The sequence below is a fragment of the Labrys sp. WJW genome, assembly GCF_001676615.1.
Classification (GTDB): Bacteria; Pseudomonadota; Alphaproteobacteria; order Rhizobiales; family Labraceae; genus Labrys; species Labrys sedimenti.
Genome location: NZ_LYXZ01000004.1, coordinates 113,969 through 169,492 on the forward strand (window position 1 = coordinate 113,969; position 55,524 = coordinate 169,492).

Annotated in this window: 57 protein-coding genes (2 of these 57 only partly in view); 39 read left to right on the top strand and 18 right to left on the bottom strand. The window is 63.3% G+C overall.

Annotation, left to right across the window (positions count from 1 at the left end):
* Positions 1–964, top strand: partial view of a thiol reductant ABC exporter subunit CydC gene (gene cydC, locus BA190_RS03695; RefSeq protein WP_156771349.1) — the 3' portion only. Its footprint begins 707 nt before the window's first position; only the last 964 of its 1,671 coding nucleotides appear in the window; its start codon lies beyond the left edge, outside the window; its stop codon occupies positions 962–964.
* Here the strand turns inward: cydC and BA190_RS03700 are convergent.
* On the bottom strand, positions 950–1,717 hold the full coding sequence (locus BA190_RS03700) for a Crp/Fnr family transcriptional regulator (protein ID WP_082979442.1): 768 nt from the start codon (positions 1,715–1,717) through the stop codon (positions 950–952). The genes cydC and BA190_RS03700 overlap by 15 nt on opposite strands.
* 237 nt (positions 1,718–1,954) lie before the next feature.
* Between BA190_RS03700 and BA190_RS03705 the strand changes: the two genes are divergently transcribed.
* From BA190_RS03705 to BA190_RS03715, 3 genes are read left to right on the top strand one after another with little or no spacing between them, the layout of a single operon-like run.
* Positions 1,955–2,971, top strand: coding sequence for an alpha/beta fold hydrolase (locus BA190_RS03705; RefSeq protein WP_068282727.1), 1,017 nt, complete (start codon positions 1,955–1,957; stop codon positions 2,969–2,971).
* A gap of 15 nt (positions 2,972–2,986) precedes the next feature.
* The gene (locus tag BA190_RS03710) at positions 2,987–3,502 is read left to right on the top strand and encodes an AmiS/UreI family transporter (protein ID WP_068282730.1); all 516 of its coding nucleotides are present in this window, start codon (positions 2,987–2,989) and stop codon (positions 3,500–3,502) included.
* 28 nt (positions 3,503–3,530) lie between these two features.
* Positions 3,531–4,403, top strand: coding sequence for a LysR family transcriptional regulator (locus BA190_RS03715; protein ID WP_068282732.1), 873 nt, complete (start codon positions 3,531–3,533; stop codon positions 4,401–4,403).
* Positions 4,404–4,407: 4 nt separating this feature from the next.
* Here BA190_RS03715 and BA190_RS03720 read toward each other — a convergent pair whose 3' ends face one another.
* Complete coding sequence (locus BA190_RS03720; RefSeq protein WP_068282735.1) at positions 4,408–5,196, bottom strand: IclR family transcriptional regulator; 789 nt, start codon at positions 5,194–5,196, stop codon at positions 4,408–4,410.
* Between the two features lie 283 nt (positions 5,197–5,479).
* Here BA190_RS03720 and BA190_RS03725 point away from each other — a divergent pair, with 283 nt between their 5' ends.
* From BA190_RS03725 to BA190_RS03765, 9 genes are all read left to right on the top strand, one after another.
* Positions 5,480–6,550 (top strand): ABC transporter substrate-binding protein, encoded by a 1,071-nt coding sequence (locus BA190_RS03725; RefSeq protein ID WP_068282738.1) that lies wholly within the window; start codon positions 5,480–5,482, stop codon positions 6,548–6,550.
* A gap of 30 nt (positions 6,551–6,580) precedes the next feature.
* Positions 6,581–8,089, top strand: a complete 1,509-nt coding sequence (locus tag BA190_RS03730; protein WP_068282741.1) for a sugar ABC transporter ATP-binding protein — start codon at positions 6,581–6,583, stop codon at positions 8,087–8,089.
* On the top strand, positions 8,086–9,048 hold the full coding sequence (locus BA190_RS03735) for an ABC transporter permease (protein ID WP_068282744.1): 963 nt from the start codon (positions 8,086–8,088) through the stop codon (positions 9,046–9,048). Before BA190_RS03730 ends, BA190_RS03735 begins: the two co-directional genes overlap by 4 nt.
* Complete coding sequence (locus BA190_RS03740) at positions 9,045–9,998, top strand: ABC transporter permease (protein ID WP_068282747.1); 954 nt, start codon at positions 9,045–9,047, stop codon at positions 9,996–9,998. Before BA190_RS03735 ends, BA190_RS03740 begins: the two co-directional genes overlap by 4 nt.
* The gene (locus tag BA190_RS03745) at positions 9,995–10,939 is read left to right on the top strand and encodes an amidohydrolase (protein WP_068282750.1); all 945 of its coding nucleotides are present in this window, start codon (positions 9,995–9,997) and stop codon (positions 10,937–10,939) included. The genes BA190_RS03740 and BA190_RS03745 overlap by 4 nt, the downstream gene beginning before the upstream one ends.
* Before the next feature lie 3 nt (positions 10,940–10,942).
* Positions 10,943–12,244, top strand: coding sequence for an alanine racemase (locus BA190_RS03750; RefSeq protein ID WP_068282753.1), 1,302 nt, complete (start codon positions 10,943–10,945; stop codon positions 12,242–12,244).
* 50 nt (positions 12,245–12,294) lie between these two features.
* On the top strand, positions 12,295–12,639 hold the full coding sequence (locus BA190_RS03755) for a RidA family protein (RefSeq protein ID WP_068282757.1): 345 nt from the start codon (positions 12,295–12,297) through the stop codon (positions 12,637–12,639).
* A 13-nt stretch (positions 12,640–12,652) separates the two neighbouring features.
* A complete protein-coding gene (locus tag BA190_RS03760; protein ID WP_068282760.1) occupies positions 12,653–13,663 on the top strand; it encodes a succinylglutamate desuccinylase/aspartoacylase family protein in 1,011 nt (336 codons plus the stop codon).
* A gap of 113 nt (positions 13,664–13,776) precedes the next feature.
* A complete protein-coding gene (locus BA190_RS03765; RefSeq protein ID WP_068282763.1) occupies positions 13,777–15,366 on the top strand; it encodes an amidohydrolase family protein in 1,590 nt (529 codons plus the stop codon).
* Here BA190_RS03765 and BA190_RS03770 read toward each other — a convergent pair.
* Positions 15,363–16,565: a hypothetical protein gene (locus BA190_RS03770; RefSeq protein WP_068282766.1), complete on the bottom strand. Its 1,203-nt coding sequence runs from the start codon at positions 16,563–16,565 to the stop codon at positions 15,363–15,365. The two genes, BA190_RS03765 and BA190_RS03770, sit on opposite strands and share 4 nt — an antisense overlap.
* A gap of 248 nt (positions 16,566–16,813) precedes the next feature.
* The gene (gene tet / locus BA190_RS03775; RefSeq protein ID WP_068282769.1) at positions 16,814–17,995 is read right to left on the bottom strand and encodes a Tet(A)/Tet(B)/Tet(C) family tetracycline efflux MFS transporter; all 1,182 of its coding nucleotides are present in this window, start codon (positions 17,993–17,995) and stop codon (positions 16,814–16,816) included.
* Positions 17,996–18,187: 192 nt separating this feature from the next.
* On the opposite strand from tet, the gene tetR reads away from it, so the two are divergent.
* From tetR to BA190_RS03790, 3 genes are all read left to right on the top strand, one after another.
* Positions 18,188–18,802, top strand: coding sequence for a tetracycline resistance transcriptional repressor TetR (tetR, locus tag BA190_RS03780; RefSeq protein WP_068283039.1), 615 nt, complete (start codon positions 18,188–18,190; stop codon positions 18,800–18,802).
* Positions 18,799–19,341, top strand: a complete 543-nt coding sequence (locus tag BA190_RS03785; RefSeq protein WP_068282772.1) for a helix-turn-helix transcriptional regulator — start codon at positions 18,799–18,801, stop codon at positions 19,339–19,341. The genes tetR and BA190_RS03785 overlap by 4 nt, the downstream gene beginning before the upstream one ends.
* A gap of 88 nt (positions 19,342–19,429) precedes the next feature.
* A complete protein-coding gene (locus BA190_RS03790) occupies positions 19,430–20,416 on the top strand; it encodes an NAD(P)-dependent oxidoreductase (protein ID WP_068282775.1) in 987 nt (328 codons plus the stop codon).
* A 74-nt stretch (positions 20,417–20,490) separates the two neighbouring features.
* Here BA190_RS03790 and BA190_RS03795 read toward each other — a convergent pair whose 3' ends face one another.
* Positions 20,491–21,111 (bottom strand): alpha/beta hydrolase, encoded by a 621-nt coding sequence (locus BA190_RS03795; protein WP_068282778.1) that lies wholly within the window; start codon positions 21,109–21,111, stop codon positions 20,491–20,493.
* A gap of 83 nt (positions 21,112–21,194) precedes the next feature.
* Positions 21,195–22,139: a ring-cleaving dioxygenase gene (locus BA190_RS03800; protein ID WP_068282781.1), complete on the bottom strand. Its 945-nt coding sequence runs from the start codon at positions 22,137–22,139 to the stop codon at positions 21,195–21,197.
* Positions 22,140–22,316: 177 nt separating this feature from the next.
* Here BA190_RS03800 and BA190_RS03805 point away from each other — a divergent pair, with 177 nt between their 5' ends.
* A complete protein-coding gene (locus BA190_RS03805) occupies positions 22,317–23,225 on the top strand; it encodes a LysR family transcriptional regulator (RefSeq protein ID WP_068282784.1) in 909 nt (302 codons plus the stop codon).
* A gap of 138 nt (positions 23,226–23,363) precedes the next feature.
* Here the strand turns inward: BA190_RS03805 and BA190_RS03810 are convergent, their stop codons facing one another.
* On the bottom strand, positions 23,364–24,131 hold the full coding sequence (locus tag BA190_RS03810) for an SDR family oxidoreductase (RefSeq protein WP_068282787.1): 768 nt from the start codon (positions 24,129–24,131) through the stop codon (positions 23,364–23,366).
* Positions 24,132–24,516: 385 nt separating this feature from the next.
* Between BA190_RS03810 and BA190_RS03815 the strand changes: the two genes are divergently transcribed.
* A complete protein-coding gene (locus tag BA190_RS03815) occupies positions 24,517–24,804 on the top strand; it encodes a hypothetical protein (protein WP_068282790.1) in 288 nt (95 codons plus the stop codon).
* A gap of 52 nt (positions 24,805–24,856) precedes the next feature.
* Here the strand turns inward: BA190_RS03815 and BA190_RS03820 are convergent, their stop codons facing one another.
* Entirely contained in the window at positions 24,857–25,285 is a 429-nt protein-coding gene (locus tag BA190_RS03820; RefSeq protein WP_068282793.1) for a response regulator transcription factor, read from the bottom strand.
* Positions 25,286–25,492: 207 nt separating this feature from the next.
* Positions 25,493–25,777, bottom strand: coding sequence for a hypothetical protein (locus tag BA190_RS03825; protein ID WP_068282796.1), 285 nt, complete (start codon positions 25,775–25,777; stop codon positions 25,493–25,495).
* A 298-nt stretch (positions 25,778–26,075) separates the two neighbouring features.
* On the opposite strand from BA190_RS03825, the gene BA190_RS03830 reads away from it, so the two are divergent.
* The 4 genes from BA190_RS03830 (at position 26,076) to BA190_RS03845 (ending at position 32,705) form a co-directional block, all read left to right on the top strand.
* A complete protein-coding gene (locus BA190_RS03830) occupies positions 26,076–27,332 on the top strand; it encodes a site-specific integrase (protein ID WP_068282799.1) in 1,257 nt (418 codons plus the stop codon).
* A gap of 64 nt (positions 27,333–27,396) precedes the next feature.
* The gene (locus BA190_RS03835; RefSeq protein WP_068282802.1) at positions 27,397–29,826 is read left to right on the top strand and encodes a DUF5906 domain-containing protein; all 2,430 of its coding nucleotides are present in this window, start codon (positions 27,397–27,399) and stop codon (positions 29,824–29,826) included.
* A 487-nt stretch (positions 29,827–30,313) separates the two neighbouring features.
* Positions 30,314–30,943, top strand: coding sequence for a hypothetical protein (locus tag BA190_RS03840; RefSeq protein ID WP_156771350.1), 630 nt, complete (start codon positions 30,314–30,316; stop codon positions 30,941–30,943).
* Positions 30,933–32,705: a phage terminase large subunit family protein gene (locus BA190_RS03845; protein WP_068282807.1), complete on the top strand. Its 1,773-nt coding sequence runs from the start codon at positions 30,933–30,935 to the stop codon at positions 32,703–32,705. The genes BA190_RS03840 and BA190_RS03845 overlap by 11 nt, the downstream gene beginning before the upstream one ends.
* Before the next feature lie 197 nt (positions 32,706–32,902).
* Here the strand turns inward: BA190_RS03845 and BA190_RS03850 are convergent, their stop codons facing one another.
* On the bottom strand, positions 32,903–33,130 hold the full coding sequence (locus tag BA190_RS03850) for a hypothetical protein (protein WP_068282810.1): 228 nt from the start codon (positions 33,128–33,130) through the stop codon (positions 32,903–32,905).
* A 515-nt stretch (positions 33,131–33,645) separates the two neighbouring features.
* On the opposite strand from BA190_RS03850, the gene BA190_RS35670 reads away from it, so the two are divergent.
* The 6 genes from BA190_RS35670 to BA190_RS03880 all read left to right on the top strand — a co-directional run bounded on the left by BA190_RS35670 (position 33,646) and on the right by BA190_RS03880 (position 38,646).
* Positions 33,646–34,230 (top strand): hypothetical protein, encoded by a 585-nt coding sequence (locus tag BA190_RS35670; protein WP_068282813.1) that lies wholly within the window; start codon positions 33,646–33,648, stop codon positions 34,228–34,230.
* Complete coding sequence (locus tag BA190_RS03860; protein WP_162275043.1) at positions 34,227–35,612, top strand: phage portal protein; 1,386 nt, start codon at positions 34,227–34,229, stop codon at positions 35,610–35,612. The genes BA190_RS35670 and BA190_RS03860 overlap by 4 nt, the downstream gene beginning before the upstream one ends.
* A complete protein-coding gene (locus BA190_RS03865) occupies positions 35,596–37,380 on the top strand; it encodes a Mu-like prophage major head subunit gpT family protein (RefSeq protein WP_068282816.1) in 1,785 nt (594 codons plus the stop codon). The genes BA190_RS03860 and BA190_RS03865 overlap by 17 nt, the downstream gene beginning before the upstream one ends.
* Positions 37,380–37,604: a phage head-tail joining protein gene (locus BA190_RS03870; RefSeq protein WP_068282819.1), complete on the top strand. Its 225-nt coding sequence runs from the start codon at positions 37,380–37,382 to the stop codon at positions 37,602–37,604. The genes BA190_RS03865 and BA190_RS03870 overlap by 1 nt, the downstream gene beginning before the upstream one ends.
* Entirely contained in the window at positions 37,601–37,930 is a 330-nt protein-coding gene (locus BA190_RS03875) for a DUF2190 family protein (protein ID WP_068282822.1), read from the top strand. The genes BA190_RS03870 and BA190_RS03875 overlap by 4 nt, the downstream gene beginning before the upstream one ends.
* Positions 37,931–38,301: 371 nt before the next feature.
* Positions 38,302–38,646, top strand: a complete 345-nt coding sequence (locus BA190_RS03880) for a RidA family protein (protein WP_068282824.1) — start codon at positions 38,302–38,304, stop codon at positions 38,644–38,646.
* A 144-nt stretch (positions 38,647–38,790) separates the two neighbouring features.
* Here the strand turns inward: BA190_RS03880 and BA190_RS03885 are convergent, their stop codons facing one another.
* Both BA190_RS03885 and BA190_RS03890 read right to left on the bottom strand, forming a co-directional pair.
* A complete protein-coding gene (locus BA190_RS03885; RefSeq protein WP_068282826.1) occupies positions 38,791–39,396 on the bottom strand; it encodes a histidine phosphatase family protein in 606 nt (201 codons plus the stop codon).
* A 33-nt stretch (positions 39,397–39,429) separates the two neighbouring features.
* A complete protein-coding gene (locus BA190_RS03890; RefSeq protein ID WP_068282829.1) occupies positions 39,430–39,735 on the bottom strand; it encodes a hypothetical protein in 306 nt (101 codons plus the stop codon).
* A 184-nt stretch (positions 39,736–39,919) separates the two neighbouring features.
* Between BA190_RS03890 and BA190_RS03895 the strand changes: the two genes are divergently transcribed.
* Together BA190_RS03895 and BA190_RS03900 are read left to right on the top strand one after the other, a co-directional pair.
* Entirely contained in the window at positions 39,920–40,549 is a 630-nt protein-coding gene (locus tag BA190_RS03895; RefSeq protein WP_068282832.1) for a LysE family translocator, read from the top strand.
* 227 nt (positions 40,550–40,776) lie between these two features.
* Positions 40,777–41,754: a glutathione S-transferase family protein gene (locus BA190_RS03900; RefSeq protein WP_068282835.1), complete on the top strand. Its 978-nt coding sequence runs from the start codon at positions 40,777–40,779 to the stop codon at positions 41,752–41,754.
* Between the two features lie 6 nt (positions 41,755–41,760).
* On the opposite strand, the gene BA190_RS03905 is transcribed toward BA190_RS03900, so the two are convergent.
* Positions 41,761–42,651, bottom strand: a complete 891-nt coding sequence (locus BA190_RS03905) for a LysR family transcriptional regulator (protein WP_068283044.1) — start codon at positions 42,649–42,651, stop codon at positions 41,761–41,763.
* A 267-nt stretch (positions 42,652–42,918) separates the two neighbouring features.
* Between BA190_RS03905 and BA190_RS03910 the strand changes: the two genes are divergently transcribed.
* Entirely contained in the window at positions 42,919–43,350 is a 432-nt protein-coding gene (locus tag BA190_RS03910; protein WP_068282838.1) for a hypothetical protein, read from the top strand.
* A 287-nt stretch (positions 43,351–43,637) separates the two neighbouring features.
* Positions 43,638–44,564, top strand: coding sequence for a DMT family transporter (locus BA190_RS03915; protein WP_068282841.1), 927 nt, complete (start codon positions 43,638–43,640; stop codon positions 44,562–44,564).
* Here BA190_RS03915 and BA190_RS03920 read toward each other — a convergent pair.
* The 5 genes from BA190_RS03920 to BA190_RS03940 all read right to left on the bottom strand — a co-directional run bounded on the left by BA190_RS03920 (position 44,518) and on the right by BA190_RS03940 (position 48,063).
* The gene (locus tag BA190_RS03920) at positions 44,518–44,832 is read right to left on the bottom strand and encodes a hypothetical protein (protein WP_068282844.1); all 315 of its coding nucleotides are present in this window, start codon (positions 44,830–44,832) and stop codon (positions 44,518–44,520) included. The genes BA190_RS03915 and BA190_RS03920 overlap by 47 nt on opposite strands.
* A 142-nt stretch (positions 44,833–44,974) precedes the next feature.
* Positions 44,975–45,691 carry a class I SAM-dependent methyltransferase gene (locus BA190_RS03925; protein WP_068282847.1) on the bottom strand — a complete coding sequence of 239 codons (717 nt, stop codon included), beginning with the start codon at positions 45,689–45,691 and terminating at the stop codon, positions 44,975–44,977.
* A gap of 97 nt (positions 45,692–45,788) precedes the next feature.
* Complete coding sequence (locus BA190_RS03930) at positions 45,789–46,580, bottom strand: dienelactone hydrolase family protein (protein ID WP_068282855.1); 792 nt, start codon at positions 46,578–46,580, stop codon at positions 45,789–45,791.
* A 65-nt stretch (positions 46,581–46,645) separates the two neighbouring features.
* Positions 46,646–47,557 carry an agmatinase gene (locus BA190_RS03935; RefSeq protein ID WP_068282857.1) on the bottom strand — a complete coding sequence of 304 codons (912 nt, stop codon included), beginning with the start codon at positions 47,555–47,557 and terminating at the stop codon, positions 46,646–46,648.
* A 26-nt stretch (positions 47,558–47,583) separates the two neighbouring features.
* Positions 47,584–48,063: an Lrp/AsnC family transcriptional regulator gene (locus tag BA190_RS03940; RefSeq protein ID WP_068283050.1), complete on the bottom strand. Its 480-nt coding sequence runs from the start codon at positions 48,061–48,063 to the stop codon at positions 47,584–47,586.
* Positions 48,064–48,181: 118 nt separating this feature from the next.
* Between BA190_RS03940 and BA190_RS03945 the strand changes: the two genes are divergently transcribed.
* The 7 genes from BA190_RS03945 to ehuC all read left to right on the top strand — a co-directional run.
* Entirely contained in the window at positions 48,182–49,588 is a 1,407-nt protein-coding gene (locus BA190_RS03945; protein ID WP_068283053.1) for a PLP-dependent aminotransferase family protein, read from the top strand.
* An 85-nt stretch (positions 49,589–49,673) separates the two neighbouring features.
* Positions 49,674–50,654 carry a hydroxyectoine utilization dehydratase EutB gene (eutB, locus tag BA190_RS03950; protein ID WP_082979444.1) on the top strand — a complete coding sequence of 327 codons (981 nt, stop codon included), beginning with the start codon at positions 49,674–49,676 and terminating at the stop codon, positions 50,652–50,654.
* Positions 50,651–51,643 carry an ectoine utilization protein EutC gene (eutC, locus tag BA190_RS03955; protein WP_068282863.1) on the top strand — a complete coding sequence of 331 codons (993 nt, stop codon included), beginning with the start codon at positions 50,651–50,653 and terminating at the stop codon, positions 51,641–51,643. Before eutB ends, eutC begins: the two co-directional genes overlap by 4 nt.
* Before the next feature lie 4 nt (positions 51,644–51,647).
* Positions 51,648–52,829, top strand: a complete 1,182-nt coding sequence (gene doeA / locus BA190_RS03960) for an ectoine hydrolase DoeA (RefSeq protein WP_068282866.1) — start codon at positions 51,648–51,650, stop codon at positions 52,827–52,829.
* On the top strand, positions 52,826–53,842 hold the full coding sequence (gene doeB, locus BA190_RS03965; protein ID WP_068282868.1) for a N(2)-acetyl-L-2,4-diaminobutanoate deacetylase DoeB: 1,017 nt from the start codon (positions 52,826–52,828) through the stop codon (positions 53,840–53,842). Before doeA ends, doeB begins: the two co-directional genes overlap by 4 nt.
* A 65-nt stretch (positions 53,843–53,907) precedes the next feature.
* Positions 53,908–54,759 carry an ectoine/hydroxyectoine ABC transporter substrate-binding protein EhuB gene (gene ehuB / locus BA190_RS03970; RefSeq protein ID WP_068283059.1) on the top strand — a complete coding sequence of 284 codons (852 nt, stop codon included), beginning with the start codon at positions 53,908–53,910 and terminating at the stop codon, positions 54,757–54,759.
* 326 nt (positions 54,760–55,085) lie between these two features.
* On the top strand, positions 55,086–55,524 hold the 5' portion of the coding sequence (ehuC, locus tag BA190_RS03975) for an ectoine/hydroxyectoine ABC transporter permease subunit EhuC (protein ID WP_068282870.1). The gene runs 227 nt beyond the window's last position; the window shows 439 of its 666 coding nt (coding positions 1–439); the start codon lies at positions 55,086–55,088; its stop codon lies beyond the right edge, outside the window.

Consider the following 55,524-nt stretch of genomic DNA (forward strand, 5'->3'; position numbering starts at 1 on the left):
TCGTTCGGGGCGGGCTGGCCTGCTGGCCGCGGCGGCTGTTCAGGTTCTGGCCGGGATCGCGCTTGTCGGCGTGCTCTGGTGCGGCATCGAGGCCCTGCGCCGAGCCGAGATCGGCGGTCCTCTGCTCGTCGGGCTGCTGCTCGCGGTGCTCGCCAGTTTCGAGGCGACGGCGATGCTGGTGCGCAGCGTCGCCAAATTCGGCGCTGCCGTCACGGCGGCCGAGAGGGTAAGGGCGATCGCGCAAATAGTACCGGCGATCAGCGATCCCCGACGGCCGGTGGCACTGCCGGGTGGAACGCTCAACGTGAACCAAGTGACCTTCGGCTTCGACCCGGCCCGCCCGGTGCTGCGTGATCTCAGCCTCACGATCGCAGCCGGCGAACGTGTGGCGATCATCGGCGAAAGCGGCAGCGGCAAGTCGACCCTGCTCGCCTTGCTGCTCCGGCTGCATGATCCCCAGGCCGGCTCGATCGCCATGGACGGCACGGATATCCGCACCGTTCGCCAGGCCGATCTTCATGCGCGGATCGCCTTGCTGAGCCAGCACGCACCCGTCTTTCTCGGCTCGCTGCGTGACAATCTGCTGATCGGCCGGGCGGAGGCGAGCGACGCCGAACTCTGGTCGGCGCTCGAAGCCGCGCGGATCGCCGATTTCGTGCGAAGCCTCCCCGAAGGGCTCGATGCCTTCGTTGGAGAATCCGGGCGTACCCTCTCCGTCGGACAAGCGCGGCGGCTCTGCCTCGCCCGTGTCCTGCTGTCACCGGCCGAGATCCTGGTCTTCGATGAGCCGACCACCGGTCTTGATCGCACCATGGAGGCGGGTTTTCTCGCCGATCTCGCAGCCGCCGCCAAGGGCCGCAGCGTCATCCTCGCCACCCATGCGGAGATCCCGGCGGGAGCGGTCGACAGGGTGCTCGCGCTCGTCGACGGTCGCCTGATGCCGATGGAGCTAGCAGGCGGTTGACTGCAAATGCTCGGGTATGCCGATGCCGGCAATGTCGGCCAAGCGGTCCTCGCGCAAAATTTCCACAAGATGGGCGTCGGGCAGGCAGATCAGTCCCTGCATCTTCAGCCTGGTGAAACAGCGGCTGACGGTCTCGATGGTCAGGCCGAGATGGTCGGCGATGTCGGTTCGCGACATTGCCAGCTGCAGCAACCGCCCACGGCGGGGTTGATGGCTGGCCCGGGCATCGAGCATGAGCAGGAAGCTGGCCAGCTTTTCGAGCGGCGCCAGCCGGCCGAGCATGAGCTGACTGTCGTGGGCCTGGCGCAAGGCTGTCCTGGTCATGCGATGGAGCCGTTCCCGCAGGCTCGGGAATTCGTCCATCAGCAGTTCCATCTGGCGGATGGGAAAGGCGCATAGCTTGGAGGCGACGACGGCTTCGGTCGATTGGGAGTGGACGTCGTCGTCGACCAGGCCGAGATAGTCGCCCGGCAGCAGGAATCCGGTGATCTGGCGTCGCCCGTCAGGCAGGTCGATAAACAGCCGCAGCATGCCGGATGCCAGGCAATAGACCTTGCGGCAGGGATCGCCCTGGCGCAGCAGCGTCTGGTTGGGCTGGAGAACCACCGGGCTCATGATGTCGTCGAGACGATGGAGATCTTCCTCGGCCATGGCCGCGCAAAGAGCCTGATGCCGAACGTTGCACGCGCCGCAGGCTGCACAGGCCTTGCGGACCAGCGCGAGAGAAGAGCGGAAACCGGCTGCTGCACCCATGATGAGAACCAATCGCGTTGCGACCACGTCCATGGGGTTAGCAGGCGAGGGCGCCCTGAACGACTGGACATTTCGTCCAGTGGGATCAACAGGAAATTTTGAGATTTGGCCGAGAGTGCAGTCCTAATACAGGAAATAAATACTTCTAATTTGCTAACATAGATGGCGCGCCTCTAAATCGTCTTCGTTCAAAATTCGCGATTGTGCTTCGTGAAAAAGAAAAGTCGGAGAGGGAGCATGGTGGATTACAGCATCTACGATCTTGGCGATGTCGTATTGCAATCCGGGGCCACATTGCGCACGGCCCAATTGGCCTACAAGACCTATGGAACTCTCAATGCAAGGCGCGACAATGCCATCGTCTATCCGACCTGGTATTCCGGCCAGCATTATGAAAACGAATGGCTGATCGGAGAGGGCCTTGCCCTTGATCCCAACCGTTACTTCATCATCGTGCCCAACATGCTCGGCAACGGCCTGTCGAGTTCGCCGAGCAACACGCCCGTACCCTGGAACAAGGCGCGCTTTCCCAAGGTGACGCCCTATGACAACGTTCGCCTGCAGCACAGGCTGGTGACGGAGAAGTTCGGCATCGAGACGCTGCCACTGGTAACGGGCTGGTCGATGGGGGCTGGGCAGACCTATCACTGGGCTGCTCTCTATCCGGACATGGTGCAGCGCATCCTGCCCTTCCAGGGCGCGGCACGCTGCTCGCGTCACAATTTCGTCTTCCTGGAAGGTGTGAAGGCGGCGCTTACGGCCGACGCTGCCTTCAAGGAGGGCTGGTATGATGCACCCCCGACGCGGGGGCTGCGGGCCATGGCCCGCGTCTATGCCGGCTGGGGCTTCAGCCAGGCCTTCTATCGGGAAAGGCTCGACCTCGAGGCGATGGGCTATGCCAGCCTGGAGGACTTCCTGGTGGGGTTCTGGGAAGACATCTTCCTGCCACGCGATGCCAACAACCTCCTGACCATGCTGTGGTGCTGGCAGCATGGCGACATCTCCAAGAACGAACTCTTCCAGGGCGATTTCGAAAAGGCGCTCGGTGCTATCAAGGCCAAGGCTTTCGTCGTGCCGGCATCGACGGACCTCTATTTCCCACCAGAAGACAATATCCATGAGGTCAGGCATATGCCCAACGCTGAATTGCGCCAGATCGACAGCATCTGGGGGCACTTCGCTGGCGGGCCGGGCACTAGTCCGGCCGATGTGAAAACTCTCGACGGTCTCCTCAAAGAACTTCTGGCCAGTTGAGATCGGGAGGTTCTCATGCTGGTAGGCTTGGTTCTGCTCTATGTCGGCGTCGTCCTGTTCCAGAACGGCCTGTGGCTGCTCGGCCGGATCGGCGACAGGGAAGTCGCCTTGCCGAACTTCTTCTCTGGCGCCGTACTGGCCCTCGTCAGCCTCGATCTGGTGGTGGGAGGTTCGCTTACCCTCGGCGCGGTCAAATCCGCCGCGCTGATTCTCTTGTTCGGCATCACTTTCCTCTGGGTCGGCTTCAACCAGATCAACCGCCATGATGGTCGCGGGCTTGGCTGGTATTGCCTGTCCGTGGTCGCCATTCTCGTGCCGATTGCCATAGAAAATTACCGGGTGGCGGCAACCACCTGGGAGCATTGGTTCACGTTGTGCTGGCTGCTTTGGGCCGTTCTCTATGCCATGTTCTTCCTGTTGCTGGTGAGGGGCATGAAGATCGGTCGTCCGACCGGCTGGATGGCATTGTTCAACAGTGTGGTCACCGGTCTTCTCCCCGGTTATCTCTTGCTCGAAGGTCATATGGCATAGTCACCTTGCCTGACCGGCAGAGGAAGTCATGTCGTCGACCTATCTCGATATCCGTTCGTTACGCGCCTTCGTCCTGACGGTCGAAACGGGAAGTCTCACCGAGGCTTCCCGCCGCATGGGACGCACGCAATCGGCCGTGACCCAGCAAATCCAGAAACTCGAGCAAATCATTGGCCGCCCCCTGTTCGACGACACCAGGCGCGCGCTCGAATTGAGCGAGACCGGCACGGTATTCCTGTCCCATGCCCGCCAGATCCTGAGCAGCCACGACGAGTGCCTGGCGCGGTTTGCTCCGACGGTCGCCGAGGAGAAAGTCGTTTTCGGTGTTCCCGATCTCTACGCTACCTTTCTACTGCCGCCGATCCTCAGTGCCTTTCGCCGGGATTATCCGCATATCCGAATCGAACTGCGTTGCGCCCTGTCGAGGCCGCTGGTGGCTCGTGTGCGTGAGGGCAGCGTCGACATCGCCCTGGTGACGCGCATGGACGGCTTCACGGGCGGCCAGGTCGTCGGGCGCGAACAACTGGTCTGGCTGACGGGAGCGACCTCATCGGCCCATTTGGAAGACCCTGTGCCGATGGCTTTGTTGCCGCCCGGCAATATCTATCGCGATTATGCCATCGAGGCGCTCGACCGGGCCGGGCGGAACTGGCGGATCGCCTGCGTCAGCGACAGCATCAGCGGTTTGCAGACAGCCGTGCTGTCGGGAATCGCCGTTACCGTGCTGATCGAGAGCGCCCTGGTCCCGGGGGTGCGGCAACCGCCCGTGCAGGCAGGGTTTCCAACCCTGCCGAGTGTCGACCTCCTGCTTTACCGCTCGGCCACGGAGCAAAGTTCGCCGGCCGTGGAGACACTCCATCGCTATCTGCTCAATCATCTCAGCCTGACGGGCGGCAAATAAGAGGCTAGGCCGCTGCGCGCGGGCCGACGGCCTTGCCGTGCAGAGAAAGTGCCGCCGTCTTCAGGCAGTCGAGATAATGCTGGCGGTTGCGAATGCCGTCCTCGCGCGGAGTGACGAGGCAGAGCGTGGCGGTGCAGCGATCCTGGCCGTCGAAGACGGGCACCGCGAAGCAGTGGGTGAAGCTGTCGACGATGCTGTTGAAGGTGAACTCGCCCGCAGCGGCGGCCTGGCGGACCTCGGCGATGAAATGGCCGGGATCGAGCATGTTGCCATTGGGCAGGCGGAAATCGCCGGGCGGAATGAAATCCCGGATCTCCTCATCGCTCAGATGCGATAGCAGGAGGCGCCCGGATGCCGTCCAGGGAATCGGTACGGCGCGCCCGACATCGGAGGAAATCCGGAAAGGCCGGACTCCCTCCTTCATGCGCACGACGGTGTATTTGTTGCCGTCCAGCATGCAGAACTGGGCGGTCTCGCGCGTCTCTGCCGCAATCTGGGCAAGGACCTTGTCGCATTCGCGCATGAAATCGAAATGGTCTTCATAGGCCGCGCCGAGGAAATAGAGCTTGCGGCCGAGATAGACCCGACCTTCGCCATCCGCATATTCGAGAATGCCGTTGCGCAGGAGAAGGTTGACCAGTTCATAGACTGATGATCGCGGAGCTCCGATACGGGCGGCGATCTCGTTGGGCTTGGTCGGCTCGCGCTTCATCCGCAGGAAATCGAGAATTTCGAAGGCACGATCGAGGCCGCGCGTGCGCCTGGCAATACCTTCGTCGCTGATTGAATCCATTTCCTGCCCTATCTGACCCGCTCGAGCGGGGTGCCGTCCGCCGGATTTTCACTGATGAACCTTACGGCACGCATCAATGCAAGCCGCAAGCCGATTGCTTCCGCAACGATATTTCGAATTGCATGGCCTGCGCCTTCAAAAATTTCGCCACCCGCTTGTCAGCCCCAAAAAACCACCTATAGTTCGCGCTGTCCGATATTGTGACCATATGTACAGTATATTGTACATCATGCAAGAGCCAAGGCTGCAAACAAGGCCCGCTGGCTCACAAGAGGGGAACGACATGATCAAGACTTCACTGCTGCGGAAACTCACCGATCGGCGCGCCTTGATGGCGGGAGTCGGTCTCGCCGTGCTGGCCTTCGCTGCCACGGCCGGCATGGCTCAGGCCGCCTCGAACTGCGTCAAGGGCGATCGCAAGGCGCCGTATCGCATCGGCTGGGCGAATATCTATTCCGTGCCGACCTGGATGAAGCAGACGGAAGGCACCATCGTCAGCGAAGTCGACGCGCTCAAGAAGGAGGGGTTGGTCAAGGATCTGATGATCACCGACGCCCAGGGCAATGCCCAGACCCAGATCCAGCAGATCCAGTCGATGATCGACGCCAATCTCGATGCCATCATCGTCGAGGCCGGCTCGTCCACGGCGCTCGATCGCGTCGTCTCCGATGCCTGCGCCAAAGGCATCGCCGTGATGAATTTCGACAGCCTCGTCGACACCGACAATCTTACCGCCAAGATCAACACGGATTCGCTCGAATGGGGCAAGCAGGCCGCCGAATGGATGGTCAAGCAACTCGGCGGCAAGGGCAAGATCATCATCATGAACGGCCCGGCCGGAGTTTCGGTCAGCGACGACCGCCGCAAGGGCGCCCAGCCGGTGCTCGACGCCAACAAGGGCCTGGAAATCATCACCGAGACCAACACCGAATATAATGTCGCACCCGCCCAGGAAGCGATGACCAGCCTGCTCTTCGCCAATCCGCAGATCGATGGCGTGCTGTCGCTCGGCGGCGCCCTGTCGGCCGGTTCGGTGCTGGCCTTCGACCGCCAGGGCCGCGACCAGGTGCCGACCACCGGCGAGAACGCCCGCCAGTTCCTGGAACTGTGGAAGGAGAAGAAGTTGAAGGGCTGGGGTACCATGCAGCCCAATTGGCTCGGCGCCTTCTCGGTCTATGCGGCGGTCCAGGCATTACAGGGCAAGACCATCCCGGCCAAGGTCAAGGTGCCGCTGCCGGTGATCGACGACAGCAATATCGACTCCTATCTCGCCCGCGCCGACAAGTTCCCGGCGGATGGCTACATCTACTCCGACTATGACCGGGCGCTCTTCGACAAGCTGCTGGCGCAATAGGCGTCGAGGTTCGCACGGAGAGTCTGTTTCATGATCGATCGTCCGCCTTTGCTGGAAGCCCGCCAGGTCCTGAAGGGCTTCTACGGCAATCCGGTGCTGAAGGGTGTCAGCATCGCGCTGCGCCCGGGCCGGGTTCATGCCCTGCTGGGCGAGAACGGTGCCGGCAAGTCGACCCTGATCAATCTTCTGTCCGGTGCCCTGGCACCGGACGGTGGTGAGATCGTGCTCGACGGCAAGTCCGTCTCGCGCTTCAACCCGGATCTCGCCCGCAAGGCCGGCATCGCCGTCGTGCAGCAGGAACTCAGCCTCACGCCCGAGCTCTCCATCGCCGAGAATATCGGCCTCGGCTCCTATCCTCGCCGTTTCGGCCTGGTGGACTACCGTGAGTTGCAGCGGCGCGTGAAGGAGGTCTGCGGCCTTGTCGGCCTGACCGAAGCACCGGATACGCTGGTCGGCGACCTCGCGCTCGGCCGCCGGCAGATGGTGGAGATTGCCAAGGCGCTGTTCCGCCGTCCGCGCGTGCTGATCCTGGATGAGCCGACCTCCTCGCTGTCGGGCCATGAAGCCGGCATCCTGGCGGGTTTGATCGGCAGGCTGCGCGAGGAGGGCCTGGCGCTCCTCTACATCTCGCATCGTCTCAACGAGGTGCGGGCCCTGTGCTCGCATGTCACCGTGCTGAAGGACGGCGTGGTCACCGCCGACCAGCCGCTGGCCGGCGTCGATTCCGAGGGACTGGTCAAGCTGATGGTCGGGCGCGAGGCCGGCGACCTCTTCCCGGCCTGGACGCCGCGGACCATCGGCGAGGAACGCATCCATGTCAGGGGCTTTTCAGCCGGCATGGTGCGCGACGTCGATTTTGCCGCCCGTTCCGGCGAAATCGTCGGCATTGGCGGCCTGGTGGGGCAGGGGCAGGAGGATTTCCTGCTCGGCCTCTATGGCGCCATTCCCGCCTCGGCGCGGAGTGCCAGTCTGGGCGGCAGATCGGGGCTGTTCGCCACGGTGGGCGCCGCCAATGCCGCCGGCCTTGCCTATGTGCCTGCCGACCGCAAGAAGGAGGGGCTGATCCTGCCCCATTCCATCGCCTCCAATCTGCTGCTGCCCTCCCTCGACCTGCAGACACGGCGCGGCCTGCGCGATGGCGGTCGGGAGCGCTCGATGGTGGCCGAGCTTGCCAGGCGCCTCACCATCAAGGGCGATACCGCCCGGCCGGTCCAGGCCCTGTCCGGCGGCAACCAGCAGAAGGTGGCGCTGGCCAAATGGCTGCCGCTCGATCCTTCGGTGCTGCTGCTCAACGACCCGACGCGCGGCGTCGACATCGAAACCAAGAGAGAGATCTATCTGATGCTCCAGGGTTTTGCCGCCGAGGGCAAGCTGGTGATCCTGCTGAGTTCGGATACCCCCGAACTCGTGCATCTGTGCGACAGGGTCGTGGTGTTCAGCGAGGGGCGGGCGGTGTCCATGCTCGATCGGGATGCAATTTCCGAGGAAGCCATCGTCGGCTCCGCCATGGGCGTCTCCAAACGGGAGGCCGCGGCATGAGCGCTACCGTCTCTTCGTCCAGCCTTTACATGGCGGTCCAGCGCCGCCGCAATCGCGACCTTGGTGGCCTCTATGTCGTCGTTGCCCTCTTCCTGCTGCTCTATGCCTGGCTCTTTCCCGGCATATTGAGCCTCGGCGGCTTTTCGAAATTCACCCAGAACTGGTTCCCGCTCGCCTTGGTCACCATGGCGCAGGCCCTGCTGATGCTGAATGGCGGCATCACCCTGGCGGTCGGGCCGATGGTGAGCCTGGGGGCGGTCATCGCCGCGACGACGATGGGCGGGCCGGCCGGTTCGGTCGGTGGCATCGTCCTGGTCGCCCTGGCCGGATTGGCGATCGGCAGCCTGATCGGCGTGATCGTCGCCTATCTGCGCCTGCCGGCCATCATCGTCACGCTGGCGGGCTCCTTCATCATCACCGGCGTGGCCCTGTTGATCCTGCCGCGGCCCGGCGGCTTCGTGCCGCCCTGGTTCTCCGAATTCCTGGCCGGCGACGGACCGACGGCCTTCATCCTGCTCCTCATCGTGCTGGTGGCCTGGAAGCTGTTCCTGGCCACGCCGACCGGCCTCGGCATCTATGCCGCCGGCGACAATCCGGTCGGCGCCTATCGCTCGGGCGTGCCGGTGGAAAGGGTGAAGGTGATTTCCTTCGCCGTCTCCGGCCTCCTCGCCGTCCTCGCCGGCCTCTTCGTGGCGGCACAGACCGGATCGGGCGACCCCGTCATCGGCAATCCCTTCACGCTGAATTCGATCGCCGGAGCGGTGCTGGGCGGCGTCGGCTTTCTCGGCGGCAAAGGCACCATGCGTGGCGCCATCTGCGGCAGCCTGCTGCTCTCGGTGATGATCAACGTGATGTTCTTCCTCGGCTTCCCCCCGGTCGCCCAATATGTCGCCCAGGGCCTGATCATCGTCGGGGCCGTGGCCATTCCCGAACTCTCCGCGCGCTGGAGGAGGAAATGAGCAATCTGTCCGCCACTGTCAGGGGGCTTTTCAGGAATCCAGCGCTGCTCACCTTGATCCTGGTGGCGCTGGTCTGGCTCGTCGCCAGCCTCAGCCTGCGCGGCTTCGGCGCCTATGGCCATCTGCGCTACCTTCTGGAACTGGCCGCCGTGATCGGCATCGTGGCCGCCGGGCAGACCCTGGTGATCATCATGGGCGGCATCGACCTTTCGGTCGGTGCCGTGATCACTGTCACCGCGATCATGCTGCCGCTGATCTCGCCGGGCTGGGACGCTTCGGGGTTGATCGGCATCGTTGGGGCCCTGGCGATCGCCACCGGTATCGGGCTGCTCAACGGCGCCGGCGCTGCCTTCCTGCGCGTGCCGCCGATCATCATGACCCTGGCAATGGCGACCTTCCTGCAGGGCCTGCTGGTGATCGTCGCCGGTGGCAGCGCCGTGTCCGTGACCAACAAGGCCGTGATCTGGCTGGGTTCGGCACGGCCGCTCGGCATTCCCGCCGGCATCATCCTGTGGATCGTCGTGTCGCTGGCGGTACTCGTGCTGTTGCACCGCATGCCGATGGGCGTGCGCTTCCTGGCCCTGGGTGCCAACCCGGTGGCGGCTCGGCTGTCGGGCGTCAGCGTCGTCAGAAACACGCTGCTGCTCTATGCCCTGTCCGGTTTCTTCGCGGGCCTTGCCGGCACCCTCATCCTCGGCATGAACCGCCAGGGCTATGTCGGCATCGGCGATCCCTATCTCCTGATGTCGATCGCCGCGGTGGTGCTTGGCGGCACCTCCATTCTCGGCGGCAAGGGCAGCTATGCCGGCACCATCCCGGGCGCCATCCTGTTGGTGACCACCACCGCGTTGATCACGGTGGTGAATGCCTCGCCGGGCTGGCGCTCGATTATGTTCGGCTCATTGATCCTGGCCCTGCTGTTGATTTCAGGGCGTGAGGCGCGCCGATGACCCGCCGCTATGACGGGCCAGTCATCGACCCGCATCATCATCTCTGGGACCTGTCTCTGCGGCGCCACCCGTGGTTGCGCCCCCCGGAGGGCGAAGAGAGAGAACTGGTGTTCGGCAGCCTCGCGCCGATCCGGCGCAATTATGGTGTCGCCGACTATCTTGCCGATGCCGCCGGGCAGAGCATCGTCGCCACCGTACATGTCGAGGCCGGTTGGTCTTCCGAATATCTCCTGGAGGAAAGCCGCTGGCTTGAAAGCCTCGACAGGAATTCGGGTGTGGCACGGCGCATGGTGGCGCGCGTGCCGCTCAATCGTCCCGACGCCGCCGCGCTGCTGGAGGCGGAAGCGGCAAACGGCCTGGTGGTCGGTATCAGGGACATCGTCAGCTGGCATCCGGAACCCGCCAAGAGTTTCGCCCGCTCGAAGGACCTGATGGGCGATCCGCGCTGGCGCGACGGCCTGCGTCAGGCGACACGGCTCGGCCTCTCCTTCGACCTCATGCTGTTTCCCTGGCAAATGGAAGAAGCCCTCGGTCTGGTTGCAGATTTTCCCGATACGCTCTTCGTGCTCAACCATTGCGGCAGCCCGGCCGACCGCAGTCCGGAGGGCATGGCGCTGTGGCGGCGGGGCCTGCAGGCACTGGGGCGGGCCGACAACGTCCTCATCAAGATCTCCGACCTCGTCGCCTATGATAGAGATTGGAGCCTCGACAGCCTCAGGCCGGTGATCGAGCACTGCGTTGCCTGTTTCGGTCCGCGGCGCGCCATGTTCGCCAGCGATTTCCCGGTGGCTGGGCTGCATGCAAGCTTCGCGGAGGTCTATGACGCTTTTCGAACCGTCGCCTCCGAATTCAGCGCGGATGAACAGCGGGACCTTTTCTTTGCCACCGCCGACCGGGCCTACCGTCTCGGTCTCGATAAAGCCGCCACCAGCGAAACCTGACCCATGTCCGACCTCCATCTTTCCCTCGATGCCATCGATGACCGCGTGCGGGGCTTTCCTGCCGGCCATAGACCCTTGCCGCTCGCCGAAATTGGCCGGCAGGGCTGGAAGCCCTATGACGGCACCATGTCGCTGCCGCTCATGTCGCTCGACCGCCCGGCCTTCGAGGGTAACGTTGAGCTGATGATGCGTTACGTCCGCGACCATGGCGTGGCGATTGCGCCGCACGCCAAGACGCCGATGTCCACGACTCTCGCCAGAGTGCTGGTCGAGGCCGGAGCCTGGGGCACCACCGTCGCCGATATCCGCCAGGCCTCCGTGCTGCTCAAGGCCGGATTCGATCGCCTGATCCTGGCCAACGAGATCGGTGGCGAGGCTGCTGTCAGGCGCCTGGCAGCGCTGCTCGCCGGACATCCGGAAGCGCGGCTGCATGTTTTCGTCGACTCGCCGGAACTGGCTGCGAGCCTGCTGGAGACCTGGCACAGACGGGACGACCTGCCGCCTCTCGGCCTGTTGCTGGAAGTCGGGGCCGGGCGAGCCGGGGCCCGGACGATCGGGGCTGCAAGCGCCGTTCTCGACGCGATCCTGGCGGGCGAGAACGCGGGCATCGGTCTGAGCGGCATCGGTGCCTATGAGGGCGCGGCCGCGACGGCCGATCCGGAAGAGAGTATCCGCCGCATCGATGAATTGATGGCTCTGACGGTCGCGACACACGAGCTCGTCCGCAGCCGTGTCGGAATGGAACGCCCCCTGATCCTGACAGCCGGCGGTTCGGTGTTTTTCGACCGGGTCATCGCGGGTCTTCGGCCGATCGGCGGCCGGGATGCTGCTACCACCCTGGTCCTGCGCAGCGGCGCGATCTTCTTTCACGACCACGGGGTCTATGAGCGCGGTCTTGCTGCCCTCGACGCTCGCTTCGGCTTCGAATTATCAAGTAAAATTGTTAGCGCTTCCAACGCATTCAAGCCCGTTCTTCGCATCTGGTCCGAGGTGTTGTCGCGCCCCGAACCCGGCCTGGCGATCTGCGGCATGGGCCTGCGTGACGTCGCCATGGATCAGGGGCTGCCACGCCCACTGGCGCTCTATCGCGAGGGACGCCGTATCGGCGCTCTCGATGCCGTGGCGGTTGCCCGCCTCAACGACCAGCACGCCTTCGTCACCACAGGCGGCGCGGATCTGCGCATCGGCGATGTCGTCGAATTTGGCCTGTCGCACCCCTGCACCTGCCTCGATCGGCATGCCCTCGTCTATGGCCTCGATGCCGATGGCACGGTGACCGACGTCTTCGCCACCTCCTTCGGCTAAGGTTTCGAAGGAACCCATATTTTCACGACTTTACAAAGGATTGCGTAAAAATGATCATGCGATATCAGAAAGGCTCGCGCATGAGCCAGGCGGTCAGCTATGCCGGTCTCGTCCATATCGCCGGCCAGGTTGCCGATAACCGCAAGGCCGGCATCGAGGCCCAGACGCTGGACGTGCTTTCCAAGATCGATGCACTTCTCAAGGAGGCCGGCACGGACCGCTCGCGCCTCCTGGCCGTCAATGTCTTCCTGCCTGCCATCGTCGACTTCGACGCCATGAACGGCGTCTACGATGCCTGGATCGACCCGGCCAATCCGCCGGCGCGCGCCTGCGTCGAGGCCCGGCTCGCCGATCCGGATCTGCGGGTCGAGATGACGGCCATCGCGGCCCTGTAGAAAGTTCTCCGCCATGCATAGCGGCCTCGTCCATACCCTCGATTTCGACGCCGATGGCCGCCAGAGCGGCCATCTGAGCATTCCCTATTCCATCGATCGCTCACCCTATTATCAGATCAAGGTCCCGATCCTGCGCGTGCGGAACGGGGCGGGGCCGAGCCTCCTGCTGATGGCCGGCAATCATGGCGACGAATATGAGGGCGAGCTGCAACTGGCGCGCCTGATGCGGCGCCTCGATCCGGCGGCGATCCGGGGCAGTGTCACCGTCCTGCCGGCTGCCAATCTGCCCGCCGTCATGGCGGCCAGGCGCTGCTCGCCCTTCGACGGCGGCAATCTCAATCGGGCCTTTCCCGGCGATCCCATGGGAACGCCGACCGCGCGGCTCGCCTATTTCCTCGAACACGAACTGTTCCCGCGCCACGAGGTGCTGCTCGACATTCATTCCGGCGGCACCTCCATGGCGCATCTTCATTGTGCCCTGATCGAGCGCCAGCCTGACGCGGAGCGCTCCATTCGCGCCAAGACCCTGCTCAGGGCGATGGCACCCAGCCATGCCTTCGTCGCCGACAATGGTTTGCATTCGCCGACCTCCATGGGAGGCGCCATGCGCGCCGGCATCATCGGTCTCAGCGGCGAGTTCGGCGGCGGGGGCACGGTGACGCCGGCCAGCATGGCGTTCACGGCGCGATCGATCGACAATCTGATGCTGGCGCTCGGCATCATCGACGGCCCCCTGCTGGGCAGTGACATCAGCGCCAAGCCGGGCTTGCAGCTGCTGTCGCTCTCACGCCATAGCCAGGGCATCTATGCCATGCGTCGAGGCTGGTTCGAGCCGGCCGTCGAACTCGGGGCCCGGGTTGCGGCCGGCGACCTTGCCGGCTGGTATCACGATCTCGAACGCCTGGAGCAGCCGGAGGAAGCGCTGCGCTTTGCCGAGGGTGGCATCGTGATCTCGCATCGGCTGCATTGCGACAGCCAGGCCGGCGACTGCTTGATGCAGGTGGCCGAACCGATCGAAGATTGAGGCGTTTTGCGATTTGGCGGAATCGCCAAGAGGCGTAAACACGTCGAGGCAAAGGGCATAGGCAAGGTGGTGTTTCCTCCCAACGCTCCTTGCTCCAGAAAGGACCAGGCGTCATGGCCGATACACTCATCCGGGGCGCACGCATCATCGACGGCACGGGAGCGCCCTGGTATCGCGGCGACGTGCTGATTTCGGGCGGCGCCATTGCCCGTATCGGCCAGGACCTCAAGGCCAGCGATGGGGCCGCGATCGTCGATGCGGCCGAGCGCTATCTGGCGCCCGGCTTCATCGATGCCCACTGCCATGATGACCTCATCTTCCTGCGCGAGCGGGACCGGCCGGAAAAGGCGCTGCAGGGCGTCACCAGCATCGTGGTCGGCAACTGTTCCTTCTCGCTTTATCCGGCGGTGCCGGCTTCGCGCGAAAATCTGCGGTTGCATTTCTCCGGCCTGCTCGGCGAGACCCTGGACAGCGAGATCTTCGCCGACCTCGATGGCTATCGCCAGGCGCTGACGGGGGAGGGCATTGCACTCAATCTGGTGTCGCTGGTCGGCCATGCCGCGCTGCGCCTCGCGGTGATGGGTCATGAGCGCCGCCCGGCCAGCCCCGCCGAGATCGAAGCAATGTGCACGCTGCTCGCCGCCCAACTCGGCCAGGGCGCTGCCGGCCTCTCGCTTGGCCTCGTCTATCCGCCGAGCGCCTTTGCCGAGGAGGACGAACTCTTCGCGCTGGGAGACACCGTGCGCAGCCATGGCAAGGTGCTGGCAGCCCATGTCCGCTCCTATGAGGCCGGCCTGATGGATGCCATCCGCGAGTTCGGCGGCATTCTCCGGCATTCCGGTTCGGCGGGCCTGCTGTCGCATCTGCAATCGGCCGGCCGGCCGAACTGGGGCCAGATCCCGGCGGCGATCGAACTGCTCGAAGGCATGCGCTGCGAAGGCATCGACATCAGTTTCGACATGTATCCCTATCCGGCCGGCAGCACCTGGCTGCTGCAATTGCTGCCGCCTGCCGCCATGGATGGCGGGCTCGATGGCCTCAAGGCCCGCCTGCGCGATCCCACGCAATTGGCAATCTTGCGCGAATGGGTCGAACATGGCGGTCCGGCCTTCCATGGCCAGAGCAAGGTGTCGCTGATCGGCTGGGGCAATGTCCGCTTGTCGGCGGTCGGTACCGCCGAGCTCAAGCACCTGGAGGGCCTCGACATGGAGAAGGCGGCGGGTGAGCTCGGGGTCACGCCTTTCGACCTGATGCTGCGCTTCGTCGAGGAGGATGACGGCCAGACCGGCATCATCCTGTTCCAGCTCGATGAGGACGATCTGCACGCCGCCTGCTGCAATCGGCTTTACATGGCCGGATCCGATGGCCTGCCGCGGCCGGGCTCCAAGCCTCATCCGCGCGCCTTCGGCACCTTCCCGCGCATTGCCGGGCAGCTCCGGCGCGACAAGGACTGGTTCAGCCTGGAAGACGCCGTGCGCCGCATGACGTCCGTGGCCGCGCAGCGCTTCCAGCTCTCGGACCGGGGCCTGGTCCGCCCCGGACTTGCCGCCGATCTCGTGCTGTTCGAGGACGCCATCACCGACCGGGCGACCTTCGAGAACTCGACCCAATTGCCGACCGGCATTTCCCATGTCTGGGTGAACGGCGGAACCGTGGTGGCCGAGGGCCGCCAGACGGGCGATCGGCCGGGCAGGGTGCTCTAAAGCCTGTCGACTTTCGACGCGATGGCGGTGACGGCGGCGCGTACCCAATCGAGCCGCTTGGCCGGTATCAGGCCGTAATTGTAGAAATTGATGCCTTCGGCGCCGGCGGCCACGGCCGCCTGCACCCGCGCGACCAGATCGGCGGCACTGCGGTTCTCCGGATAAAACACCCGAAAACCGGCTCCCAGGAATTTGCCGGGAGCCAGGGCCTGGCGGCCCGCGGCAAGCACCTCGCCGATCTCGTTGGGGGACATGTCGTAGCAGCACAGGATGAGGCCGTCGCATATCTCGCCCACGGCGGTGTGATCGACGCCGCCGAGCCAGCCATCCTTGAGGTCGATCAGTACGATCTTGGTGGAGGGATCGGCCTTCTGCCGGATTTCGCGGATCAGGCTGGTCACCGGTTCGCTGCGCCAGGCCAGGAAAGCATGCAGTTCGGCCCAGGCCTTGAAGGCATCGATGCCGGTGGCGGGAAAGTCTGAGAATTGCCGCTCCGGGGTTTCTCGCTCGCATAAATCGGCGATGAAGCGCCGCACGGTCTCGCGTGCGGCCGCCCCGTCGACACCGGCCCGCGAAGCCCTTGCCAGGCAGTGGTCGCAAAAACAGAGCGACAGCAGGAAGTCATCCTCGGTATTCAGGCCGACGCCATCCTTCTCATGATGATATTCATGCGCAAAACCCATGAAATTCGGGCTTTCGAGCTCGAGCATATCGGGCTTGTAGGTGCGCGTGACATCCTCGACCAAGGTCACCACATAATCGCGCGCCGCCGGGCTCGACGGACACAGATTGTAGTAGTTGGGGTTGCCGAAGGCATTGCGCGTGACGTGACCGGGATGAAGCATGCCGAGCCTCGTATTGTGCAGGCACACCGTCCAGCAGGAGACCCGAGGGCCACCAAGGGCGCGCTGCTCCACCAGGGCTGCCAGCATGTCGCCGCGCTCGGCGAGGTTTCGCGCCACCAGCGGCCGGATTTCCTTGCCCTGCCACAGCCGTTCATCCGGCCTGAAATAGACCGTGCCGTCCTCGGGGAAATAGGCCTTTCCGACAGGGCTGCGGGGCTGGAGGAAGCGGCCGGCGTGATAGGATGTCGCCAGCGAGATCGTGTTGAGGCCGGCGCGATCCCGCAGGTCCGCGACAGTTCCGGCCAGCCCCTGGTCCTGGATGTCCCAGGGATAGGTCCACATGGATAGATGCATGGTCGTTCCGCTCCGGCGTTCCGCAATCCGACGAAATTTTCGAAAGACGCAAAATCGTTTTTGAACAAGAGATTACGGCAAGATCTTCCCTCGTCGATGCACGTCCTGCCTGGGTCGAATCGTCTGAGGATAGAATTCGAGCTGCGCCGGAACCAAGCGGAATGTGCCCCCCGGCAGCGAAAAGCCGCAGGGTTTTGGCGGCCGGGTATGGCGGCATTGGAGGGCACCATCCGGACGAAGTCGATTGCTCAAGCCTTGGCTTGGACCGACCGTTTCAGGAAGGGGGGACACAGGAGATAGAGCAGAGCGCCTGCCAGCCAGGTCCAGCCGCTCCAGGAAGCCAGGGAGGCGGCGTAGATCGCGGTGAAGAGCAGGGGGCCGATGATGGATGTCAGGCTGGTGAGGGCCGATAGCGATCCCTGCAACCGGCCTTGATGGTTCTCGCCGACCTCCCGCGACAACATGGCCTGAAGGGCAGGTGCGCCGATGCCTCCTGCCGCCAGCGGGATCATGATGGCGAATGCCATCCAGCTTTGCGTGGCGAAGGCCAGCAGCACATAGCCGAGCGCGTCGGCGGACATGCCGAGGATGACAGCACGGTCTTCGCCGAGCCATTGGGCCAAGGGGCCGGTCACGAACCCCTGGGCGACGGCGTGGAGAATGCCGAAGGCGGCCAGGGACAGCCCCACAGTGCCCGTATCCCAATGGAAGCGGCTTTCGCCGAACAGGACCCAGATCGACCCAGGCACCTGGCCGACCAGTTGCATGACGAAGAACACTGCCATCAGAGCCATTACCACCGGCAAGCCACGCACCCAACGGAAAGAGGCAATGGGATTGAAGGCAGCCCGGGAGAGAGGCCGGCGCTCGCCTCGATGGGTTTCAGACAGCAGCAGGAGAGCGAGCAGCCCATTGAGGCCGTTCAGGCCGGCAGCCATCAGGAAGGGGGCATGCGGGGAAAAGCCTCCGAGCAGGCCACCGAGGGCGGGCCCGCCCACCAGGCCGAGGCCGAAGAACGCGCTCATCAGACCGAAGCGCCGCGCACGCCGACCCTCCGGCGTGATGTCGGCGATTGCCGCGCCTGCCACGGCTGCCGTCGCACCGGTGATGCCGGCAACGGCGCGCCCGACATAGAGCACCCACAAGACCGGTGCCGTCGCCATGATGGCATAGTCGACGGTCGCGCCCGCCAGCGAAGCAACCAGCACGGGGCGGCGGCCGAAACGGTCCGACAGGGCCCCGAGGGCCGGCGCACACAGGAATTGCATCAGGGCATAGATCGCAAGCAACACGCCATAATGCCTGGCCACCGCATCGGTATGGACGAGATTGCGCAGGAGTTCAGGCAAGACCGGCATGACTAGGCCGATGCCGATGGCATCGAGAGCAACGACGCCCAGTATCAGGGGTAAGGCGAATTTGGTTGTCATCGGCACGCATGGTCCCGTTCGATGTTAATTTATCATTGATAAGTGACGTCATAAAACTTATCGTTGATAAATAGTCAAGCCGGTGATGACGGATCCGGCTTACTGAATCGGGATCGATGGGGTAGTTCTCCATGGCCGCATCGCCGTGCCGGAGGCCGGCGCCTTCTGGAGGCGATGCTGGGGAAGGACGCCATGGCGAAGCTGCAGCGCGAAAAGGTCATTCGAGCCGCGCTCGATCTCTTGAACGAGGTCGGCGTCGATGGCCTGACCACCCGCAAGCTAGCCGACCATCTCGGCGTGCAGCAGCCGGCGCTCTATTGGCATTTCAAGAACAAGCGGGCGCTGCTCGATGCCCTGGCCCATGCCATGCTCGCCGAACGGCATACGCATGCGGTGCCGAAGCCGGGTGATGATTGGTGTTCCTTCGTCACTGGTAATGCCCGCAGTTTCAGGAAGGCCTTGCTTTCCTATCGCGACGGTGCGCGCATCCATGCGGGCACCAGGCCCAATGGGTCGGAAACCGCAAACGCGGAGACGCAACTGCGCTGCCTGACCGAGGCCGGGTTCACCACGGCCGACACCACCTATGCGCTGATGACCATCAGCTATTTCGTGGTCGGCTCGGTGATGGAGCAGCAATCGGCACAAGCGGACAAGGCCGAGCGCGGTGACATGCCTCCTCCGGCAGGGACATCGCCTCTGCTGGCAGAGGCCATGGAGACTTTCGATCGGGATGGCCCCGAGGTGGCGTTCGAACGCGGACTGAGCTTCATCATTGCCGGCATGAGGGAGAGGTTGCGCCGATGAACGCGATCGAGCAGGGACGTGCCTTGCGCCGGCTGCGCATGCTCAGGGGCATCAAGCAGAGCCACCTGGCGGAATTGCTCGGCGTGGACCAGGCCAGTATTTCCCGCTGGGAAAGAGGCGGCATGCCGCTCGGGCCAGATCGCTGGGCGGTGGTCCTGGATCTGCTTGCCGCATCACCGGCTTCGGCTGGAGATGCCGCCTTGAAGCGCCTGGTAACGTCTTCGAGTGCCAAGGTTCATCTCATCTGCGACGATAGCCATCGCCTGCTGGCCGCCTCCCAGCCGCGGCAGGCCGAATGGCATGCCGATTTGCCCGAACTGATCGGCAGGTCACTGCTACCCTACGCCTCGGATGAAATCCTGGCGGCGGAGGAAGGGCTCTTCGCGCGCGGCTGGCATGAAGGCTATCTGGCCTCGCTGACGCTGGAGACGGGAGCCAATCATGATGCTGTCCTGCCGATCGAACCGAGCCGCGTGTTGTGGGAACGCGTGCAGCTGGCGGACGGCAGCGCGGGACGGCTGGTCACCACCATCGGCTGACCTCGCGCGCTTGCATATTTTATGCGTGGCCAGCCCAGCTTGCGATCGTTAGTCGTCGGCGCCGAATGCCAATAGCGGATAGTTCACCATGACGATCTTGGTAACGGGCAGCGCCGGACATCTGGGCGAGGGGCTGATGCGCACCTTGCGGGCGGTGGGCCGGCCTGCCATCGGCCTCGACATCAAGGCCTCGCCCTTCACCGATGCCGTGGGTTCGATCGGCGATCGCGCTTTCGTCCAGCGCCACCTGCCGGGCGTGCGTACGGTTCTCCACACGGCAACGCTGCACAAGCCGCATGTGGCCACCCATGGCTATCCGGACTTTCTCGACGTGAATGTCCAGGGGACACTCGCGCTGCTCGAGGCAGCCGCAGCCACCGATGTCGAATCCTTCGTCTTCACCAGCACGACCAGCACCTTCGGCTCGGCCCTGACGCCGGCAGCGGGCGAACCAGCCGCCTGGGTCACCGAGGACGTGATCCCGATCCCGAAGAACATCTATGGTGCCAGCAAGATCGCGGCGGAGACCCTGTGCGAACTCTTTGCCCGCCGCCATCGCCTGCCCGTCATCGTGCTGCGCACCTCGCGCTTCTTCCCGGAAGCCGACGACGACGCACAGATGCGGGAGCGCTACAGCACCGACAACGCCCAGGCCAACGAGCTGCTCAACCGCCGCTGTGACATCCAGGACGCGGTCGATGCCCATATGGCGGCGGCAGAAAGGGCGCCGGCTCTCGGTTTCGGGCGCTACATCATCTCGGCGACGACGCCTTTCAGGCCGGAGGACTGCGCGGCGCTGCGGGCGGATGCGCCGGCCTTCGTGCACCGCCTGTTTCCCGATTGCGCCGAGCTCTACGCTGCCAGGGGGTGGACACTGTTTCCGCAGGTGGATCGGATCTATGTCAATGCCCGGGCACGGGCGGAGCTCGGCTGGCATCCGCGCTACGATTTCCGGCACATGCTCGACTGCCTGCGCGACGGCCAGGACTTCCGCAGCCAGCTCACCGGCGAGGTCGGCAGCAAGGGCTACCACGACAGGGTTTTCGCGGAAGGACCTTATCCGGTTCACGATTGAGCGACCGAACAGGCGGGACTCTACCGGAGGCGCTGTGATGACCTCGCCTCCGGTAGACGGCCTCTGCCACGCCACTACAAGCCGGCGAGCCAGGCCTTGGCCTGCTGGACATCGGCCTGCGTCAGGCCATGGCCGGTGGGTAGGGTCTCGTGGCGCACGGCCGCACCACGTTCCCTCAGAAGAGCGGCCAGCGTGCCAGCATCGGCAGCCGGCACGATCGGATCGGCGGCTCCGGAAAGCATCAGCACCGGCTTGCCCTCCAGATTCGCCGCAGGCGCCGATCGCAAGGGCGTCATCGGCCTGAGCAGGGCCGCCCCGGCCAGAGCCTGCGGGTGCAACAGCAGGAGTGCCGCGGCGATATTGGCACCGTTGGAAAAGCCCAGTGCGACGGGCGCCGCGAGGCCATAGGCTTCACGCGCCTCCGCAATGAAGCCTGCCAGTTCGGCGGCCCGCCGGCGCAGATCCTCTTCATCGAACACACCTTCGCTCAGGCGCCGGAAGAAGCGGGGCATGCCGTTTTCCAGCACCTTGCCGCGCGGGGAGATGAGGGCACTGCCGGGCGCGACGAGTTCGCCCAAGCCGATGAGATCGTTTTCATCGCCGCCCGTGCCGTGCAGGAGCAGGAGAGGCGGGCGCTTGGTATCCCGTCCCGGAACGAAGCGGTGGATATGCGACAATTGGGTTGTCATGGTCATGGTGATTGCCTCCTCGGATCGAGGGTGATGGGGATGTTCGGCGCTCCCGCCATATCGAGACGGGGCGCGGGGCAGAAAGCGCTTTAGGCCGCGCTTGGCTCCAGGCGTGGCAGGCTGGCTTCCAGCGCCGAACGACGGCGTTCGAGGAAAGCCGGCAGTTTCAGGGCTTCGCCGAGCGTCGATGCCGGCTCGTCCACGGCAAAGCCGGGAACATCCGTCGCGATCTCGAACAGGACATGGCCGGGTTCCCGGAAATAGACCGAGCGGAAATAGTTCCGGTCTTTCTGCTCCGTGGTGCGGATGCGGTGGTTCTCGGCAAGTTTACGCACCATTGCGGCCTCCTCGGCATCGTCGGCTGCACGAAAGGCGATGTGATGCACCGAGCCACCGCCGAGGCGGGCCGGCAGGTAACCGCTCGCCTCATTGATATCGACGATGCTGCCGGCTCCACCGTCTGGTACGCGATACCGCACCAGGCTGCCCTCGCGCCCGACCTCGCTGAAGCCGAAGACATCGGTGAGGATGGCGCCGGTCGGAGCTGCCTGCGCCAGCAGGAGGTTGACACCATGGAACCCGCGGATGGCGGCATCGGCAGGTATGCCGGCACCATTCCATCCAGCCTCGTTCTCGATGCCGGGCACGGCGACGAGCGCAAGGCGCATGCCATCCGGATCCTGGAAGGACAGCAGGGGCTCGCCGAAACGTCTGGTCAGCGGCTGATGGGCGACGCCATTCTCGACGAAGCGCTGCGTCCAATAGTCGATCGAACCTTCCGGTACCCGAAACACGGTTTCCTGCGTCTCGCCGAGTCCGATACGGCCGGGCGCAACGTGTTCCCAGGGAAAGAAGGTCAGGATGCTGCCTGGATGGCCGGCTTCGTCACCATAATAGAGATGATAGGTGCCGGGATCGTCGAAATTCACGGTCTTCTTGACCAGACGAAGGCCAAGTATGCGGGTGTAGAAATCGAGGTTGCGCTGGGCGGGGCCAGCAATGGCCGTGACGTGATGGATGCCTTTGCCGCTCATGGCGAAACTCCTTTCGGTTGGGAACGCCGGTTCCCTCGCCAATGAGATAGGTCCGATAGGGCAGGAATTGCCATTGCGCTGATGCAATGAAATGGTTGGGTGCCAGGCTATTGAATTGTCGAGGAGAAACGTAATATAGCTGCGGAATAGGTTGAAGATGACGCCAGGGAATTTGTCGTGGGGGACGGTTTTCCGAATTTGGCCTGGGACGATCTGCGTCTGGTAAAGGCGGTTGCCGATACCAGGAACCTGCCCGCGGCGGCCGCGCGCATCGGCATCGATCACTCGACCGCCTTCCGGCGGTTGCGCCAGATCGAACAGACGCTAGGCGTCACCCTGTTCGAAAAACACCGTACGGGCTACACGCTGACATCGGCGGGCGAAGACGTGGCGGGGCTGGCCGACCGCGTCGACGAGGACATCGTCTCGGTCCTGCGCAGGCTTGCCGGTAGCGAACTCGACCTTTCCGGCGAACTGCGCATAACCACCAACGATACCTTGCTGGTGGAGTTGCTGACGCCGCTGCTCGCCCGGTTCACACAGGCCTATCCGGGCATGCGGCTCGATGTGATCCTGTCGAATGCCGCGTTGAATCTGTCCAAGCGTGACGCGGATATCGCCATTCGTGCCTCCGACGCACCGCCGGACACGCTGGTCGGCCGGCGCGTCGCCCGCATCGGCTGGGCGCTCTATGGCAGGGTGGAGGATTTCCCCGAGCCCGGCTTGCCGGATCTGGAGACGCTGCATCGCCGGCGCTGGGTGGCGCTCGGCGACAATCTCGCCACGCTCAAGGCCGTGCGTTATGTCAAGGCTCACATCGCGCCGGAACGCATCGTCTATCGCGTCAATTCCGTACTCGGCCTCGCCGAGGCTGTCGAGGCCGGCATCGGCATCGGCCATCTGCCCTGTTTCATCGCTGGAACCCGGCCGGGGCTGCGGCGTATTGGACCGGTCAATCCGGATTTTGGAGCGGACCTCTGGCTACTCACCCATCCCGATCTTCGCGACGCTCCGCGCATTCGGGCGTTCCTCGATTTCCTCGCCGGCGAGATCGTGCGGCGACGGGCTTTCATCGAAGGTGCCTGACACCGCGGCAGTGATTTGGCCAAGACATCGGGCTGGCGTCATTGCAGCTTTAAAACGTCCTATCGAAGGATGGGAGTGTCAGCCGGAGGCTGACACGCCACATGTCTTGCGCGCCTTCATGCCAACGCGGCCGTCATGCTAGGTCCTCGTAATCGAGACACCGCCGTCGGCCAGCAGGGCCGTTCCCGTCACGAAGCTCGACAGGTCCGAGACCAGATAGAGCGCGGAACGGGCGATCTCCTCGGGCGTGGCCAGGCGCTTGAGGGCATGCAGCCCTTCGACGAAGGCGCGTGCCTCCGGTGTGTTGGAGACGCTTCGCCCCATCGGCGTATCCGTGCCGCCAGGCAACAGTGCATTGGCCCGAATGCCCTTGGCGCTGTATTCGGCGGCGATCACCTGGGTGAGGCCGATCAGGCCAGCCTTGCTGGCGGCATAGGCGGCCATGCCGGGAAAGCCGACGGTATGGCCGACAAAGGTCGAGGTGAACACCAGGGCGCCGCCGCCGCGCGACAGCATGGCGGGAAGCTGGTGCCGGGCTGCAAGGAAGGCGCTGGTCAGGTTGACATCGAGCGTATCGCGCCAGCTTTCAAGGGAGATTTCGGTCAGCGGCGCCATGTCGCCGGTGGTACCGGCGTTGTTGAAAGCAATGTCGAGCCCGCCGAAATGCCGCTGGGAGGCCTCGACCAAAGCGATCTGGTGGTCCTCGTCCCGGATGTTGCCGGGCACCGTGACAGCTTTTCCGCCGGCGGCCGCGATTTCGGCAGCGATTTTGTCGAGAGCATCCTGACGGCGCCCCGACAGGACGACGGCGGCGCCCTCGGCGGCAAACAGGCGTGCCGCCGCTTCGCCGATACCCGAGCTGGCACCGGTGATGATCGCGACCTTGTTTTCGAGTGTAGACCTCATGCCCGGAACCTCCAATTTGTTTGGGAGGTTCTTGTTCTCCGGGCATGACCCGATCGCGACCCGTTTCCTATGGTCCCGCTGCTTTCGGTCAATTCCTGTTTCCTGGGAAATCGACAAGCAGGAAAACGGGCGGCAAGACTGGTTGCGTCTATCCGCCCATCGGCATAACCGCTTGATGCGATCAAAACCCGAGAATGAACCTATGGTTTCTCTTCACTGCCGCTTCAGACCGATCGGCGCTATCCTGCTTGCGGGCCTTGCAGGCGGATTGTCGGCCACTTCCGTATCTGCGAGCGGGCAATTGCCGCCTCGTCCGGTTCCAGCCCAGCATTTCGCTGATTTCGAGACCTGCCTCGATCAATTGAAGACCGTTCAGAGGGCAGATATGGCAGGGGTGGCCGAGGGAGCGGTTGCCGATGGCGAAAACCGCACGCGCCAGAAACTGGTCGACGGCGACGGCATCGTGCGTGTCGGCGCGCAAAAAGCACGCTACCAGGCCCGTGTCGGCAACCAGTTCCGCGTCACCGATCGCCAGAAGGGCGTCATCGAGACGACTTTCAGCTATGAAGACACCACCCTCGAATGCCAGGGCGGCGAACTTACGGGGAGCGTGACCTCGGGCTATATGCTGCCGGGCGTGGAACAATTGCCCGAAGCCGCCAAGCCGCAGTGATGCGGCTCCAAAGCGAATAGCGCGTCGACCGAGGCGTTATTCGCTCTTGCGGTCACTGGCGCAAGGTGGCGCCTTCGGCGGCCTTGCTCGCAGCTTCCTCTCGCGAGGCAACATTGAGGACGCGCAGCAGCAGCGAGACATGGTTTCGCACCGTGAAGGGCGAGATGGCCAGCGCCCTGGCGATCTCCTTGTTCGACTTGCCCTGGACGATCAGGTCTAGGATGTCCTGCTGGCGAGGGGTGAGAACCGGGGTCAGGTGCAGGGCCTGGTCCGGGCCAGCCCAGGTCTCGAGTGCCGAGACCATCTGCTCGGCAGATACCAGCTTGCCGTCGGCGCCGCCCGGCTGGGCCGTCAGCAGGAAAATCGTGGCATTGGGGAAGTGTCGGCGCAATTGCGCCAGCGCATCCTCGCCATCCATTTCAATGATCGCCATGATGGCGCGGCGGATGTCGACGGGAGGGGCGGAGGAGGAAGACGTCAAAGCAATGTGTCTCAATCGAAATGTCCCAGTCATCGCGGTGCGGCGATTTCGGTGAAGCGATTTCCTGGCGGATACCGAACCTGCGACCTTGCTTGCTCTCCTTCTGTCATGCCTCCACATGGCCGTCTGTTCCGCACGTGACTCCGGAACAGACCCGCCGCCTTGCTCTCTTGGCTCGGCCCTCGCGCCAGGCCGGCGATCAACGGCTCAATCGTCGTTTTCGGAAGTGAGTTCCTCCGGCCGAAGGCCGGATTGGCGCCCCCCGAGGCGCAAGCGCAGGCCCGGCCCGTTGCCATCGTCCTCCAGGAACTGGATGCCCGCTTCTTCGAAGGCAAGGCGCATGGCCGCCAAGTCCTGCCTCTGCGGTACTCGTCCGCCCTTTTCAAACTCGGCAATGATGACTTTCGGCACGCCGGAGCGCTTCACCAGATCGGCAACGTCGAAATCCAGGAGTGCGCGGGCAGCGCGGCTGAGAGAAGGGGTGAGGGACATTGTGAACGCCTCATGCGAATGAACAGGCCAATATTTGGCAGCAACCGGCCTTAACAGGAGATGTAGGAAGCGATTCGGCTATTTTCAAGGTTGGCCGTAAAAAGCCTTCTACGCGGGATTTGAAGTCAAATAACTCAACGATTGCTTGAGTTTAGTCCGAAATGTGGAAACTTAAAACCCGCATTCCGGAGCTTCTATGAAGGGTTCCAAGGGTCTCTTTTTGTTGGGTTGAATGTTGGGTTGACATGTTTTTCGGGTTATGCTTCCTCTGCGGAAACTAACCCCGATGAGACTACCAATGGCGAGAAAAATCAACAAGCTTCACCCCCTCACGATCAAGCAGCTGACCGAGCCTGGACGGCATGCCGATGGCAACGGATTGTACCTGGTCATAACCAAAGCCGGCACGCGCAATTGGTCCTTCATGTATCGGCACGCCGGCAAGCTCCGCGAGATGGGAATCGGCCCTACCAGCACCGTCACACTTGCCGAGGCGAGGCGCCGAGCCGGTGAGTTGAGGCTGGCCGTCCTTGATGGCCGCGACCCGATTGCAGAGCGTGAGGCGGCACGCGAAGAGGTGGCCGCAATCGAGAAGGTCAAGAACCTGCCGACGTTCCGGCGCGAGGCCGAGGCGTATGTCGCCGCGCACCGGTCAGCTTGGCGGAACGAGTACCACGGCACGCAATGGCTCTCCGGCGTCGACCTGCACTGCGCGCCTATCAATGACATGCCGGTCGATCAGATCGGAGTCGACGAGGTGCTGGCGGTACTGCAACCCATATGGGGCCGCATCCCTGCGAGAGCCTCTCGCATCCGCGCCCAAATCGAGCAGGTGCTCGACGCCGCCAAGGTCAAAGGACTCCGCTCCGGTGAGAACCCGGCACGTTGGCGCGGCAACCTCCGGCACCTGCTGCCGGCGATCCCCAAGCTTGTCCGCGGCCATCTGGAAGCCATGCCCTACGCCGACGTCCCGGCCTTCATGGCTAAGCTCGCCACGGTCCGCGGCGTGAGCGCCGATGGCTTGGCGTTCCTCATCCTGACGGGGGTGCGAACGAAGGAGTGCATGGGCGCTCGCTGGCATGAACTCGACCTCAAGGGTGGACTCTGGACCATCCCCAAAGAGCGTATGAAGGCGAACCGGGAGCACCGAGTCCCGCTCTCCGCGCAAGCCTTGGAAATCCTGCGGCGGCGCTATGCGGCACGTAAAACCGATGACGGCTGTGTGTTCCCCGGCTGGGGTCGCACCGATGCCCGTCCGCTCTCCCAGCCGGCCTTCATCATGCTCTTGCGCGGCATGGGGATCAAAGGCCCGACACCGCACGGCTTCCGTTCCAGCTTCCGCGACTGGGCGGCCGAAGAGACGCACCATAGCCGTGAGACGGCCGAGGCGGCTCTTGCGCATCAGGTAGGCGACGCGACGGAAAGAGCCTACCGGCGCGCCGACGCCTTAGAGAAACGCCGCACGCTTATGCAAGACTGGGCCGATTACATCCTGCCGCCTACCGTTCCTCAAGCCGCCGAGCCCGAAACGCACGCCTTCGAGGCGCTCCTTTAACCCATGAAAAAACCGCCGCCCGGTGGCGATCCCGGACGGCGGCAATAGTTGAAAGATGGAAGAAATGTCTCTAGCACCTTCCCTTACGGAAAGCAAGCCCGAAGCCCTCGATCTGACGGTCCGAGCCTTCGAAAGCCGGAACGATTCCACCGGTCAGGATCTCACACTCTCATGGCCTGAATTCTGCAGGCGCATTGCCAAGCCCCGCATCGGTAAGACCTCGGCCGCGCAATACATGGCCTTGCCTGGCACCGGCAAACCCGGACAAGAGACCCGCACCACGCACAAAGACGTCGGAGGCTTCATCGCCGGTCGATGTGCAGGCGGGCGCACGAAAGACGATGTGAAGGATCGTTGTCTTGTGACGCTCGACGTCGACCATGGTGCGCCGCTTGGGGAGTTCCATCACCTGATGGGCGGTGCCGGTGTCAGCGGTGCGTTGCTATCTCATGAATGGATGGCGCACACCACGCGCACGCACACGGCTGACGAGCCGAAGTTTCGGATTCTCATTCCCTTGGGCCGGCCAGTATCGCCCGTTGAGTACGAACTGCTTGCCGAGATGCTCGCTGACACATTGTTGTCGACCGTCGAGGATTCCCGAGCCGCGATCGACTCGACCTGCTTCCGGCCGACGCAATTCATGTTCTGGCCTTCCCGCAATACCGACGGCGAATTCTGGACAGAGCATAACCGCGGCTCGTTGGTCGACCCTGATGAGTATCTGGCCGACGTCAGCGCTGCCGAGCTGAAGGAACGCCAGCGCGTTTATGAAATGAAGTTGCCTGACCCTCGCGAAAAGGAGGGGGCAATCGGCACGTTGTGCACCCTCTTCACCCTCGCCGACGGCATCCGGTATTTCAACCTACCGTACACGCCGACCCGGCAGCGCAACCGCTGGAGCTATGCGCACGGCAGCGGGACAGACGGCGCAGTGCTTTACGATGGCGGCCTCTATCTCAAATCCTACCATGAGTCCGATCCGGCCAATAACGGCCATTGCTTCCATCTCTATGACCTGGTGAGCATTCATCGATACGGGCGTACCGATGCACACAAGGAAATGCTGGAGCTTTGCCGTCACGACCCAAAGATTGGGTCGCACCTGCCCGAAGAGTACCGGCCGTTTGATGCTGACGCGGCATTCGATGACGAAGGCCCGGAGCGCAACGCGACCGACTTCGCGCACCTACTCGACGACGAGCCCGCAAAGCCTGCCGTCCCCGGCTATGTCGCGAAGCTCAACAAGACGTACGCGCACATCATCAATGGATCGAAGCGCTACATGTTCCGCGATCGACCGGACGGCGGATTCGACTTGTTGACCATGGACGCCTTCCACGGCCTGTTGGAAAACAAGCCAAAGGTGCGCGCGGAAGGCCATCGGGACACTTCCCTTTCCGAAGCATGGCTGTCGCACCCCAAGCGCCGCGAGTATGAGTACGGTTTGACGTTCGAGCCCGGCAAGCCGGAAACCCCCGGCAAGTTCAATCTATGGCGCGGATGGCGCGTCACCCCCGATCCCGATGCGAGCAAGTGCAAACTGATCCTGGCCCACATGCGGGACGTCATCTGCAACGGCAACGAAGGGTACTATCGCTATTTGCTCGCATGGTGCGCGCACATGGTCCAGAAGCCCGAGCAGAAGCCCGGCGTCGCAGTCGTGCTCAAGGGCTTGAAGGGTATCGGCAAGGATACGTTCGGCTACTACCTGCGCGACCTTATGAACCGTACCCACTATTTCATGACGTCGCAACCGGATCAGATCACCGGTAAGTTCAATGCGCACCTTGAGGGGAAGCTCCTGTTCCACCTCGAGGAAGGGTATTGGGCCGGCGACAAAAAGGCCGAAGGCGTGATCAAGAGCCAGATCACCGCGCCGAACATGCCGATCGAGCGCAAGGGCGTCGACACGATCATGATGCCGAGTTGCCTGCGCATCCTGATTTCCAGCAACGAGTCATGGGTCGTGCCGGCGACGGAGGATGATCGCCGTTGGTTCATCCTCAACGTGTCGGCAAGGCGGAAAGAAGACGCCGCCTATTTCCGCGCGCTCAATGAGGAGCTCGACGGCGAAGGCCCTGCCGCTTTGCTTCACTACCTGCAACACCACGACTTTTCGGACGTCGACATTCGCAACCCTCCGAAGACGGATGCGCTTGCCGAGGAAATCGAGGCCGGTAAGCAAGGCATTGAAGCGTGGTGGGCGGAAGTGCTTGCCGATGGCGAGTTATACAACGGTGTGGCCATAAGCGGCTGGCCGGGTGGCGAGGGCGAAGTCAGGTCTAACGCGCTCTACAACAACTATCGCGCCTGGATGGACGAGCACGAGCGTCACCGGCGCAAGCTCCCGAAGGAAACGTTCGGCAGGCAACTGCGCAAGATCGCACCGGTGAGATCGGCGAATGTCGGTGGGGGAGGGCGCGAACAATATCGCGTCTATCGCTTCGCACCCTTGGAAGAGTGCCGTGAGTACGGAGGCAAACGCCAATGACTCTTGTTTGGCAATCGCCTCGCTGCACCTTGTACGTGCAGCAAGCCCCGATACGTGCAGCAGCTAAGTCGTTGAAAATAAAAGGTTGCTGCACGTTCTGCACGTTCTGCACTCAAAAACTGAGTCGCTTTCATGAGCGTGTGTGCGAGCGCGTATGTGCGCATACGAATGTGTGCGGGCATGTGCGTAAGACTCTATTTCTACCTGTAGAACATGCAGAACGTGCAGCAACCTTTATAAATCAATCACTTAGGCGCTGCACGTTGGATAAGCCTACGTGCAGCAACGTGCAGCAAATGGCTTTTTCACCCTCAAACAAGGTGCAACTTGCAAGCTGCAATGACCATCGCATACGGCAAGTCATTGATATCGTTGCCGATCTCCCGTGGGGGTCGATGGGTCCTTGGTTGGGCCGGTCGCCTGCGGGGCACGCTGAGCCCCGGCTTTTCGGAATTTCCAATTTTTTCAGGATCAGGATTCCAACCACATGAGCCTTGAGCAAAATTTTCGGCATGAGACTGCCTTCGATCATCTTTTGGGCGATACCCCACCCCCGGCAAGCAAAAAGCGCGCAACGGTACGATCAGGAATGCCCCTAGGATCGACAGCGGAGCCCCATGGCAGGCAAGTCGACCCTTCCGAAGGGAATGACACATGGAAGAAAAAGAAGCCGTCCACGGCCTTACTGACGAAAGAGCAATTTTCCGGCCTTGTCGGCTGTACAATTCGGCAAATCAGTAAACTGATCGCCGAGGGTGTGCTGACACTCGACACTCAAGGCCGGCTCGAACTCTACGGCAGCGTAAAAAGCTATTGCCAACGCCTGGTAGGCATTGCTTCCCAGCGGCAAGACGCGACCTTGCAGAAAGCGAAGATCCGTCAGACTGAAGCCGCGGCCGAAAAGATCGAAATCGAGAACAAGAAGAAGCTCGGTGAGTACCTGGACGTTGCCGAGGTTGAGTCCGAGTGGAGCGGAATCTTGCGTGACCTTCGCGCTCGCATGCTGGCCGTGCCGTCTCGAGTTGCTCAACGCCACGGCACGCTCAACAATCACACCGTCGACATGATCGATCGGGAAATCAGAGATGCTTTGACGGAGTTGGGCAATGCGAAGTGAAGCCTTACAACGAGTCCGAACCGCCGCCCTCCGCAATCTCATCCCGCCGCCCAAGATCGACCTGCCGACATGGGTTGAGGAAAACATCCGCCTGCCGGACTCGGTTGCCGCGCTACCCGGCCCGCTCAAGCTGACAAAACCCCAGCGCGGAGTCCTTGAGGCGATGGGGGATCCGGACATAGAGCGACTGACTTGGGTCAAGCCGGTGCGCATTGGTGCGTCGACCGCCTTAACCGCCTTCGTCGGCGCCCATGTTCACAACGAGCCCGCGCCGATCATGGTGCTTTTGCCGACTGAGGATGATTGCAGACGGTACGTCACAAGCGACGTTGAGCCGATTTTCCAAGCCTCACCGACTCTGCGCGGCTCGCTTACCGGTGAGTTGGTGGAGGGGCGCAACACCCTGCTTTCCCGCCGCTTCCCTGGCGGTTCGCTCAAAATCGTCGCGGCCAAAGCCCCTCGCAACTTGCGAGCTCACAACGTCCGAATCCTGCTGGTCGACGAGTGCGACGGTATGGAGAACACGACGGAAGGCTCGCCGATTCTCCTGGCCGAAAAGCGCACCCTCTCCTTTGCGAACCGCAAGATCGTGCTGGCGAGCACGCCGACCTATGAGGAAAGCGGCCACATTCTGCGCGCTTACCGGGAGTCGGACCAACGAGTCTTTGAGCTCCAGTGCCCACATTGTTCGGGGCGGTTCGAGGCCCTCTGGCGCCACGTGCGCTGGCCGGAAGGCGAGCCCGAAAAGGCGTTCATGGTCTGCGATAGCGGATGCGTGATCGAGGAGTCGGAAAAGCCCGCCATGGTCGAGAATGGCCGTTGGCGCGCGACACGGCCGGAAGTCAAAGGCCATGCGGGATTCAAGTGCAACGCGCTGATTTCGAACCTGCACAACGCCCGTTGGTCTGTGCTTGTGAAGGAATTCCTTGCGGCAAAACGCGGCGGTCCGGACCAATTGCAAACTTGGACCAACACAATCCTTGCGGAAGGCTGGAAAAACGCCGTCGAAGAAGTGAGCGAAACCGAACTGGCTTCACGGGCCGGCAATTTCGGCCTGACTGACATCCCTGCCGAGGTGCTTGTCGTGACCGCAGGAGTCGACGTCCAGCGGGACCGGCTCGAGGTGTCGTTTATTGGCCACGGTAAGGACAATACCGTTTTCGTGCTTGGCCATAACGTCATTTGGGGCTCGCCGGCCGACGACTCCACGTGGGCCGAGCTCGACGAGCTATTGCGCACGACCTGGCCGCACAAGAAAGGCGGTACGTTGCGAGTGGATGCCGCCGCCGTCGATGCCGGCGACGGTGTGACGATGGACCGCGTGCTTGCCTTCTGTCACCCGCGCTGGTCTCGCAAGATCGTTCCCATCAAAGGCGTTGCCGGCACACGGCCTGCCATCGAGGTGTCGAAAACCCGGGGTTCGCGACTCTGGATCCTCGGCGTAGATGGCGTCAAGCAGAACGTAATTCGGCGGTTGGCAGGCGGGCAGGGGATCCAGTTCAGCAACACCTTGCCGGCCCGATGGTACGAGGAAGTGACTTCGGAGCGCCTCGTCGTGCGCTATCAGCGCGGATTCCCGATACGCCAATGGGAACGGATTCCCGGTCGGGCTGCCGAGTGCTTGGACTGTCTGACCTATGCCGTCGCGGTGCGCGGTATTGTCGGTCAGAACTTGGAACGGCGGGAACAAGATCTTTCGAGTGCTGGACACCCTGCGCCTAGGCAACCTATGGTTATTCGATCGCGGTGGATGTCCCGTTGACGGGGGCAATTCCGCTGAGGGGGAAAACATGTCTGACGTCTGGAAGGTGGGTGATGTCGCTTGGCGTGCTGGTACAAGTGCACCCCATATGACGATAGTTGCAATCGACGGCGAGCGTGCACAATGCACGTGGACAACCCCGAGACGCAAAGTCATGCGCGAATGGATTCCGCTCGCCGCCCTAATCAAGCCTATTATTACCGGCCCGATGCGAGTTTGGTTTTGATCTTCAGGTCAGAACACTCGCTACCGGTAAGCAGGTTTTGGAGCTTGCGGCCGATTTCGCTGTAGACTCGTTCGCGAAGGTTCAACAGGTCCTCAGATTTGCCGCGTGAATCCTCGCGTTCCGCGAGTCTGTCCAGAAACTCGAAGTCCTCCTGGAACGCGGCAAGGAGTTGCTCACGGGTTTCGTTGGTTACAGTCATTTGGTGTCCTCCGTTGTTGAGAACACGATGGTTGACCTTGTCGTGTGATTTGGCAAATCACGTTTTTCGGTAGAAACGGTACGGAAATCAACTAAAAATCAACTGACCGCTTGCGTAGTCTGAAGGTTTTATATTCACCGGCCCATTGTTTACAGGCCGGATAGAACTGACAGGCTTCCCAATAAGCCCGCTTTAGCGGCCAGGTGCGCAATCTCACGAAGTCTCGCAGCTTGCCCATGAAACTGCCTGGGTGCTCACACATCCGAGGCGCTCGCACCCAAGCCGGAATCGCCGGTACCGCCTCGCCGGGTGTTCGCCAATTTTGAAACAGCTTCGCCATTGATCGCCGCGCTCCAATTCACATCATAGGTTTGTATAATAAAGTCTCTCTCAATGCAACGAGACTATAAACTCAACTGATGCTTGATTTGTTCTATGAATTATTACCTGTTGGCAACGCTTTGACTCTATTACCTTGCGGAAGTATCTAGGATTCCAAGACAAGAGGGATCGAGATGCTTGAATCCGACACGCCGCTCGCACAAGAGCACCGCAACGGCGGCACCGACTACCGACGCGCCGACGCGATTGCCGTGCTGGTTGCTTCGGGGCTCGGCCTGAAAACCGCGACAAGCCGCTTCGACAACATGGCCCGGACCGGCTTGCTGCAAGGTACCGTAGCCGACCCCGATGACGGGCGCGGCGCGCGTGCTCTCCGGCTCGTCGATTGCGCTGCGGCCGTCATGTTCTCCGGTCTGATCAATGCCGGCATCGCCGACAAGCAGCTCATGGCGATGGCATCCATGGCCTTGTATCGCTGGCCGGCCGCCGCCGAGCCGACGACGCCGATTCCGCTCGCCCAAGCCATTTTCGACGACGCCCACGGCATGCCGTGGGCGCTGGAGCTGCAGCTAGGCCGCAACGTCGAGACTGGCGAGCGTCTGATTAATTCTGCCTTCCACAAGATGGGCGAGCCTGCCGTTTGGTTGGATCCGACCATGTTCGACCGGCCCGACTACATGCCGGTGGCAAGCCTGATGCTGCCGACTGCCGGCCCGTTCATGGCCTTCGCCCGCCTGACAAAAGGGGCGATGCATTGAACCTCTTTGATCGCCTCCGCCGCACGGCTGCCGCATGGATCGCCCCGACTGGCCGTCGCAGCTTCGATTCCCCCGGCCGGCCGTGGACGAATTACACGTCGGTCCGACAGATCAATGCCGAGATCGGCGCGACCGCTGGCAATCTCGCCGGTAAAGCCCAAGCGCTCTATTTGACGAATCCGCTGGTCCTGAACGGCGTCGAGAATCTCATTGCTGAGATGATCGGCCCCGGCATCCGGCCCGCACCGATCCATGACGACCCGGAGGTACGCGCCGAGGCTCTCGGCCGTTGGGATCGCTACGCGCCGCGTTTCGACTTTGAAGGCTTGTCGGACGCCTACGGTTTTCAGACTCGCCTCATGCGGTCCGTGATCCTCACCGGCGACGGTTTTGCTGTCCGCAAGCTGGGCTCGCCGGATCTCCGCTGGCACTTGCTCGATAGCGCCCAAGTTGATCGCACCCTTACGCGTGAGTTGCCCGACGGCAATTCGATCGTGCAAGGCGTCGAATTCAACGCTGCCGGCCATCGCGTTGCCTATTGGATTTCGCCCCGGCCAGCCGCGACGATCTTCGAGTCATGGGCCCAGCCGGTACGTGTCGACGCGGCGGAGGTGCTCCACGTTTTCAAGCCGTTGTTGCCCGGCCAGGTGCGCGGAATCTCATGGGCCTCAAGCGTAGTCGGGACTGCAGCCGAGCTGACAAAGCTTATGGAAGCGCTCGTGATGGCCGCCAACGTTTCGAGCATGTTTGTCGGCGCGATCACGACCGAAACCGACTTTGCCGGGCCGGACGACGACCCGATCGGTGACGCATCAACACCCAGTCTCGAGCCCGGCACGATGCTAAGGCTCAAAGGCGGCCAGCGGGTCACCTTTTCCAGCCCCCAGCAATTGAATGCGGCCGTCGATATTCTACGGGCCGAGGTGCGCGCGATCGGCGCCGGCCTTGGCGTGCCGGCGTTCTTGGTCGACGGCGACCTGTCGACGGCGAATTATTCGAGCCTCCGCGCGGGTCTCATCCCGCTGAGGCGCAAGAATGAGGCGTTCATCTACGGCACGCTCGTTCCGCAATTCTTGAATGCCGTTTGGTCCGCCTGGTCGCTGATCGAAGAGCTCGAAGGCCGGCCGACGCCGCGCACCTGCGAGTGGATTGCACCGGCCGCCTGGCAGGTCGACCCGCAGAAGGCTGTCGACGCCGACGTTGCCGAGATCGACGCGGGGCTTGCCTCCCGTCGCGAAAAGGTCGCGGCCCGCGGCTGGTCTGTCGAACAGATCGACGATGAACGCGCCGCTGATGCTGCCCGTGAAAAAGAGCTCGGCCTGTCCAAGCCGGCACCGGCCGCCCCCAAAGACAACGGAGTCCAGAATGCACTTCAAACGTAGCGCCGTGTTCAAAACCGTGCGGCACCGATCAAGTGCCGGCGCGAGCAGTTTCGACGCTGAGACGTTGACGATCACGGCCGTGATCGCCTCGCAACCGGCACCGGTGAAACGGTCCGATACCCGCGGCCCGTACGAAGAGCGACTCGACTTTACGGGTGTAGACTTTGGTGCGCTTGCGGGCCTGCCGCTCTTGAACGCCCATAGGTCAGGTAAGGCGGAAGACTCCATTGGTGAGGTGCTGTCCGCTCACTTGGAAGGCGATCTTGTCGTCGCGCAGATCCGCTTGTCTGGTGCCGATGACGTGGCGCCGGTACGCCAACGCGCGGCCGACAAGATCCTGCATTTCAGCATCGGGTATACGGCTGCCAACATCGTCAAGACGGTGCGCGCCGGCATGCGAGTCCGAACGATCACACCCTCAATCCACGAAGTCTCGACCGTGCCGCTCCCGGCCGATCGAAAAGCCAAACAAAGGAGTGGCACCATGGATCCCGAAGATAATGACGTCGTCGAGCTGACCGCCGAAGAGGTGACTCAGATCCGCAATTGGGCCGACTATGCCGGCCTCGCGCGCGAACAGGTGGAAGATGTACTCGACGCCGCCGAGGATATCGAAAGCGCCCGCGAGCTCATTCGAGCCGCACAGCAGGAGCGCAACGCCACGGCCCGCCGCATCACCTCGGTACGCGCCCAGCCGCACGATGATCCGGACGCGGTCCTGGCACTGCGCACCGAGGCTCTTGCCTGCCGTGCTCTCGGCGGTACGCCCAGCGATGCCGCTCGCGCCTTCATGCACGATCGCCTGTCCGACCATGCTGCCGGTCTGCTTCGGGCTCGCGGCGAGACGGTGCGCGCCGGTGAAAGCCCGGAAGCAATCCTGACTCGCGCTGCCCAGCATACCATCAGCAACTTCCCGGCGCTCCTGGCCGGCGTCGGCAATCGAGCCCTCACGGCAGGATTCACGCCGGCCTTGTCGCCGCTGCGCAACCTGGCACGACAGGGGACGCGCCCTGATTTCCGGCCCAGCACTCAGCTTCGCACCGGTGAGCTCGGCATGCTGCAGAAGGTCAGCGAATCCGGTGAGATCAAGAGCGATACGAGGGTCGAGGAGTCGGAAGGTTTCGCGATCGATACTTATGCCAGCATGTTCTCGCTGTCGCGCAAGGCGATTCTCAATGACGACTTGGGCGCATTCGCCTCCTGGGGTCGCGATGCCGGCCAGGCAGCGGCCGCGACGGAGAATGCTCTTGTGGTTGCCATGCTGACGAAGGCCAGCGGTTCCGGGCCTGTCATGGGCGACGGCAAGACGCTCTTCCACGCCGACCACGGCAACATTGCCAGCGGTACGCTGCCGACAACCCCGGAAGAACTCATCGGGCTGCTTTCCGCGGCGCGCCTTGCCATGCGGAAGCAGGTCGGAGTCGACGGCAAGACGATCATTTCCGTGTCGCCGAAAACGCTCGTTGTTCCGGCCGAACTGGAAACGATCGCAGAGGCTGCGCTGACTCTGATCGCCGCCGCAAGGGCCGATGACGTCAACGTATTCGGCGGGAAGCTGTCGCTTGCCGTTGAGCCGCGGATTACCGGCCGCTTCTATCTGGTCGGTGATTACAGCCCGATCGAAGTCGCCTATCTGGCGTCCGCGCCGGGCCCGCAGATGGCTTCGCGCGAAGGGTGGGACGTGCTCGGACAGGAGTTCCGTGTCGTGCTCGATTTCGGATGCGGCGTCACCGACTGGCGCAACATCTATCAGGAAAGCCTGGCCTGATGCCGAGCCCGGATGAAATCCGCACTTGGCGGGACGCGCTGATTCAGGCGCGTCTCTCCGGGGTGCGCGAAGTGCGCGACGCTGACGGAAAAACCATCCGGTATGCCACGGACTCAGAAATGGCCGCGGCCATCCGGTCCGCCGACAAAATGCTCGCCGGGGCTTCCCGGCAAGCGCCCAGCTTCAAACGCATCACGACGAGTTCAAAAAGGATCGACCGATGAAAAACTTTGTCCAACGCGGTGAGACAATCACCATTCCGGCAACTGCCGACTATGCCAGCGGCGACGTTGTGATCGCGGGCGCCCTGGTAGGTGTGGCAGGCGGTGACGCTGCAACCGGCGATGACGTCGACGTGTCGCTGACGGGCGTGTTCAATCTGCCCAAGGTCAGCGCGCTCGCGATCGCCATCGGAGATACGCTCTATTTCGACGCGGCCACCAAGCTGGTGAACAAGACGGCCAGCGGCAACACCAAAATCGGTGTGGCTGTGACCGCCGCCGCCAACCCGTCCGCTGCCGTCGACGTCCGGCTGGTGCCTTCGATTTAAGGGAAGTTTCGAGCCGGGGGTTTTCGCCATTTGGACCGGCTTGATGAACGTGAGCGGTGTTGGACTCATCCTCTTCCGCCGCTCACAAGGGGCCCGCCTCATGTTTTGCGAGGGCGTGAGGCGGGCCTTATTTCAGCCGATGCAATCTCAAGTTTTTGGGTTGGTGTTGCGTAGGCGGCGCTGCTAAAAATTAAAGTGTAATTGTTTCAATATCTTAGGTCATTTTTTCGCGGGAGATGTAGGAAACAGCGAGGCGTTCGGCCAGTTCATCCATCAAGATCGCAGGGAAGTGTTTCCTCGGCGGATGCGATTCCTGAATCGATTTCGATGCTGTAGAGGAGGGCCCTGACTTTTCAAGGAAGGACACTCCCATGGTCAAGCGTCTCCATCCCGGCGCGCGTTTCTGCAAGGCGGTCGTCGCCAACGGCATCGTCACCACGGCCGGCATCACCGCTGCCGATACCAGCGGCGACACCACCGCGCAGACCGCCGACATCCTGGCGCAGATCGATGCCCTGCTGGCCGAAGCCGGCAGCTCGAAGGCGAACCTGCTCACGGCCAGCATCTGGCTGCGCGACATCGCTCATTTCGGCCAGATGAATGCCGTCTGGGACAAGTGGGTCGACATGAACAATCTGCCCGTTCGCGCCACCGTGGAAGCTCGCCTGGCCACGCCGGAACTGCTGGTCGAGATCCAGGTCACCGCCACGGCTTGATCGCCCTCGCTGAGGCGATCCTTTTTCATTGCCGGGCTCGACCCGGCAACCCAGCTCCCAGGCGTCGAAGGCGGGGGCCGCAGGATGCCCGGGTCAAGCCCGGGCATGACAAAAGTGGCGTTTCAGCCTTTTCCAGGCCAGGCCCTAGCTCCGCGCCACGCGGGCATAGGCGTCCGCAGACATCCATTCGCCATTCTCGATCGGACGGCCCAGGAAAGCGCTGAAATAGCGTTTCATGTCCGTTCTGTCGCTGGCATCGGGGCGTGCGGCCAGCAGGCGCCAAGTCTGCATGATGTGGCCATGCGTGAAAATGGAGATGCGATCGAGCCCAAGCGCTTCTATGCGACGGGCCGTGGCCCTGACACGCTCCAGCATCCGGGCAAAAGATTCGGCGCCGGGACCGTCGACCCGCTCCGGATCGGCAAGGCGCCAATAGGCTTCGACCAGCGGGCGACGCTGCTCCATCGTGGTATTTGCGCAGCGAACAGGCGACAGATAGGTAAATTCCTGCACCGGCCAGGTTTCGATCGGCGTCGCCGAGAAACGCTCGGCCGTCGGCGCGGCTGTCTGGCGCGCGCGCAGATAGGGCGACACCACGATCAATTCCGGGTCCCGTTCGAACCTGGCCGCCACCTCACGGGCCTGCTGCCATCCGGTTTCGGTAAGCGGCGCCGAGGAGGCGTCCTTGCTTGCAGCCCCCGCATTGCCAGTGCTTTCGCCATGGCGGATCAGCCAGAGCTCACGCGCCATGCCGCCTCCAGCAAACCGGCGGGGGAACGGCTCTCACTCGAATTCCTCAAACGGACGTCGAAGCCGGTCTTCCCGCGTGACCTGGCGGGCGTTGAGCTTGATTTCACAGCCATCGCAGATGTCCGGCCGAGCCGTGAAAGCCTTGGATGCCTTGTCGTTGGCATCCGGAGCCCATTGTGAAGCGGGATTTCCCAAGGCCGGCGCCTTGCCGGTCGCAGCAACTGGTTTCTTGTGCCTGGGTTGCTCCACAGTCAGGTCCGGCAGTGCGAATTCCTCTGCCAGGACGGAGCTGCCCAGCAGCGGCAGGAGGAGGAGTGCAGTGCAGGCGGACAGCTTCATCGGAGAGCCTCAGCATCAGGCCTTGCCAGCACGACAAGATCGGACGAGTCGACGGCAATATTCCAGCATAACACGCACTCGGCAAGGGGAGAGCCTTTCGCCAAGCGAGGCCCTTCAACACGGTTCTTGCCTTGCGCCCGGCCTTGTGGCTTGCTCCGTCGCAAGCAATGACAAGGAGCGACCAATGCCTGATCCGACACTCTGGGGACTGTTCGTTCTCGCATCGGTCACGTTGCTGCTGACGCCTGGACCGGCGGTGCTGTTCATCGTGGCGCGCTCGGTCGAGCGGGGCAAGGTCGCGGGCCTGGTTTCGGTCCTCGGCATCCATCTCGGCACCATCGTCCATATCGTCGCTGCGGCGGTCGGGCTTTCGGCCTTGGTCGTTTCCTCGACCCTGGCCTTTTCCGTGGTCAAATATCTGGGCGCTGCCTACCTGATCTGGATCGGCGTCCGCACGCTGATGGCGCCGGACCTGCCGCCGGAGATCTCCGCCAGATCGACCAAACCGCTGCATCGGCTCTTTCAGGAAGGCTTCATCGTCAACCTGTTCAACCCGAAGACCGCGATCTTCTTCCTGGCCTTCCTGCCCCAGTTCGTCGATCCGGCCCGGGGCGCTCTGCATTGGCAGATCCTCGTGCTCGGCTTCACCTTCATGGGGCTCGGCATGCTGAGTGACGCCATGTTTGCACTGGCAGCCGGCGCGGCGGGGGATTTCCTACGCCGCAGCCGCGGGTTCCTGCGGTTTCAGCGCTGGTTCGCCGGCTTGTCCTTCATCGGTCTGGGCGTGACGGCAGCGCTGGTTTCGCGAAAATAGGACGCGGTGGCGCGCAGCATTGCTGCATCGGCAACGGGAGATCGACCTCGATCATGGTTGCGGATGTGGCTGCAGGCCAGCATGCAGGGCGCCTCTTATCGATTTCATCGACGGATAGGTTCTATCGAACTCGACTATTCGGACGGGCCGCCCCGTGCCAGCATTGCTTCCACCGACGGCCGCCTGCCGGTGTGTCGAGGCGGATTGGACAAGCGTGAGGCTGCATCATGGGCGAGTTGATCGGCGGACAATGGCATCGCACAACTCCCTCGAAGCTGATGGCTGACGGCCGGTTGAGGCGGCCGCCCTCCGTCTATCGCAACTGGATCTCCTCCCAGGCAGATGCGCCCTTCAAGCCCGAAGCCGGGCGCTACCACCTCTATGTCTCGCTGGCCTGTCCCTGGGCGCACCGCACCCTGATCATGCGCAGCCTCAAGGGGCTGGAGGGACTGATCGACATCTCCATCGTCAACTGGCTGATGGGAGAGGATGGCTGGAGCTTCGATCCGGGCCCCGGCGTGGTGCCGGACAGCGTGAACGGCGCGGCCAAGCTTCACGAAATCTATACACTCGGCGATCCCGGTGCCACCACGCGCGTCACCGTGCCCGTCCTGTGGGACAAGCAGAGCCGGCGCATCGTTTCCAACGAATCCGCCGAAATCATCCGCATGTTCAATTCGGCTTTCGACGGCATCGGGGCGAGACCGGGCGACTTCTACCCGCATGAGCTCCGCACGGAGATCGATGCCGTCAACGAGCGCATCTATGAAAGCTTGAACAACGGTGTCTACAAGGCAGGCTTCGCCACCACGCAAGCCGCCTATGAGGAGGCCGCAGGGGCCGTCTTCGAGACCCTGGATTGGCTGGAGCATCGGCTCTCGCGACAGGCATTCCTCTTGGGCGAGCGCCTGACGGAGGCCGACATCCGCCTGTTCACGACATTGCTGCGCTTCGACCCGGTCTATCACGGCCACTTCAAATGCAATCGGCGCAGGATCGCCGATTACCCCGCGCTTTGGGACTATACACGGTTGCTTCAACAGCATCGGCTGATCCGGCCGACCATCGCCATGGATCACATCAAGAAGCACTATTATGCCAGCCATGCCTGGATCAATCCGAGCCGTATCGTGCCTCTCGGTCCCGATCTCGACTATGACGCACCCGTTTCCAGTCTGCGTGCGTCAGCGAGCCGCGCCGCGTGAGATCTTTCATGGCGCCTGGACGCGCCTGATCGGCAGTTCATCCGGTATCGCAGCGAAGGCTTCGCGCAGATGATCGGCCAGCATGGCAACCGCCCGTGTCGGATCCTGCGCGACATGAAGCCGGATCTCGGCACCGGGCAGGGCAGGCAGGCCATCCCCGGGAGACAGGCTACGCAAGCTGCGCGGCAGGAAGCTCGATTTCACCACGGTGACGGCCAACCCCTGGGCAGCCACGGCTTCCACCGTCGCCAGATTATGCGACACGAAGGCCAGTCGCCATGGCCGTCTTGCGGCGTCGAGGGCCTCGATCGCCCATTTGCGGAAAAGGCAGCCCATTGGATAGAGCGCCACGGGGAGGGGATCGACCAGCCAGGCCTGATGCTCCGCACTGGCGGCCCAGACCGGCCGTTCGAGCCGCAGCAATTCCCCGCTGCCATGCCCATCGGCGTGCATGGCGATGACGAGGTCGTAACTCTCGCCAAGGCGGCCGAGCATGGTGCTGGTCAGGCCGGTCTCCATCTCGACGTGAATGCGGGGATAGAGCGTCAGGAAGCGCGCCAGCAGGGAGGGCAGTACATGGCTCCCATAATCGTCCATCACACCCAGGCGCACGCGCCCCTCGAGCCGGTGCTGGCGAAGCTTGCCCACCGCCTCTTCGTTCAGGGCGAGGATGCGCCGGGCATAGGCAACCAGGCTTTCGCCGGCCTGGGTAAGCTCGACCATGGTTGTGTTGCGGCGGAACAACTCGGCGGCAACCCGCATTTCCAGACGCCTGATCTGCATGCTCACGGCAGATTGCGTGCGATTGAGCCGGGCCGCCGCCCGCGTGAAGGAGCGGTGATCGGCCACGGCCAGGAAGGCTCTCAGAAGATCGGGATCGAGCATCGGCAACGTCATCACGCATCATGATGACGACGGTGCGAGAAATGCAATTTCCTTGTAAGCCCGCTTCCCGTGCCCGCCACGCGACGCGGCATCGCCGGCTTGATGAAAAGCGCCGGCAGGCCCCGACATAGGGAGCGGTTTCCTTGCCCGGCCGATCCGTATTCGGCATAACTCGGATTTTTCCCAGGCCGCTTTCCATTGCGTAAGCGGCCTGCTTGATAATTCATCCGGAACTAGGGATAACCCCGTCGGGACAGAGAATTTCTGGAAAGGGAAGCCATGGACGGAGCATATTTGTCGGCTTTGGCGGCTCTGGCCGGATCGAGCATCGGGGCGTTCGCATCCTTTGCGACGACCTGGCTTAATCAGAGCTATCAGCAAAGAGTTCAGCGCCTTTCCAATGAAATGTCACGGCGAGAAAGAATATTCGGAGAATTTATTGACGAAGCATCGAGGGTATACGGCGATGCCATGGAGAATGATCTGACCGACACGGCAAAATTGGTTAAGCTGTACTCCATCAAGAATAGAATGAAACTATTCTCGGGGGACGAGGTCATCGCAAGAGCGGAAGAAGTCCTTCAAATAATCGTTCAGCGATATTCCTCGGAGAAGGTGGATTTTTCTCATTTTGATGCCAAAAAACTTCGGGAATCCGATCTCTTGTATGGCTTTACGGAAGCCTGCCGGAAGGAAATCGTGCGCTACTGAAGGCCGGATTATGGAGCAGGCCGCCATCGGCGGGTCACGGCTTCCGCAAGCTTCATTCTGCCGATTTGCCGGCGGTGCCAGCCCCATCGGATCGACGATCTGAAGGAGAGGAACGAGGGCGCGACGGCGCAAGCCTCCGGGCAATTTGATCCATTCAGACCGGGGGGGCAGCCTTGCAATCCGGCGGCCATCACAGATCATGATGACGTTCATCAACCAAATGCAATTCCCGCGCAACCCCCGCCTCCGCTAACCTGTTGCCGTAACGATCACGACGGGAGCGGGCGATGTGGGGTGTTCTGGCGGCTGTCCTTTCGAGCGGTATCGGAGGCACTGCCGTGGTCGCCACACGCTCGCTCTCGAAGGCGATCGACCCGATTACGCTCGGCGCCCTGCGCTTCGGCCTCGGCTTCGTCTTCCTCCTGCCGGTCGCGTGCCTGCGCCGTGAAGCCTGGCCGCCGCGGCGCGACTGGCCAGGTGTAGCGGGGCTGGGCCTTCTGTTCTTCGGGCTTTTTCCGATCCTGTTCAATGCTGCGCTCTATTTCACCACGGCAGCGCGCGGCGCCATTGCCCTCTCGGCCTTGCCGGTCCTGACCATGCTGGCGGCCACGGCCCTCCAGGCAGAGGCGATGACGGCACGCAAGATCCTGGGCGTTCTGGTCACCATGTCCGGGGTGACGCTGGCGCTGCTGTCCGGGCTCTCCACAACGCCTCCAGGCGCCTGGCGTGGCGATCTCCTGATGCTCGCGGCGGCGCTCGTGATGGCGCTCTACACGATCTGGTCCCGGCCTTTTGTCACCCGTTCAGGGCCTATTCGCTTCACTCTGATGGCGATGGGGGGCGGGGCGCTCTGCCTCGTTTCGGCGGCGGCGATCGGCGGAGGCTTGGCGAATGTCCGCGGGCTTTCGCTGGAAGCCTGGCTGGCTGCAACCTATCTCGGCATTGTCGGCAGCGCGCTGGTCTTCTTCCTGTGGTCTTTCGCGGTCACCCATACGACGCCGACGCTGGTGGCGATCGCGGTGGCCGTCAATCCGATCACAGCCAGCCTCGCGGGAGAGCTGTTTCTCGGAGAAAGGCTGGGCTGGAACTTCGTGGCAGGTCTCGGCCTGGTCTGTCTCGGCATCGTCATCGCGGCCACCAGGCCCGGCTGGCGCCCTTCCCAGATACTCAGCGAGAAACGTCGGTTTCACCCCCGAACACCACCCCGCGGTTGAACTGGTAATTGTAGCCAGCATGCGCGCCGAAGGAGGAACCGAGATCCGAGGAGGACTGGCTGGCGCCTTCCGTGCTCCATTTCGACCTTCCCTGGGACAGGCCGGCATGAGCTCCGGCATAGAACCCTGTCCAGTCATGGGGCCCGGACGCTTTCTTGGAATCCAGGGGTGGCGGTGCGAATTTGTTCTCCTTGGGAGCCAATCCGTCGGCAAAAGCGCTGCCCGTCAGCAGGAGCAGTGCGCCGGCGGCGAAAGCGAGGATCTTCATGGTCGACTCCGGCAATTTCGTAGATTGATCGCAGAATCTACAGAAGAATGCGACCGAATGAAGATCTTGCCCGAATGAAATCCCCCTCCGCCGCTCCAGCGGGGTTGTGACCGATGCAAGGCCGTTCCAGCCAGGCACTGTCTCAGCCAAGCCGATGCGTGATCCAGCCGCCCCAGAACAGGCTCGAGAAGAACAAGGTCGGTTCTGCGAAACCGGCCTGCATCAACAATTCTGCGACCGCCTGATCGGAAGCGGGCGGATCGGCGCCCTGCCGGATCTTGCCCAGCTTGGCAGTGATCTCTTGGGCCGATGCCCCATGCATGCGCCAGCGCTCGCCCCAGGCCGCGAGAAAGAGCGGCTTGCTCGCATAGACATGCCGGTTGCCGGCCAGGATGAGAGGCGCCCGGGGTTTGAGACGGGCTGCCAGCGCCTCGAGGATGGCCTGCTTGGCGGGAAGGCCGGGAAGGTGGTGCAGAACGCCGATCAAGGTCGCGGCGTCATAGATCGGCTCCTCGGGCAGGGTCGCGACCTCGCCCAATATGGGCGTCGTTCGTGCCACCAGGCCCGCTTCGCCGACCGCGGCCATGGCGAGTTCGAGCATCGGGGCAGAAGGGTCCACGGCGGTGAAGTGCCAGAGGGGTTCGAGGCGAGCCGCCGAGACGATCTCCTGGGCGGTGCCGCCGGCACCCGCCACGAGAACCCGCGCCGGCCGGCCTGGGCCGAGGTCGGCCGCGAGCAGGCAGGCGGCAAGTTCGTGGCAGGCATCATAGCCAGCCAGGGCGATGCGGCTCTGGACCCCATATTCGGCCGCCCTGCCGGCGTCGAATTTTCCGGCTGCCGTGTTCTCCGTCTCGGTCATGATCTTCTCCCTCACCACCGCTCCTTTGCTTGGGAGCGGCGATGCCGGGAAGGCCGGTTCTTATGCTGGTATAAAAGCTGACTGTCGCAGGCCTGGATCAATTCTTGGCAAAGCTCTCGGCCAGCCAGGACCGCATCATCGCATAAGACCTCGCTGCGGCCTTGGCGTCGTAGCGGCAATTGCCCGTCTTGCCGGTGGCCTCGGTTTCCGTGAAGCAATGCACGGCGTGGCCGATCTCGACGAATTGCCAGTCAGCGGGGCTGCCACGCATCTCCTCGGTGAATTTGGGCACGTCCGGCATGGTGGCGCTATCGTCGGCCCCGTTGATGGCGAGCACGCGTGCCTTGATGGTTTTGGCCAGCGTCGGATCGTCGGTGCCGAGGCCACCATGGAAGGAAATCACGGCCTTGGCGTCCGAGCCGCTGCGCGCGAGGTCGAGCACGGCGCTGCCGCCGAAGCAGAACCCGATCGCCGCCAGCCGGGACTGGTCGATCGGCGCATTGGTAGCGTTGACCTTCAATTGCTCGAAGGCCTTGTCGATGCGCTTGCGCATCAGAGCTCGATTGCCATAGAGCGGCCCGATGGCGGCCTTGGCTTCATCGTCGTTCTTGGGGCGGACACCCTCGCCATACATGTCGGTGAGCAGGATGACGTAATCCTTGCCTGCAATCTTTTTGGCCTTCTCGACGGCGGTGTCGCCGACGCCATACCAGTTGGGCACCATGACCAGGCCGGGCCGTTTGGCCTTCACGGCGTCGTCATAGATCAATTGGCTTTTGAAGGTCGTGCCGTCCAAGGTCCAATCGACCGGCTTGACCACCATCTTGGCGAAGGCGGGCGTGGCAACGAAAAGGGCGAGTAAAGGCAGAACGAAGCGGGCAAGGCGCATGGGAGGTCCTCTCGACGGCGGATGAAACCTTGTCGGACCATCATGCTACCAGAGCCCGCAGGCTTTCAAACCTGCCGCGCGATAGTACCGATCACATTGACGAGAAGCCGTGCGGCCGTGAGCGCCGACAGGCCGCTTTCGTCGGCGGGCGGATAGAGTTCGACGAGATCGAAGCCCGCGATCCTTGCCCGCTTGCCGAGGCCTGCGATCAGGTCGGTCACCTGGGTATAGCTGAGGCCGCCCGGCGTGCGGGCCGCCACTCCCGGCAGGACGCCGGGGTCGAGGCCATCGCAATCGAGGGTGACGACGACCTGCGCCCCCAAGGGAATGTACTGGAGTGCAGCCTCGATGCCCTGGACGTGAATTTCACGGGCGGTGACCAGGCGGCTGCCATAGGTCCGGGCCGCCTCGATTTCTGCCAAGCGCGCGCTGCCGACGCCCCGCATGCCGACCTGCACCATGCCAGCCACATGCGCCATCTCGCTCGCGCGGCGCATCGGGCTGGAATAGCCCTGGCGTTCGCCATGCAGTTCGTCGCGCCAGTCGATATGGGCATCGATCTGCAGGATCCAGATCGGGCCGTGATCGGCAAAGCCGGCAAGGAAGGGAATGGGGACGGAATCGTCGCCGCCGAGCAGGAGAGGCACGGCCCCTGCCGCCAGGATCTCACGCGTCTTCGCCTCGATCCGATCCCGGTTTGCGGCATTGTCGTGCATGACGGTCTCGATGTTGCCGATATCGACGCAGGAACCGGGCTCGCCGGCGAAGAGCGGCCCGCCCAGGTCGAAATCCCAATGCTCGACCAGACCGGCATCCTCCTGGCTGGCGGCGCGTATGGCGTCCGGCGCCAAGGCATAGGGTGTGCTGTCCTTGATGGGATAGGTGCTGCCATGGCCGGCACCGAAGATCACCATTCGAGGCGTGCGGTCGCCGGCAAGGTGGGTAGGAAAGTCCAGGAAGGTGGGTAGGGCGGTCATTGGGATCCAATCCTGTCGGCAGCAACTCAGGAGACGGATGCCTCGACGATTTCGAGCGGGAATCCGGTCTGCTTGATGGTCTTGGTGACGATATAGGTGAAATAGCGGTCGATGCCGATTTCGGCCTCGAGCAAAGCATCGATCAGGCGCTGGTAGGAATCGATGTCGGTGGTCACCACGCGCAGGAGATAGTCGATGCCACCCCCGACGGCGTCGCAGGCGACGATGGCAGGCTCGCGCATCACCGCGGCCTCGAAGCGCTGGAAATCCGCCTGGCGATGGCTTTTGAGCGTGATCTCGACCAGCACGGTGGCAAAGCGCCCCAACCGGGCCGCGTCGATGACGGCGCCGTAGCGGGCTATCACCCCGGCTTTTTCCAGGCGGCGCAGCCGTTCCCAGCACGCGGCTGCCGACAGGCCAGCCTCGGCGGCGAGGTTCAGCTTGGTGATGCGGCCATCGCGCTGCAGGGCTGCGAGGATCTTCAGATCGATCTTGTCGAGTTTCAACATGGCGCCGGCGAATGGATTGGTATAATACGGATAGGCTCGGATATTGTATCAGGACAATTTCATGTCATTCTCCAATTCTGACCGGTCTGCGCGATTTGTCGAATCGCGTGCGCCTCTGGCGGCTGCAGCAGAATGGCGGCCAGTCCTACCGCGCCGCAAGGGCGTGACCAAGCACAAGCTGCTGACCGACCTGATCATTGCCGATGTCGAGGCCGAGGTCCTGAAGCCGGGAACGCGCATGCCGACCCATCGCGACCTTGCTCACGCCCTCAAGGTTTCGGTGCAAACGGTCAGCATCAGCTACAAGGAAGCGGAACGGCGCGGGATCCTGCGCGGCGAGGTCGGGCGGGGCACCTTCGTGCGGGACCGGGTGACCGAGCGCGCCGAGCGCTTCATGCTCGATCGTTCCCCCGGGCAGACGGCCGACCTGTCCATCATTCGCGCCGTCTACACCGAGGTGCATGAGCGTGCCTCGCGACAGGTAATGGCGCGCCTGGGCGACGGGGACAATAGCGCCTTCATGCGTACCTGCCGTCCGATCGCCGGGCTCGACCGGCACCGCGCCGCGGCCAGGCTCTGGCTGCGCGGGCTCGGCGTGGAAGCCGAATCCGAACGCATCCTGATCACCAATGGCGCGGCCCATGGCCTCTTCCTGGCCGTGGCCTCGGTCGTCCATCCCGGTGACCTCGTGCTGACCGAAAACCTCACGGATCACGGCATCATCGGCCTGGCCTCGTTGCTGGGTTTCACACTGCGCGGCTTGCCGACTGACGCCGAAGGCATCCTGCCAGAGGCTCTGGAATCCGCCTGCGCGGCGGGCGGCGTCAAGGCGCTCGTCCTCATTCCCTCGCTGGGCAATCCGACCAGCCACGTGGCCGGCGCCGAACGTCGGCGGGCGATTGCCGACATCGCGGGCCGCTACGGCATTTTCGTGATCGAGGACGAGGTCTACAAACCCCTGCTCGACAAGCCTTTGCCCTCGATCGCTCAGATGCTGCCCGAACTCGGCTTTTTCGCCACCTCGATGACCAAATCGGTGATGACGGGGCTGCGCGTCGGCTATCTCGTGGTGCCGCCGGCCTATTCGATCCGCGTTGGCAGCATCATGCGGGTCACGAGCTGGAGCGCCACCAATCTTCCTGCCGAGATCGCCTCGCTGTGGATCGAGGACGGCACCGCCGAGGCCCTTCTCGGCCTGCAGCGCCAGGAAGCCCGCGCCCGCCAGGCCATCGTGACCCAGGTGCTCGGCGATATCGTCGCCTCCAACCATCCCCTTTCGCTTTGCGCCTGGCTGAAAGTGCCGCCGCGCTGGACGGAGGAGGGGCTGGTGCGTGCCCTGGCCCAGCGCGCCATCGCGGTGACGCCCTCCGACCCCTTCGTCGCTGGCGAGGCAGGCACCGGCGGGATCCGCATCTGCCTCGGCGGGCGGCTGTCGCATGCCGCCCTGGCGGAGACGCTCGCATCGGTTCGGGCAACCTTCGAGCAATTGCCGCCCGTATTCGATGCGCGCTTGATTGCCTGATCGCTCCTGTATCATTACAATATAATAATTGACATGATTTTTGTATCGTAACACCATCCCTCCCAAGCCAGGAGGGATGGGTTCGATGCCGGTTTCGGTCACCATCGACGAGATCAGGGCCGCCCATGCGCGGATCGCGGGGCATGTGGTTCGCACGCCGCTGCGCCACGCGCCGTCGCTTTCGCAGGACAATTTGCCGGTTCATCTCAAGCTGGAGACGCGCCAAGCCACCGGCTCGTTCAAGCTTCGCGGGGCAACCAACGCCGTTCTGTCATTGAACATATCGGCCCAAGAGCGAGTCCCAGGAGTCGTCACCGCCTCGACGGGAAACCACGGCCGTGCGGTCGCCCATGCAGCCAAGGCCCGGGGGATCCAGGCCGTGGTGTGCATGTCGCAGCTGGTGCCGGGAAACAAGGTCGAGGCCGTCCGCTCGCTCGGCGCCGAGGTGCGCATCGTCGGCCGCTCCCAGGATGACGCGCAGGAAGAGGTCAACCGGCTTGTGGCCGAGGAAGGCCTTGCAGAAATCCCGCCTTTCGACCACCCGGCCGTGATCGCGGGGCAGGGAACGATCGGGCTCGAAATCATCGAGGACTTGCCGGAAGTCGAACTCGTGCTGGTGCCATTGTCGGGCGGCGGACTGGCAGGCGGGATCGCGGCAGCCGTCAAGGCGCTCCGACCCCAGGCCAGGGTCATCGGCATCTCGATGGCCCGGGGCGCGGCGATGCATGCCAGCCTGCTGGCCGGAGAGCCGGTCCAGGTCGAGGAGTTGCCGACGCTGGCGGATTCGCTCGGCGGGGGCATCGGGCTCGCCAATCGCTACAGTTTCGCCCTGTGCCGCGCCTTCCTCGACGAGGTCATCCTGCTGACCGAAGAGGAGGTGGCAACCGGCATCCGGCATGCCTTCACCGCGGACGGCGAAATCGTCGAGGGAGCCGCGGGTGTCGGCATCGCCGCCTTGCTGGCCGGCAAGGTCAGGCCGTCGGGACCGACGGCGATCGTGGTTTCCGGCCGCAATATCGACCCGGGCCTGCATCGGCGCATCGTGGAGGAGGGAGTGACGGCATGATCGTGCTAACCGAAGCCGAATTGCGCCGTTGCGTGGCGCTCGATGCGGCTGCCGTCGATTGCGTCGAGCGGGCCTTCCTGGCTCTCGCGACCGAAGCGGTGGCCATGCCGCCGATCCTGCGGCTCGACATTCCCGAGCATCGCGGTGAGGTGGACGTCAAGACGGCCTATATTCCCGGCGTCGAGGGTTTTGCCATCAAGATCAGCCCGGGATTCTTCGACAATCCTCGGCTCGGCCTTCCCAGCCTCAACGGCCTGATGGTGCTGCTGAGCAGCCGGACCGGCCTGGTCGAAGCCCTGCTGCTCGACAACGGCTATCTCACGCAGATCCGCACCGCAGCGGCCGGAGCGGTCGCCGCCCGCCACCTGGCCAGGGCCGATGCCCGCGCGGCCGCCATCATCGGCGCCGGCGAGCAAGCCCGGCTGCAGCTCGAAGCGCTCCGCCTGGTCCGGTCGATCGATCGGGCCAAGCTCTGGGCTCGCGATGCCGCCAAGGCTGCGGCTACGGCCGAGGACCTGTCGCAGCGCCTGGGCATTCCGGTCGCGCCGGCCGCCAGCGTCGAGGCCGCTTGCGCCGGGGCGGACATCATCGTCACCACGACCCCGGCCGAAAGTCCGGTTCTCAAAGCCGAGTGGCTGGCACCCGGGCAGCATGTCACGGCGATGGGCTCGGATTCCGAGCACAAGAACGAAGTGGACCCGGCCGTCTTCCGCAAGGCGGTCTATGTCGCCGACAGTCTGGCGCAGACACGCCGGCTCGGCGAACTCGCCCATGCCATCAAGGCGGGAACCGCAGGGGCCGATACAGTGTTTGCCGAACTGGGACAGGTGATCGCCGGCAAGGCCAAAGGGCGCCGGAGCGATGCCGACATCACCCTTTGCGACCTGACCGGCACCGGCGTGCAGGATACCGCCATCGCCACGCTCGCTTTTCGCCGGGCCGCCGCCACCGGAGCGGGCCAGACTTTCGAGACAATCAAGGGAAAGTGACGGAATGATTGTGCCCACGCTCAATTTCAGCCGCGAGGAATATGCCGAGCGCCTGGCCAAGACGCGAGCCGCCATGGCCAGGGCAGGCATCGATCTGCTCGTCGTCACCGATCCTTCGAACATGCATTGGCTCACCGGCTATGACGGCTGGTCCTTCTATGTCCATCAATGCGTTCTGGTTGCGGGTGAGGGAGAACCGGTCTGGTTCGGCCGTGGACAGGATGCCAACGGTGCCAAGCGCACTGCCTGGCTCGCTCACGACAACATTGTCGGCTACCCCGATCACTATGTGCAGTCCACCGAACGCCATCCGATGGACTATCTGTCCGGCATCATCGAGCAGCGGGGCTGGGCCAAGGGCACGATCGGCGTCGAGATGGACAATTACTGGTTCAGCGCCGCGGCCTATGCCTCGTTGGTCCGGCATCTGCCCAATGCCCGTTTCAAGGATTGCCTGTCGCTGGTCAACTGGCAGCGGGCGATCAAGAGCCCGACCGAGATCGACTATATGCGCAAGGCCGGCCGCATCGTCGAGGCGATGCACCGGCGCATCCTCGACAAGGTCGAGCCCGGCATGCGCAAGAGCGATCTCGTCGCCGAGATCTACGATGCCGCCATTCGGGGCGTCGACGGTTTCGGGGGCGACTATGCCGCCATCGTGCCTCTCCTGCCGTCGGGCGAGGAGGCCTCCGCGCCGCATCTGACCTGGAACGACCTGCCGATGAAAACCGGAGAAGGCACGTTCTTCGAGATCGCCGGCTGCTACCGGCGCTATCACTGCCCGCTGTCACGCACCGTCTTTCTCGGCAAGCCAACCCAGGCCTTCCTCGACGCCGAGAAGGCCACCGTGGAGGGCATGGAAGCCGGGCTCGCCGCGGCCAGGCCCGGCAACACCTGCGAGGACATCGCCAACGCCTTCTTCGCCGTTCTCAAGAAATACGGCATCGTCAAGGACAACCGCACCGGCTACCCGATCGGCCTGAGCTATCCGCCCGATTGGGGCGAGCGCACCATGAGCCTGCGGCCGGGCGACCGCACGGAGCTGCGTCCCGGCATGACCTTTCATTTCATGACCGGACTCTGGCTCGAAAACATGGGACTGGAGATCACCGAGAGCATCCTGATCACCGAGAACGGCGTGGATTGCCTCGCCAATGTGCCGCGCCAGCTCTTCGTGAAACCATGAACGCCGATCCGATCCTGCGCCCGTCCCCGATCAGCGCCAGCGTCGATTTCGACGCCGACGGCATCCAGCACGGCCATCTGCGCCTGCCCTGGAGCCGGGACGATTCCGCCTGGGGATCGGTGGTGATCCCGATCACCGTGGTGAAGCACGGCGAGGGGCCGACCGCCCTTTTGACCGGCGCCAATCACGGCGACGAGTATGAGGGGCCGATCGCTCTGTTCGACCTTGCCCGCACGCTACGGACAGGGGATGTGAGCGGGCGCGTCATCATCGTACCCGCCTTGAACTACCCCGCGTTTCGGGCCGCCAGACGCACCTCGCCGATCGACAAGGGCAATCTCAACCGCAGCTTTCCAGGGCGGCCGGACGGCAACGTCACCGAGAAGATCGCCGACTATGTCACGCGCTGCCTGCTGCCTCAGGCCGACATCGTGCTCGACTTCCATTCGGGCGGGCGGACGCTGGATTTCCTTCCCTATGCCGCGGCGCATGAATTGCCCGACAAGGCACAGGAAGACCGCTGTTTTGCCGCCGTGGCGGCTTTCTCGGCGCCGTGGTCGATGCGCATGATCGAGATCGATGCCGTCGGCATGTTCGACACCATTGCCGAGACGGCCGGCAAGGTCTTCGTCACCACCGAACTCGGCGGCGGCGGCACCGCCACGGCGCGCTCCGCCGGTATCGCCAAGCGCGGCGTCGCCAATCTCCTCAGGCATGCCGGCATCCTGGCCGGGCAGCCAGAGATCGGCGAGACGCGCTGGCTCGACATGCCCTCGTCGGACTGTTTCGGCTTCAGCCCGGAAGAAGGGCTGGTCGAGTTCCTCAAGGACCTCGGCGAGCTCGTCGCCAAGAATGAAGTTGTCGCCCGTATATATCCAATCGGCCGCACCGGGGCGTCGCCCTATGAACATCGGGCCGCACTGGATGGCCTGCTCGCGGCTCGCCATTTCCCCGGCCTGATCAAGGCCGGCGACTGCCTCTCGGTGATCGCAACCATCGAGGACCACGCCTGACAATCGACAACAGATCTGCCGGACACAACCAGGCAGGCAATCACACCAGACAGGAGAATGAGATGATGAAACTGCCCCGACTTGCCGGCCTTGCCGGATTGGCTCTCGCCATGAGCGTGGCCGGCGTTCAGGCTACCACCCTCGAGGAAGTCAAGAGCAATGGCTTCGTCCGCGCCGTCACGGCCAACGAGGTTCCCTACGGTTTCACCAAGGAAGACGGCACGGCGGCCGGCATCGGTCCGGAAGTGGCCATCGCCGTTCTCAAGAAGATGGGAGTCAGCGACATCGCCTGGACGGTCGCGCCCTTCGGCACCTTGATCCCCGGCCTCAAGGCGCGGCGCTATGATTTCGTGGCGGCCGAGCAGAACATCTCCCCCGAACGCTGCAAGCAGGTTGCCTTCACCGAACCCAATTCCAGCTATGGCGAAGGCCTCCTGGTCAAGGCCGGCAATCCCAAGAAGCTGACGACCTATGCCGACATTGCCAAGGATCCCTCGCTGAAGGTCGCGGTGGTGTCGGGTGCCAACAATATCGACTTTCTGCGCGCCGTCGGGGTCAAGGACAGCCAGGTCGTCTTCATCCAGGCCAATGCCGATGCCATAGCCACGGTGAAGAGCCGGGCCGACGCCTATGCGGCCACCGAGTTGACGGTCGCCAGCCTTGCCAAGGGCCAGACGGAGGTGGAACAGGTCAAGCCGTTCACCGATCCGATCGTCAACGGCAAGCCGGTACGCAACTATGGAGGCTTCGCCTTCCGTCCGGAGGACAAGGATCTGCGCGAGGCCTACAACACTGCCCTCGTGGAATTCCGCAAGAGCGACGAATACAAGGCGATCCTCACCAATTACGGATTGAGCGAGGCCAGCATCAAGGCCGCCGCCGAAAAGAAGGTCGCGGATCTCTGTGCGGGTAAATGACGACTGAACCGTCCAGCCCATCTCCGAGAGTTCGCTAATACACGTAGAACGATCGCCAAATGAGGTACGTAATCCTTCCCCGGTTTCGGGGAAGGTGTCGCTGCACAGCAGCGACGGAAGGGGGAGAGTGGCACTGAGAGGGCCATAGACCCGTAAGGCCGCACCACCCACCCCCATCCGGCCCGACTTTGCCGGTCCACCTTCCCCGAAGTCGGGAAGGATTCTCGTGCTTTATCTTGAGAGCTGAGCCTTCGCGCGCACGCTGGCCCGTGGAGGCAATGGCAAGGCCCATGAGTCCGGGCCTACAAAACCGACGAGGGAGCCTCATGCATTGGATCTCCTATCTGCCTGCCCTTGGCCGGGGTGCGCTGATCACTGCCGAGATCACCCTGGCCTCGCTGGCCATCGGCGCCTTCCTGGCCTTCCTGGCCGGGATCGTCAGGGTCGAGGGCGGGCGCATCCTGTCCATCATCGCGCTTTGCTATACCGAGCTGTTCCGCGGCACCTCACTGCTGGTGCAACTGTTCTGGTTCTATTATGCCCTGCCTCTCGTCGGCTTTTCCTTCTCCCCAGTATCCACGGGCATTCTCGTACTCTCGATGCATGTCGGCGCCTATGGCTCGGAGATCGTGCGGGCCGGCCTCAAATCGGTGCCGCAACAGCAGCATGAGGCGGCGCGGGCCCTGAATTTCGGCCCGGTACACAAATTGCTGCACATCACGCTGCCCCAGGCCATCGTCGAGATGATGCCGGCCTTCGGCAACC

Bases quoted from the DNA above. Each gene is read 5' to 3' on its own strand.
- BA190_RS03930 (WP_068282855.1), bottom strand. From the start codon at position 46,580: ATGCGCCTTGCCCGCTTCGTTCTGCCTTTACTCGCCCTTTTCGTTGCC.
- BA190_RS03830 (WP_068282799.1), top strand. From the start codon at position 26,076: ATGGCGAGAAAAATCAACAAGCTTCACCCCCTCACGATCAAGCAGCTG.
- BA190_RS03770 (WP_068282766.1), bottom strand. From the start codon at position 16,565: ATGCATCTATCCATGTGGACCTATCCCTGGGACATCCAGGACCAGGGG.
- BA190_RS03875 (WP_068282822.1), top strand. From the start codon at position 37,601: ATGAAAAACTTTGTCCAACGCGGTGAGACAATCACCATTCCGGCAACT.
- BA190_RS03745 (WP_068282750.1), top strand. From the start codon at position 9,995: ATGACCCGCCGCTATGACGGGCCAGTCATCGACCCGCATCATCATCTC.
- BA190_RS35670 (WP_068282813.1), top strand. From the start codon at position 33,646: ATGCTTGAATCCGACACGCCGCTCGCACAAGAGCACCGCAACGGCGGC.
- BA190_RS03905 (WP_068283044.1), bottom strand. From the start codon at position 42,651: ATGACGTTGCCGATGCTCGATCCCGATCTTCTGAGAGCCTTCCTGGCC.
- BA190_RS03760 (WP_068282760.1), top strand. From the start codon at position 12,653: ATGCATAGCGGCCTCGTCCATACCCTCGATTTCGACGCCGATGGCCGC.
- BA190_RS03740 (WP_068282747.1), top strand. From the start codon at position 9,045: ATGAGCAATCTGTCCGCCACTGTCAGGGGGCTTTTCAGGAATCCAGCG.
- BA190_RS03885 (WP_068282826.1), bottom strand. From the start codon at position 39,396: ATGGCGCGTGAGCTCTGGCTGATCCGCCATGGCGAAAGCACTGGCAAT.
- tet (WP_068282769.1), bottom strand. From the start codon at position 17,995: ATGACAACCAAATTCGCCTTACCCCTGATACTGGGCGTCGTTGCTCTC.
- BA190_RS03795 (WP_068282778.1), bottom strand. From the start codon at position 21,111: ATGACCATGACAACCCAATTGTCGCATATCCACCGCTTCGTTCCGGGA.
- BA190_RS03895 (WP_068282832.1), top strand. From the start codon at position 39,920: ATGCCTGATCCGACACTCTGGGGACTGTTCGTTCTCGCATCGGTCACG.
- tetR (WP_068283039.1), top strand. From the start codon at position 18,188: ATGGCGAAGCTGCAGCGCGAAAAGGTCATTCGAGCCGCGCTCGATCTC.
- BA190_RS03785 (WP_068282772.1), top strand. From the start codon at position 18,799: ATGAACGCGATCGAGCAGGGACGTGCCTTGCGCCGGCTGCGCATGCTC.
- BA190_RS03810 (WP_068282787.1), bottom strand. From the start codon at position 24,131: ATGAGGTCTACACTCGAAAACAAGGTCGCGATCATCACCGGTGCCAGC.
- BA190_RS03800 (WP_068282781.1), bottom strand. From the start codon at position 22,139: ATGAGCGGCAAAGGCATCCATCACGTCACGGCCATTGCTGGCCCCGCC.
- BA190_RS03705 (WP_068282727.1), top strand. From the start codon at position 1,955: ATGGTGGATTACAGCATCTACGATCTTGGCGATGTCGTATTGCAATCC.
- BA190_RS03725 (WP_068282738.1), top strand. From the start codon at position 5,480: ATGATCAAGACTTCACTGCTGCGGAAACTCACCGATCGGCGCGCCTTG.
- BA190_RS03755 (WP_068282757.1), top strand. From the start codon at position 12,295: ATGATCATGCGATATCAGAAAGGCTCGCGCATGAGCCAGGCGGTCAGC.
- BA190_RS03850 (WP_068282810.1), bottom strand. From the start codon at position 33,130: ATGACTGTAACCAACGAAACCCGTGAGCAACTCCTTGCCGCGTTCCAG.
- BA190_RS03840 (WP_156771350.1), top strand. From the start codon at position 30,314: ATGAGCCTTGAGCAAAATTTTCGGCATGAGACTGCCTTCGATCATCTT.
- BA190_RS03790 (WP_068282775.1), top strand. From the start codon at position 19,430: ATGACGATCTTGGTAACGGGCAGCGCCGGACATCTGGGCGAGGGGCTG.
- doeA (WP_068282866.1), top strand. From the start codon at position 51,648: ATGATTGTGCCCACGCTCAATTTCAGCCGCGAGGAATATGCCGAGCGC.
- ehuB (WP_068283059.1), top strand. From the start codon at position 53,908: ATGAAACTGCCCCGACTTGCCGGCCTTGCCGGATTGGCTCTCGCCATG.
- BA190_RS03815 (WP_068282790.1), top strand. From the start codon at position 24,517: ATGGCAGGGGTGGCCGAGGGAGCGGTTGCCGATGGCGAAAACCGCACG.
- BA190_RS03720 (WP_068282735.1), bottom strand. From the start codon at position 5,196: ATGGATTCAATCAGCGACGAAGGTATTGCCAGGCGCACGCGCGGCCTC.
- BA190_RS03915 (WP_068282841.1), top strand. From the start codon at position 43,638: ATGTGGGGTGTTCTGGCGGCTGTCCTTTCGAGCGGTATCGGAGGCACT.
- BA190_RS03890 (WP_068282829.1), bottom strand. From the start codon at position 39,735: ATGAAGCTGTCCGCCTGCACTGCACTCCTCCTCCTGCCGCTGCTGGGC.
- BA190_RS03900 (WP_068282835.1), top strand. From the start codon at position 40,777: ATGGGCGAGTTGATCGGCGGACAATGGCATCGCACAACTCCCTCGAAG.
- BA190_RS03700 (WP_082979442.1), bottom strand. From the start codon at position 1,717: ATGGGTGCAGCAGCCGGTTTCCGCTCTTCTCTCGCGCTGGTCCGCAAG.
- BA190_RS03925 (WP_068282847.1), bottom strand. From the start codon at position 45,691: ATGACCGAGACGGAGAACACGGCAGCCGGAAAATTCGACGCCGGCAGG.
- BA190_RS03880 (WP_068282824.1), top strand. From the start codon at position 38,302: ATGGTCAAGCGTCTCCATCCCGGCGCGCGTTTCTGCAAGGCGGTCGTC.
- BA190_RS03910 (WP_068282838.1), top strand. From the start codon at position 42,919: ATGGACGGAGCATATTTGTCGGCTTTGGCGGCTCTGGCCGGATCGAGC.
- BA190_RS03825 (WP_068282796.1), bottom strand. From the start codon at position 25,777: ATGTCCCTCACCCCTTCTCTCAGCCGCGCTGCCCGCGCACTCCTGGAT.
- BA190_RS03750 (WP_068282753.1), top strand. From the start codon at position 10,943: ATGTCCGACCTCCATCTTTCCCTCGATGCCATCGATGACCGCGTGCGG.
- BA190_RS03710 (WP_068282730.1), top strand. From the start codon at position 2,987: ATGCTGGTAGGCTTGGTTCTGCTCTATGTCGGCGTCGTCCTGTTCCAG.
- eutC (WP_068282863.1), top strand. From the start codon at position 50,651: ATGATCGTGCTAACCGAAGCCGAATTGCGCCGTTGCGTGGCGCTCGAT.
- BA190_RS03935 (WP_068282857.1), bottom strand. From the start codon at position 47,557: ATGACCGCCCTACCCACCTTCCTGGACTTTCCTACCCACCTTGCCGGC.
- eutB (WP_082979444.1), top strand. From the start codon at position 49,674: ATGCCGGTTTCGGTCACCATCGACGAGATCAGGGCCGCCCATGCGCGG.
- BA190_RS03765 (WP_068282763.1), top strand. From the start codon at position 13,777: ATGGCCGATACACTCATCCGGGGCGCACGCATCATCGACGGCACGGGA.
- BA190_RS03835 (WP_068282802.1), top strand. From the start codon at position 27,397: ATGTCTCTAGCACCTTCCCTTACGGAAAGCAAGCCCGAAGCCCTCGAT.
- BA190_RS03730 (WP_068282741.1), top strand. From the start codon at position 6,581: ATGATCGATCGTCCGCCTTTGCTGGAAGCCCGCCAGGTCCTGAAGGGC.
- BA190_RS03870 (WP_068282819.1), top strand. From the start codon at position 37,380: ATGCCGAGCCCGGATGAAATCCGCACTTGGCGGGACGCGCTGATTCAG.
- BA190_RS03865 (WP_068282816.1), top strand. From the start codon at position 35,596: ATGCACTTCAAACGTAGCGCCGTGTTCAAAACCGTGCGGCACCGATCA.
- BA190_RS03715 (WP_068282732.1), top strand. From the start codon at position 3,531: ATGTCGTCGACCTATCTCGATATCCGTTCGTTACGCGCCTTCGTCCTG.
- BA190_RS03735 (WP_068282744.1), top strand. From the start codon at position 8,086: ATGAGCGCTACCGTCTCTTCGTCCAGCCTTTACATGGCGGTCCAGCGC.
- BA190_RS03845 (WP_068282807.1), top strand. From the start codon at position 30,933: ATGCGAAGTGAAGCCTTACAACGAGTCCGAACCGCCGCCCTCCGCAAT.
- doeB (WP_068282868.1), top strand. From the start codon at position 52,826: ATGAACGCCGATCCGATCCTGCGCCCGTCCCCGATCAGCGCCAGCGTC.
- BA190_RS03920 (WP_068282844.1), bottom strand. From the start codon at position 44,832: ATGAAGATCCTCGCTTTCGCCGCCGGCGCACTGCTCCTGCTGACGGGC.